This is a genomic window from Chryseobacterium sp. PMSZPI, from assembly GCF_002835665.1.
Classification (GTDB): Bacteria; Bacteroidota; Bacteroidia; order Flavobacteriales; family Weeksellaceae; genus Chryseobacterium.
The window spans coordinates 1-57,671 of the sequence record NZ_PIZV01000038.1; the positions used below are offsets into that span (position 1 = coordinate 1).

The following is a 57,671-nucleotide window of genomic DNA, read 5'->3' on the forward strand; positions in this document are numbered from 1 at the left end:
ATTCTTTTTAATAAGTCTGATGTTAACTTTCATAATAAATTGATCTTATTTTAGTCAACTTATTTCAGGGACGTACATTACTTCCAGCCTCCTTCTTCCAGCTTCCAACCTTTTGTAATTAATTTCTTAATCTGAACTCAGGCTATCTTAAAAACCCCTGACTTTTTATTTCTTTTACCAATACATCTATATTTTCAGGGATATTTTCACATTCAAGCCAGTTGAAATCAAGACCATTATTGATACAAAGTTTTTGGAGATAATGATTTTCTAAAATTTTTATTTGGGCATCCCTCAAATATTCATCAATTTCCATCCAGTAATCTTCGTCCAGTTTTTTCGTTAAGATTAAAGCCTTGAATATTTTATTGATGATATAAATATACAATTTGTAAACATTGTCAAATCTTTGTCTACTAAGATCACTATTGTATTCCAGAATCTTATTAATCATAAGAAGGTTAAGCGAAATATCTCCAAACTTATCGGTGGTAATTTTCACATGTTCTGTAATCTCGGCACTGATTTTACGAATAACGCTGAGGAAATATTTAGCATTTCCGATATATTTGGACGCCAACAGGATCTTTTCCGTTACAATCTCTTCCATTGCATTTCTTTTGTCATCTGTTGTTTCCGGATCGATGAGTTCGAAATACAATTTTTTTGACAAAAGTTTATCCTTTTTTAGAAGCCTGAATATAAGCTTATCTTTTTCTGTGTTGGAAAAAGCACTCAATGCGGCTTTAAATTCTTTTGAATATTCCATTAATTAAAAATTTTAGAGTATTTCAAAAATCCGTTCATTGCCCAATTGGCTGTATAATACAAGGATTTCAGAGTAGAAAACCCCATGAAGTCTTTATAGACAAGATATTGATCTATAATGATGTTTTTTTTATTTCTGGAAACGCTGTTTTCACGCATTCTGTATTTGGCTAAGGTCTTATTTATGGGCATACCTTTAGGGATAACCTTTAAAAGATTGAGCCACATTACATGATCTTCACGCTTGCTCTTTATCGGGAACAAAAATTTTCCCACTCTTTTGGTGTCATACATCGTAGAAACCGGTGCCAATCGGCAGGTTTTTAAAAGATTTGAGAATGTAACAATCGTATCGGCCTGGAAATCTTTTAAAATGGGTTCAAGCTGCTCATTACATCTTGAATAATTGCAGTAAACAAGCTCTGCATCATGCTTCTGCATATAATCAGTCATGGTCTCAAGATATTCCGGATACCAATAATCATCAGAATCAAGAAAAGCAATATATCTTCCCTGAGCTCTCTCAAGGCTGTTGTTTCTTGCATTTCCTGCACCACCGTTTTTCTCCAGAACGTGCAGCTTTATTCTGGGATCATTGTGCTTTCTGATAATTTCAACAGTATTATCTTTGGAAAGATCATCTGTAATGAGCCATTCCCAGTTTTCATAGGTTTGATTTAGAACAGATTGTATCGTTTCTTCAATAAATTCTGCAGAATTATAGCAGGGAGTGATGATGGAGACAAGGTCTTTCATTTATGTTTTAAATATAGGTAAAATTATAAAAATCTTTTTTCATAAAGGTGCCAGGAGGAAATACCAACACCTATAACCACCAACATACAGATAATACTCATGATGTAAGGATTATAATCTTCAAAAAGCCCTAATGTCTGGAATACCCGAATGATGGGAAAATGAAATATGTAAATTCCATAGGTGAAATCTCCGTATTTCCCGAAGTTATTCAAAAACTTAAGGGAATAAGCAATATATAAAACTATAATACTAATCATAATAGGAGAGAATAGTTTTATTTTAAAAATAAGATCTATCCACACCGTGATGATGGCAATGATAAAAAGGCTATTCTTATGTTTGATAAACTTGTTGAAATTAAAATAGATCAGCATTCCGCCAATGAAATAGCATAATGAGCCGGGAAGCTGTTTAGACATTCCTATATTTCCTGCTTGTTCAAAATAGTTCAGAAATATCAGAGAAAGAAAATATAGTACAATAAGGCTTGTATTTCTATACTTGTTATTCTTTCCAAATAATAAAAACATAAAAGGGACAGCAATATAAAAACACATCTCTATTTTAAGAGTCCATAATGCTCCATTTACAGCCTGATTGCCAAATACACCGGGAAGCCAGGGTGCCTTGAAATTCAAAAAAAGCGAATTCCAGAATAGATATTTATAGACTTGTGTATTACTGAAATACTCGGTGAGGGATAGTTTACTGACAAGACTGAGCAGTATTCCACAAAGAAATACAACCAATAGATAAGCAGGAACAATCCGGTTGAATCTTTTTTTTGCATAGCTTTTTAAGCTTGATGACCTTTCGTAGCTTCTTGCAATTAAAAAACCACTGACAATAAAAAACGAAAAAACGGCGATTTCTACGGGACTATTTGTTAAAAAATAAAGTTGCTGAGATTGGCTTAATGCTCCCAGGTGTCCAACGAAGACAATGAAAGCGAGGAGAACACGTATGAAATCAAAATTGTTTTTCGTTATATCCTGCATTTGCTTTTTTTTACAAAAATAACTTTTTTAATAAAATAGCGGGTCTTTCCTGTGTTCAATATTTGTTAAATAGGGATAATATGCTTTGTAGGTATTTTAAAATATGTATAAATAATGCCTAATGAAATAATTTTTCATAAAAAAACGTTATTTAAATCAAAAAAATTATAATTTTAGCGCTTGAAAAAATTGATCTATGAAGAAATTAGCATTACTATTTGCAGGTTTATCATTATTTGTGGCTACAGGATGCTCCAGTAGTAATGATGACGTTATGGAAGCTCCACTGGTAGGGGTTTGGCAACCCACTAAAGAAGTGGTTACTACTGTGAAGACAGGAGCTGACCCGGTTTCTGATGCGATTACCTATACCGACTGTCAGAAGCAATCCAGATGGAAATTTAATTCTGATGGTTCAGGAAAAAGATCGGACGTAGGAGACAGTGCAACACCTGGGCAATGTAGCCCTCAACCGGATAAAAATTTCACGTATACTTATGATAAAAGCGGAAAGTCTGTACAAATGAAATTTCAAGGTATTGTAGAACCGGTTAATGCAAAGGTAGCTACCTTAAATGCTACAACCCTCAATCTTGCTGTAAGAGAAGAGACCCAAGATCCGACTGTATATAAAACAAGAACGTATACCTTTACGAGAATTCCTCAATAAATAGTACATTTCAAGATATAAAAACAAGTCTCATCTTCGGATGAGATTTTTTTGTTGAATGACAAATTGCAATTCATCATAAATTAAATTTCTATTTCTTTTAAAATCATTATTTTTGTGAATCTTGTTTACAAGAAAAACAACCCGAATATTTAAAGTCTAACATATAACATCTATATAAAGTGTTTTACGATCATCAGCAGATAGAAAAAAAGTGGCAGAAATACTGGGAGGAAAATCAAACTTATAAAACCTCCAATAACACTGATAAACCTAAATTTTATGTACTCGATATGTTTCCGTACCCATCCGGAGCAGGACTTCACGTAGGTCACCCGCTGGGATATATTGCATCGGATATCTATGCGAGATACAAAAGACACCAAGGGTTTAACGTTCTCCACCCTGTAGGATATGATAGCTTCGGGCTTCCTGCTGAGCAGTATGCAATCCAAACAGGACAGCATCCGGCAATTACAACGGAGCAAAATATCAACAGATACGAAGAGCAATTAAGAAAAATCGGATTCTCATTCGATTGGAGCAGAGAAGTAAGAACTTCTGATGCCTCTTATTATAAATGGACACAATGGATTTTCATCCAATTGTATCACTCTTGGTATAATAAAAATACAGATAAGGCAGAAGCTATTGATACCCTAATCAAACATTTTGAAGAAAAGGGAACAGAAGGATTATATGCCAATCAAAACGACGAATTAAATTTCACGGCAGAAGAATGGAAAGCCGCTTCCGAACTTGATAAAGAAGACATCTTATTAAACTATCGTCTTGCTTACAGAGCTGAGACCACTGTAAACTGGTGCCCGGCTTTAGGAACCGTATTGGCTAATGATGAGGTGAAAGATGGTAAATCTGAAAGAGGAGGGTTCCCTGTATTTCAGAAAAAAATGATGCAGTGGAGTATGAGAATCTCTGCCTATTCTGAAAGGTTATTGCAAGGACTTACCACATTAGACTGGCCACAACCTTTGAAAGATTCCCAGGAGTACTGGATCGGAAAGTCTCAGGGAGCACAAGTTCAGTTTCAGGTAGAAGGACACGAGGAGATTGTTGAAGTTTTCACGACAAGACCTGATACCATCTTCGGTGCTACATTTATGGTATTGGCTCCGGAAAATCCTTTAGTAGAAACCATTACTACAGCTGCTCAAAAAGTAGAAGTAGATACTTATATAGAAGAAACTTCCAAAAAAACAGAAAGAGACAGAATGTCTGACGTGAAAAATGTGAGTGGAGCTTTCACGGGAAGTTATGCAATCAATCCTTTCAGCAATGAAAAGATGCCAATCTATATTTCAGATTATGTATTGATGGGATATGGAACAGGAGCTGTAATGGCTGTTCCTGCTCATGATGAACGTGATCATAGATTTGCTAAGAAATTCAATTTAGAAATTAAAAAAGTAGTTGAAACAGAAGAAGACGTTCAAGAACAATCTTTTGATTCTAAAGATTCAGTATGTGTAAACTCAGATTTCTTAAACGGCTTACATTATAATGATGCCAAATCAAAAATAATAACGGAAATTGAAATGAAAGGAATCGGTCACGGAACTACAAACTACAGACAACGTGACGCAATTTTCTCAAGACAGCGTTATTGGGGAGAACCGGTTCCTATATATTATAAGGATGGAATGCCTTACACGTTACCAACTTCTGCCTTGCCGTTAGAACTTCCTGAAGTTGAAAAATACTTGCCAACAGAAGATGGAGATCCACCACTAGGAAATGCAAAAGTATTTGCTTGGGATGAGGTAAACCAGAAAGTAGTTTCCATAGATTTAATTGATGATAACACAATATTCCCGTTAGAATTGTCTACAATGCCTGGTTGGGCTGGAAGTTCATGGTATTTCTTGAGATATATGGATCCTCAGAACAACGGAGAATTCTGTGCAAAGAATACTTCAGATTATTGGGGACAGGTAGATTTATATATTGGAGGTAGCGAACATGCAACCGGACACTTATTATATTCCCGTTTCTGGAATATGTTCTTAAAAGACAGAGGTTGGATCAACCATGATGAGCCTTTCCAGAAATTGATCAACCAAGGGATGATTTTAGGAATGAGTGCATTTGTGTACAGAATCGACGGTACTAATACCTATGTATCTAAGAATTTGGCTAAAGAATATCAAACTCAACAAATCCATGTGGATGTATCCTTATTGAAAGGAACCTCTGATGAATTAGATACAGAAGCCTTTAAAGCTTGGAGACCCGATTATGCTGATGCAGAGTTTATTCTGGAAGATGGAAAATACATCACGGATCGTGAAGTAGAAAAAATGTCCAAGTCCAAATATAACGTAGTAAACCCGGATGATATCTGTGAAGAATACGGAGCAGATGGTTTAAGATTATATGAAATGTTCTTAGGACCCTTGGAGCAATCTAAGCCTTGGAATACACAAGGACTAAGTGGGGTATACGGTTTCCTTAAGAAATTCTGGAACCTTTATTTTAATGGTGATAACTTTGAAGTTTCTGATGAAGAACCTACAAAAGCAGAATATAAAGTTTTACATACCTTAATTAAAAAGGTGGTTTACGATATTGAAAACTTCTCATTCAATACATCGGTATCCTCCTTTATGATTGCAGTGAATGAGCTTCAAAAATTGAAATGCAATAAACGCAATATTTTAGAGCCTCTTGCCGTTATCATCTCTCCTTACGCTCCTCACATTTGTGAAGAACTTTGGAGCTTATTAGGACACAATACATCCATCGAATTTGAAAGATTTCCTGCGTTAAACGAAGAATATCTAATCGAAGATGAAATTGAATATCCGGTAAGCGTAAATGGTAAAATGAAGTTCAAAATTTCGCTTTCGGCGCAGTTTTCTGCTAAGGAGGTGGAAGATTTGGTGATTTCAAATGAGAAAATGCAACAGATTTTGGAAGGAAAAACCCCTAAAAAAATCATTGTAGTCCCTCACCGTATTGTGAATATCGTAATTTAAAAAAAAATTAACATTGGGAAATTAAAAAAAATGGGGGTCTTATTTTTTTGATTTTTTAACCCAAATGTTAAATTTGAAAAAAATAAATAAAATTTTTGCGAATAATTATAAGATCAAAATCGGATTAAATTTTCTTTATTAAAAAAAAGCAAAATGTTTAATTAAGACTCTTGCATTTTAATTAATTTTGCCTTTAATTTACACCCTGTAAAATTTTAAAACAATATAATTTAGTTAAATATGGAAATGAATGTTTCAAAAAATGATGAGCAAGTAGTTGCTAGAAAGGCAGGAGGTTTAAATCCAGCTGTTATTATTCCTATTCTATTTATTATAGGAGTATGTATTTATTTATTCGTTCTTGGTAGCCCAGGAAACTTCAAAGACGCAGACAAGCTAGGAAGCGGATCTGTAGCTTTTTCAAGTGTTGAAGGAAAAGACATTCACCCAGAATCGTTTTTAGGTATTATCTACAAAGGAGGAGTTATCGTACCAATCTTGATTACTTTCATGATTACTGTAATTGTTTTCTCTTTTGAAAGATATTTCGTTCTTGGTAAAGCTGCTGGAAAAGGAAACTTAGACAACTTCGTTGTACAAGTAAGAAGCTTACTAAACCAAAACAAAATTGACGAAGCTATCGAAGAGTGCGACAGACAACAAGGTTCTGTAGGTAACGTAGTAAAAGAAGGTCTTACTACTTACAAAGCTCTTGCTCACGATAACACTTTAAATAAAGAGCAGAAAATGGTAGCGCTTAACAAAGCTATCGAAGAAGCTACAACTCTTGAGATGCCAATGCTTGAGAAAAACATGATGATCCTTTCTACTTTAGGTACTGTTGCAACGTTAGTAGCACTACTTGGGACGGTAATCGGGATGATCAAGGCGTTCTTTGCATTAGGTTCAGGAGGTGGTACTCCGGATGCTGCTGCTCTATCTACAGGTATCTCTGAAGCCTTGATCAACACGGCATTAGGTATTGGTACTTCAGCTATCGCTATTATCCTTTATAACTTCTTTACATCTAAAATTGATGGATTAACTTACAAGATCGATGAGATCTCTATGAGTATCCAACAATCTTTCGCTGAATTCAACTAAGAATTAGCAAGAAATTTGCATTAGCAATCAAAAGAAGTTTAATTAAAAATATTTTATAATAATGGCGAGAGTCAAACCAAAAAGACATGGAGTAATTACGGACATGACTGCAATGTGTGACGTTGCGTTCCTACTCCTTACGTTCTTTATCTTGACCACTCAGTTTAAAAAACCTGACGTGGAGCAGATTAAACCGCCATCTTCAATTTCGGAAAAATTGCTTCCTGATGCTAGTTTAATGACTATCAATGCTACTCCGGACGGAAAATTCTATTTCCAACCAGTAGAAAATGCATCAGAAAGAATTGCACTTTTGGATAAAATGGGACAAAAGTATGGAATTACTTTTGACAACAATGAAAAAGCTGCATTCCAGAAAGTTCAGGCAATCGGTGTTCCTATGAACAAACTAAAAGGTTACCTGGATATGTCTGAAGATGAGCAGAAAAATTATAAGAGTCCTACAGGTGTTCCTATGGACAGTACAAATAAGCAATTAATTGATTGGGTAAAAGAAAGTTTGAGCGTTAACCCTGACTACAAGTTAGCTATTAAAGGTGACGTTACTACTCAGTACCCTAAAGTTAAAAGCCTGTTTGAAGGTTTAAGAGATATTGATTTTCTTAAATTTTGGTTGATTACATCACAAGAAGGTAAACCTAACGAATAATATCGATAGAAATGGCAGAAGTACAAGTACAAGAAAAAGGCGGCAAGGGCGGCAAGGTCCGTTCCAAGAAGCAAAGTACCAGAGTCGATATGACTCCGATGGTGGACTTGGGTTTTCTATTGATTACCTTCTTTATGTTCACAACTACATTCAGTAAACCGAATGTTATGGACTTAGGTCTTCCGGCTAAACCAAAGCCTGATGCTCCTAAACCTCCACCGACAGAAATTAAACTTTCTAACTCGATTTCTATATTATTAGGAAAAAATAATAGAGTATTTTGGCACCAGCAGGATGCTACTTCCTTGAATGACCAAACTCTTATGGAAACTACTCTTGATAGAGAAGGAATTAGAAAAGTAATTCAGCAGGCAAAATCTAGAGCTGCAGATCCAACCAAATTTACGGTGATCATTAAGCCAACTGACGATGCTGTATATAAGAACTTTGTTGATATTCTTGACGAAATGGCAATTACCAAAAGTGAGCAATACGGTGTTACCGATGTGAAGCCTTGGGAAAAAGCTGTATACGACAAGAAAATAGGTGGTGCTGCTGCACCGGCTGCTACAAAGTAATTTAACCATAAAATTGTTATATCTACTATGGCAGATGAAAATGTATACAATCAGAATCTTACCTTAGACGAGATTGTATTTGAAAATAGAAACAAGGAATATGGTGCCTATGATCTTAGACATCAGTATCCGAGACTTTTAACAAAGTCGTTTATTATCGGAACAGCTCTATTCCTTTTGGCAGCTTTGTCTCCGTTCATCTATCTTACGATTAAAAATCTTACAGCTCCGCCTAAGCAAGAAGTAAAGGCAGATCTTGTAGATATTATCGAAGATGAACCGATTATCGATCAGCCTAAAGAAGAAGAACCACCTCCACCACCTCCACCTCCAAAAGAGGAACCAAAAATTGAGGTGATCCAGAACGTGGTTCCAGAGCCTGTAAAAGCTCCGAAAATTGAAACTCCACCACCACCGATTTCTAAGCAGTTGGAAACTACAACTGGTTTGAATAATCAGGAGGGAGTTAAAGCTCCGGCTTATACACCACCGCCGCCACCACCATCTACTGGTACTAAGGCAACAACAGTGGAAGTGAAGCCAAGCAACAACCCTAATGAAATCTATAAAGATGTTGACCAGTCTGCAGAATATCCTGGAGGTATGGGAGCATTAAGAAAATTCTTAGGAGACAACTTCGATACCTCTCTAATGGAAGGTGGTGAAGGTACATTGAAAGCTAAGCTTAAGTTCGTTGTAGAAAAAGACGGATCTGTTTCTGCAGTTACTATTGAAGAGAAATCTCCAAATAATGACTTCAACAATGAAGCAATTCGTGTAGTTAAGAAACTTAAAAAGTGGACTCCTGCTAAGAGAAACGGAGAAAGCGTTAGATCTTACTATAGCGTACCATTTACGATGAACTTTGAATAAGACTTATTTATTCAAATTATAAATAAAAAGAGAAGCATATGCTTCTCTTTTTTATTTTTTTTGGTATTTTTGTTACATGATGTTCAATTGGTTATCCCTGGTTACGGGATTGTTTTATATCGTTTTAGGAATTGTAGTAATTGTCTTTAAATTCTTCTTTACCGTTCTGGAACCTGCTGTTGCCTACGCATTAGGAGCAGTATTGGTTATTTATGGAGTATTTAGAATTTATAGAGCGATTTCAAGAATCAAAAAATCGAGAAATGAAGAATAGTTTTAAGATTGCAGTCGCTTTTGCATTAAGCATAGTATTCATTGGCTGCAAAAAGGAGGAAAAATCTCCATCTTATAATAAAGGTGATCTTACAATTTTTACTGACGAATCCTTTCAAAGTGTTACAGAAGCTTTGGCGGACGGGTATATGATTAATTATCCGGAAACGCGTATTAAGGTAGCTACCCAAAAAGAAGATTTAGGTTTTTTGGATCTTCTTAACGGAAAAGCGAAGGTAATTGTAATGTCCAGGAACCTTAATCCGGAGGAAATAAAAACATACGAAAACAGGACTGATTTAAAATTTCTCCCCGCTAAATTTGCTGCGGATGCAGTAGTATTTGTCGTTCCTAAAGATTCTCCTAAAGAAAGCATTACGATGGAGGAAATTAATAGCGGACTTTTGTCTGATAAAAAAGACTTTATTTTCGACGGAACCAATTCAAGTAATCTGAATTTTGTTGCCGAAAAACTGAAAAAACAGCCAAAAGACCTTAAGTTTTCCATTATCCCGGGGAATCAAAAGATTATTGAAGAACTTGGAAAATATCCCGATAAAATTGGAGTAATTGGTCTTAATACCTTTAGCCGTCCTTATGATAAAACTTCTGAAAAACTAAGAGACATGGTTAAAATTCTTCCTGTGGTAGAAAAAGGGAAACAATATACAGCCGATTTTGAAGGACTTCGTACCATGGAGTATCCATTCACCAGAGTGCTTTATTTTTTAGTCAATGAAGGTAACTTTAATATTGCTAATGGATTTATAAGATTTTCATGTACTCATTTAGGCCAGAAAATTGTTCAGAAAGAAGGTTTGCAACCCTATAACCTGTACAAAAGAGAGGTGCAAATGCGTTAAAAAATAGTAAAGAAATAACTTCCCCCTCCAAAAAAGACCATTTTGGTCTAAAAATTGTGGAGAATATAACTCAATTATTTAGAAAATATAAAATGAAAGATATAATGATTATGAATGTAAAGAAGATCGCTTTTGGAGCAGCCGTGGTATTTTTTGCCGGTTTTGCCACTGCACAAACATTGCAGGATGGTATTAACAGTATAGACAGTGATAAATTTGCACAGGCAAAGACTAATTTCACGGATATGATCGCTAAGCAGCCGACTGCTGAAAATTACTTCTATTTAGGAAATACTTTCCTAAAACAAGGAGAACCTGATTATGCTCAAGCTGTTGATAACTTTAACAAAGGATTAGCTGCTGACAGCAAAAGCTATGTAAACAAAATTGGATTAGCTGCTGTAAAGCTAGGTAAAGGTGATAACAGTGCTATTGCTGAAATTCAAAAAGTAGTATCTGATTCTAAAGAAAAAGATCCTGAAGTTTTATTCAGAGCAGCTGAAGCTTTAACTTTATTTGAAAAAAACAGTTCTCCGGACCTTGCTATCCAGTTTTTGAACAAAGCTGTTGAAAAAGCAGAGAAAAAAGGAGTTCCTGCATATTATTACTATACATTAGGAGATGCTTACAGATTGAAGAGAATGCCGGGAGAGGCAATGTCTGCATATGATAAAGCATTACCATTAGCTAAAAATAAAGCGTCTGTTTATACAAGAATGGCGACTTTATGGATGGCTGCACAACAATGGCAACAAGCTAAACAAAATATTGATAAAGCTATAGGCGTTGATGCTACTTATGCTCCTGCATATAAAGCTATGGCATCTTACGATATCAGATATCAACAAAACGCTAAAGCGACACAAGATCTTATTAACTATACAAAATATGCTGACGAAGATCCGTATACTCAGTTAGAAATTGCAAAATTGTATTTTACTAACGAAGATTATGCAAACTCTAAATCAGTATTAGACAAAATTTTTGATAAAATTGAAGATCCTATCAAGTTCAAATTAAGAGCTTATCAGGCATTTGCAGATAAAAATTATACAGAAGCAAAGCAAAATATGGATACTTTCGTTTCTAAAGCTGAAAAAACAAGAGTACAGCCGGCTGACCAAGGTCTACAAGGGCTTATTGCAGCAGGATTAGCGAAAGACGAAAAAGATGCTGCTAAGAAATCTGCTTTAATGACAGAGTCTCAACAAAAAATTGCTATTGCTAAAGCTGCAAAAGATGAGACGATGAAATGGGATCTGGAATTAGCAAACATCGCAGGTGGTGGTGGAGCTTCTCAAGCTGAAGCAGACAAAGGACCTACAAATCCTACGATTGAAGCATTGAAAAAACAAGTTGCAGCTAACGCTCAAGACTCTGATGCTTTATTTAAATTAGCTACAGCTTACCAGGATGCTAAAAACTGGAATGGAGCTATCCTTACATGGCAAAAAATGTCTGCTCTTCTTCCGGATTGGGCACCGGCTTATTACAGCCAAGGGTATTCTTATCAGCAGGCTGGAAATAATGACGCAGCAAAAATTGCTTATGAAAAATTCATTAGTACTGTAAAACCAGCTGACCAGGAAGCTAACAAGCAAACACTTGCTTATGCATATTTTGCAGTTGCTTATATGAGCAAAGATTCTGATATTGCAAAAGCAAAAGAATACGTTGCAAAATCTTTACAATTAGATCCTACTTATCAGGATGCTGTAAAGCTTAATGCAGCAATCAATAAATAATTTAAAATTTAAATTATAGATATTAAAACTTCCCATTCGTAATGTTTGGGAAGTTTTTATTTTAAACCTATCTTTGAGTCTATGTAATTGCACTAAGGAATTTCTCAAAAAATAATAATGATGATAGCAATTGCATGATCTTATAAAAATATGATATCTATCTATGAAAACTGATATACTTGCTTTTGGAGCACACCCTGATGATGTAGAATTAGGATGTGGGGGAACTATTGCGAAAATGGTTTCAGAAGGGAAAAAATGTGTTGTAGTAGATCTTACCCGAGGAGAATTGGGAACAAGAGGTACAGACGAAACAAGGAAAGAAGAAGCCGCTGCTGCTGCCCAAATTTTAGGACTCTCTGCACGCGAGAATCTTGGAATGAAAGATGGATTCCTTGTCAATTCCGAAGAATATCAAATGAGGATCGTAAAAATGATTCGCAAATACCGCCCGGAAATCGTCTTGGCTAATGCAATTGATGATAGACATCCAGATCACGCAAAAGGAGCGAAATTAGTGTCTGATGCGTGTTTCTTATCCGGATTACGAAAAATTGAGACAGTAGAGGAGGGGGAAATCCAGGAAGTATGGAGGCCGAAACATGTTTTCCATTATATTCAGTGGAAAGATATCAAACCTGAATTCGTTATTGATATTTCGGAATTTCTCGATAAGAAGATTGCGTCATGTATGGCTTATAAAACTCAATTTTATGATCCCACTTCTAAGGAACCTGAGACTCCCATCACGACAAAAGACTTTTTTGAGAGCCTGACTTACCGTGCACAGGATTTAGGGCGACTATCGGGAGTTGCTTATGCTGAGGGGTTTACGTCTGAAAGATTAATTTCTTTGAAAAATTTTGACGGAATTGTTTGGTAGTTGAGGAAATTGTCCTATATTTGCACTCAGAAAACGGTGATTGTAGCTCAGTTGGTTAGAGCGTCGGATTGTGGTTCCGAAGGTCGTGGGTTCGAGACCCATCATTCACCCAAAGAAAGTACACTTTTTGAAAGTGTACTTTTTTATTTTACAACATTTCAAAAGAAAATAATCTTTTGTTTTCACATTCCAGCGAGAATTTTTTTCCTTTTATTTATCCAGATTCTTTATGACAGCACGTAAAAATGGTTTTTTTAAAATTAAAAAAGTGGGATCAGGCGCAAAAATTTGTGGACTAGGCAAAAAGTTAGGTTATCTGAAGAGAAAAATGTTCTGCCCTTTACGCCCCTAAGCTGTATTCTGTAGTTTTACAAAACGCAAAGACAAGAGCGATTCCCTATTGATGAGGAGGCTAAGAAAGCGACAAAGTTGCTGATGAAGCTGTATGGATATGCATGCGCTTAGAAAGAATCAATGAAGTTGATTCCAAACCTTTGCTTCCCTAAAATAATTCGCAAGAATACTGAAAACTTTGCGTTACATTTAAATGATATAGGTATAAATATTCCAACCTCCCCAACTTTTGAGACTGATCCAAAAAGTGTACTTTTTTCTTTTGGGTATTTTTCTGTGTGCCATTTTCAGACATAAAAAAAGCATCTTTTTCAGATGCTTGTGTTTTTAGATATTCTTTTTTTAAACTTCGTCGTCAGAATCGATTGTGAAAGATCTGCTTTTGAAGTCTTTGTCATGTTTTTCTGAAATTACATCCTCACCCTTTTCATTAATGATGAAATCTGTGGACTCATTAAACATCTCCTGGAAACTTTTAAAATCCTCTTTATAAAGATAAATTTTATGTTTCTCGAATGTGGCTTCCCCATTCTCTCCGAAATTCTTCTTACTTTCTGTAATGGTAAGATAATAATCTCCTGCTTTCGTCTCGCGCACATCAAAGAAATAAGTTCTTCTCCCTGCTTTTAACACCTTCGTGAAAATCTCATTTTCATGGCGTTCCTTGTATTCACTCATTGTTAGATATTTTTTAATCTTGTTAAGAACAAATATAAAAGTTTTCTTTTAATCACAAAATTTTTTTTATGATTTATTTAACAATTGAGAACGAAACGGCTATGCGGTTACAGAATTGGCAATTTCGGTAAGGTTGATAATTTTGTCTGCTTTTTGAGCGCTAGACTCTCTGTGTGTGATAATTATGGAGGTTGCATTACTGATTTTTTTGTCAATATTTTCAAGAATATTCTGCTCTGTTTCGGTGTCCAGAGCTGATAAAGAATCGTCAAAAATAATGATATTTGGGTCCTTAATCAGGGCTCTTGCAATACAAATTCTTTGTTTTTGTCCTCCCGAAAGCATCACTCCGCGTTCACCTACCAGTGTTTTATATTGTTCTTTAAATTCAACAATATTTTTATGAACATCTGCAATCCGGGCATATTCTATAACTTTTTCATGAGAAGGATGGTCAATAGCAAAACCAATATTATTTTCGATAGAATCGGAGAATAAATAGCTTTCCTGAGGAATGTATCCAATGAAATTACGATAATTGCTAAGATTGTGTTCTTTTAAATTTTTGCCGTCAATTAAAATTTCACCCTCACTAGGATCTATTAAACGGCATAAGAGTAGGGCAATAGTAGACTTTCCACTTCCTGTTTTTCCCATAATAGCCAGGGATTCTCCGGCTTTCACTGTAAAGCTTAAATTGTCTAACGCCCTGATGCCTGTATTTGGATAAACGTAAGAAACATTTCTGAATTCAATATCTCCTTTGATAGGGTAGGTTTCGAAGTTGGTATTAATGATTTCAGATTTTTTATCCATAAATTCATTAATTCTTTGCATAGATGCTTCTGCTCTTTGATTTACAGACGTTACCCAGCCAACCATGGAGAACGGGAAGATCAACGTGTTGATATACATGAAGAAATCAGCAATTTTACCTATACTTAATTGTCCGGCAATATACTTTTCACCGCCAATCAGAATGATGGCAACATTTAATAATCCGATTACAAACAAAATAATGGTAAAGAAATAAGCTTCCGTTTTGGCAAGGTCCAATGCCTTATTTTGATAATCGGTTACTTTAATCCCATAGTTTCTTTCAATATATTTTTCCCGTGCAAAAAATTTCACTACCCGGATTCCTGAAAAACTGTCCTGAACGAAAGTTGAAATGGCAGATTGGCTTTTCTGCATAATCTTCGACTTTTTGTTAATAATGGAACTTACTTTAAAAATGGCAAATGATAAAATAGGAAGTGGAAGCAGGGTCCATAAAGTCATGGAAGCATCTGTTTTTACCATATAAATTGCCGTAATCAGTACAAGAACTATAAGATTGGCCACATACATCACACCAGGACCAAGGTACATTCTTACGGCAACAACATCTTCGCTTAATCTGTTCATTAAGTCACCAATAGTAGTTTGTTTGTAGTCCGTTAACGATAAATCCTGATAATGTCTGTAAATTTTATTTTTTAGTTCATATTCAATTCTTCTGGAAGCAACGATGATAGTCTGTCGCATCATAAAAGTGAAAAATCCGGTTAGAAGGGAGCAGCCTACAATAATTCCGACATAGATCAAAACTTGTTGGTTGAAGCCAAGATTACCGCTTTTGGTAAGCTCATCTACAGATTTTCCTACAAACTGAACTTTATATATATTAAAAAAATTACTGGCAATGATGAATAATACCCCCCAAAACAAAAGTATTTTGTGTTTCCAAAAATAGGGGTTTAAGGTTTTTAGCGCTTTCATATAGTTTTACAAAATTACAAAAATGTCATCACACTACGAATCCCATCAATTTTAAATTTTGTATCTTTGCACGCATAAAAAAGCTCTTTGAATGTTAGGAAGACGACAAATCCGTGAAAAAGTAGTACAGTCAGTGTATTCTTATTATCAGAATCCTGTAAAGTTTGATGTTTTAGAGAAAAACATGTTCGCTGGAATAGAGAAAATCTATTATCTTTATATCTATCAGCTTAATTTCTTGGTAGGCTTAAAAGAATTGGCAGAACATCAGATTGAAATTGGAAAGAACAAATTTCTTAAAACTGATGCTGATATCAATCCTAACCAAAAATTCATCAACAACCAAGTATTAATAAAGCTGGAAGAAAATCCTGAGAGATTGTTTTTCACAGGTCAACACAAACAGCTTAAGTGGGACATGCATGATGATTTATTGGTGAAGACTTTCCAGAGAATTACAGCCGGAAAACGTTATCAGGATTTTATGAAAGAAGATCATTATTCTTTTGAGGAAGATCAGAAATTTATCGGAAAATTATTTTTAAGATATATTGCTGAAAATGAAGATTTCCATGATTATTTGGGAGACAAAGAACTTTCATGGTATGATGATATCCATATTTCAAACTCAATGGTACAAAAAACAATTGGTTTCTTGAGAGAAGATGAAGAAAGCAGAACTTTGATCAAAATGATTAAAGATGAAGATGATAAAACTTTTGCTGCTAAATTGTTGAAAGATACTTTGAACAATTGGGAAAATACAGAAAAGAAACTAGAAGAAAGATTAGAAAATTGGGATTTGGAAAGAATTTCTTTAATGGATAAAGTGATTTTATCAACAGCCATTTCAGAGCTTGACAATTTTGCTTTTACTCCTTCAAGAGTTATTATTAATGAATATATCGAGATTGCAAAAGTTTTTGCTACAGACCGTTCTAATATCTTCATTAATGGTATTTTAGATAAATATTGTAAAGATCAAAATAGAATATAAAATGAAATCTATGATTCGTAAACACATTTTAGAAAATATGAAAAACGTGAACAAAAAGACGTTATCAATTATCGCCTTGTCAATCATAGGCTTTGGTTTAGTTTCATGTAAAAAAGAAAACAAAGAAACTCAGAGCCCTGAAACTGTAGCTACGGATTCTACAGCTACTGCAGCTCCGGTAACAGCAGATTCTACTGTTTCAGCTCCTGTAGCAGGTGAAACTGCAGCTCCAGCTTCTAACCAGCCATCTACTTCTCTTGCTTTATCTGAAAGTAATTTCGATTTTGGAAAAATCAAGAAGGGAGATAAAGTAGAACATGTTTATGAAGTAACCAACACAGGAAAAAATCCATTAGTTATTTCTGAAGTAAAACCTGGATGTGGATGTACTGCTCCTGATTTTACAAAAGAACCGATTATGCCTGGTAAAAAAGGAAAAATTACATTGCATTTCGATTCTACAAGTTTCGATGGAAACGTTCAGAAATATGCTGACGTTTATGCAAACGTAGAGAAGTCTCCAATCAAATTAACGTTCACGGCGAACATTCAACCGTAATTTATAAAATATGCTAACATTATTTTTACAAGCACAGCCGCAAGGAAATTCATCAATGATGTTGATTATGATGGGTGTGATGTTTGTAGGGTTTTACTTCCTTATGATAAGACCTCAGATGAAAAAGCAAAAACAGGAGAAAAACTTTCAGGAAGAGCTGAAAGTGGGAACCAGAGTTGTGCTTACATCAGGACTTCACGGAAGAATTGCTCAAATTCAGGATGATGGTTTCGTCATTGAAACTCTATCAGGAAAATTGAAATTCGAAAAAGCGGCCGTTTCAAGAGAAATGACAGAGAGCCGTTTTGGAGATAAAGCAAAGACTGCTGATAAATCAGCTGATAAGAAAGAAACAGCAACTGAAGAAAAGAAATAATTCAGTCTGAAAATATTTAGCTGCGGCGGGTGAACGAAGTTCACCCGCCGCAGCTTTTTTATTAGCTTTTTCTTAACAATTAGGTGAAAATATAGACTTTAAGTACCTATAATTGTGTAGTGAAGAACCTCATAAGTCATCATAATCATCGGAATGTTTGTGTTTATTTGTGAGAACATTAGTGAAATTAATGTTTAATAAAAAATTACCTTTGCCGTATGAATCAAAGCACAAACAAAACTGTTCTCATTTTAGGCGCCAACTCAGACGTAGCAAAACAATGCATCATTCAATACCTTGAAAAAGGGTTCTCTGTAATAGCTGCTTCCAGAAATACAAAATCGCTGGAAGACTTTATTTCCTCCAATAACCTGGATCAGCAAAGAGTGAAAGTGTTGTATTTTGACGCCGCAGATTTTGATTCTCATCAACAATTTTATAACGATCTAACTGTAAAACCCCATATAGCTGTATATTCGGCTGGTTTCCTAGTGGATAATCAAAAGGCCCTGAGAGATTTTAAAGGTGCTAAACAAATGATGGAAGTCAATTATATGGGTGGAGTATCAATCCTGAACATTATTGCAATGGACTCTGGCAATAAAAACCTTGAACGCATTATCGGACTTTCTTCATTATCCGGAGTAAGAGGAAGGAAAAGTAATTTTGTTTATGGAAGTACAAAGGCAGCTTTTACACAATATTTAGCCGGATTAAGACAAGAACTCTTGTCCAGAAAAATAGTTGTGAATGCTCTGGTTATCGGCTATATCAGAACAAAAATCAATGAAGGATTGGAACTCAATGAATCTCTGATCATGGAACCTGACTATGTGGCCAAATTTATAGTCGACGCCGGAAGTACTTTTATTATTGTTCCTAATTTTAAATGGAAAATAATCTATCATATTCTAAGATTATTACCGGAAAGTTTAGCTGCGAAATTGCCGTAATATTTTCATTAAATCATAGAAATTGCTTAGTGTTATGCTTGTTTATTCACAATTTTATAGGAGTTATTTTTTGTAATAATTTGAGTTCGGTACTTTTTTTGTTAGTATAGGATGGACACAAAAAATTATTTCTTCTTAGTAAGATCCAATTTTAAAATGATCATTGAGTAAACAGAACAATCTGTTCTTTTATCCATCTATTACCCAAATTATAAAATACATTTACTTTAATCCTCAGGATTAGGGTTGATGCTGGATTATATTTACTCAATTTTATTTTTGGTTATTAATGTATAGAAATTAATCAATACCTGATATAAACACATAAAAATAAGTAGTAGAAAAATGGACGATTTAGAATTGAATAAGATTCAACAGCATTGGGATACTTTAATTTCTTCAGCTATTTCATGGGCACCTAGAATTATTACTGCAGTAGTTTCTGCATTATTAATCTATCTGATAGGATCATGGCTGATAAGAATGATAAAAAAGCTTGCTGAAAAAGGCTTTAAAAAGCGTAATATGGAAGCTTCATTACAACATTTCCTGTTAAATATTATCAACTGGGGACTTAATATACTACTTTTCATTGTGGTAGTAACCCAGTTAGGAGTACAAACCTCTGCATTTGTTGCGATGATTGGTGCTGCCGGTTTAGCTGTTGGTTTAGCATTACAGGGATCACTTACTAATTTTGCAGGAGGAATCCTTATTTTATTATTAAAACCTTTTAAAATAGGAGATTTTATTTCTACCAACTCCGGAGTGTCAGGAACAGTGCAAACTATTGATATTTTTCATACAAAGCTGATCACCCCACAAAATCAATTAATTGTTATCCCTAATGGAGTTGTTTCTAATAATAGTATTACCAATTTTACACAGTTGGGAACGAGAAGAACTTCTTTAGATATTGGAGTCGCTTATGATGCTGACCTTAGGCAGACAAAAGAGATTTTGATGAACGTTATTAAAAATAATCAATATGCTCTTGCAATACCTGCTCCACAAGTAATGGTGACTGAGCTTGGTGATAGTGCTGTAAATTTATCGGTAAGAGTGAGTACTTCTACGGATAATTTCTGGGCTATGAATGAAGAACTGATTATCGGGTGTAAAGAAGCTCTTGATAAAGCAGGTATAGGAATTCCTTTTCCGCAAAGAGATGTGCATGTTTATAATAAATAATCAACTTAAAAATTATATAGACTCCTGCTTTTATGCGGGAGTTTTTTTATTAATATTACTTTTAAAAAATATGCAATTATTCAATGTTTTGCAGCAATTCTAAGGTTTTTATCATGTCAATTCCCTTTCCGAGAACGGGTTTAAACAAATCTCCTTTTTTCTTTATTCTCTCCAAAGCATTTTCAATATTGAAATCAGTAGGTAATATTCCCGGTTTTAGTTCATCCCAATCTAAAGGTGTTGAAACCGAAGCTCCTTGCTTCGGTCTAAGGCTGTAGACACTAGCTAAAGTTTGTCCTGTCCTGTTCTGGAGATAATCAAGATAAATTTTGTTGTTCTCTCTTTTCTGTAAATTCCTTTCTAGCGTTGTAATCTTAGGGATTCTTTCATGAACCTGTTGCATGAGTAAATGAGCGAAATCCTTTACCTGGTCAAAATCATATTTTCCATCCATGGGAATATAAATATGGATTCCCGTGCTACCGGAAGTTTTACAATATCCCTTTATTTTGATGGAAAGCAAGACTTCATTAACCTGTAAAGCTGCTTCTATCACATCATCAAAGGTATTCTTTTTTGAGGGATCAAGGTCCAAAACAAGATAATCAGGGTGTTCCAGATCCGGTAATGAACTGTTCCACGGATTGAGGTCTATACATCCAAGATTATTTAAATAAGCCAATGTCGCTTTGTCGTTACAATATATATAATCAATGTATTTGTCATTAGATTCCGAATAAACTTGTGTCGTTTTTATCCAGTCCGGAATATGATCACCGGCGTCTTTTTGATAAAAACCTTGCTGCTCGATGCCGTTGGGAAAGCGGTTGAGAGAAAGCGGACGATTTTTTAAATGAGGTACAATAAATTCCGATATAGATTGATAATATGCAATAACGTCTCCTTTGGTAATACCATCTTTTGGAAAATAAATTTTGTCTTGATTGGTAATCTTCACAATATGTTTGTTTAAGGTGAGCTCTTTTTCTGGTACTTCCGTTTTTTTTGAAGATGCTTTGCTGTTCATAGCTTTTGATTTTTTGTTAATTGACTGATTCTCATTCGACGAATCTTGAACTTCTTCAGGCTCCTTATCTTCTCGCAAGGCAATAAAAACAGGATGACGATAGATTCCGTCCTTGGTAATTTCAGAATATTTGATTTCACAAACCAATTCAGGCTTTATCCATGTAACCGGCATATTGGTTTTAGGGGCACTTTCAAATGGGGAATTTTTGATCATTAGCTTCTGAAGTTTTTTGTAGACTTCTTTTAAAGAAACATTGTTGAAACCTGTTCCTGTATGTCCACAATAGATCAATTCATTATTACTATATTTTCCTAAGATCAATGCACCAAAACTTTCTCTTGATCCCCGGGGTTCTGTAAAGCCGCATATAATAGCTTCTTCTGTATTGGAGAATTTTATTTTCAGCCAGTCATTACTTCTATAGTTTTCAATATATGGGCTATCGGAGCGTTTGGCAATCATTCCTTCTAGCTTCATCTTTTTCATTTGATCAAAAAAAGCTTTTCCTTTTTCTGAAATATGATCACAATATTTAATTGTATCGGTTTCAATGAGAGCCTCTTTTAAAAGCTCTTTTCGTTGAATCAGTGGTAGTTCTTCCGTAGAATGACCATTGAGCCAAAGAAGGTCAAAAACCTGATAAACAAGAGCTAAATTAGGATGATCCCCGATTTGTTGTAAAAGTTGAAAACTAGGTCTGCCTTGATCATCATAAGCCACAATTTCTCCGTCAAGGATCATTTTATATTTCTGTTGCTCAAGATCCTGAGCCACTTTATCAAATTTTGATAAGAAAGAAATCCCGTTTCGAGAATAGAAGAGCGGTTCATCATGACTAAGATCGGCAATCGCTCTATAACCGTCCCATTTTATTTCGAAAATCCAATCCTTATCATCGAAAGCATTTTCCGAAAGCTTTGCCAGCAACGGTTTTGTAAAAGTTTTTAATTTTTTTTCGTGAGCTAAAGCATTAAAGCTTTTGAATCTTTTCTCTGAAGTTATGACTTCTTTTTTTCGCTTTTTTTCAGGCTTTTTTTTTCCTCTAAAAATTGAGTAACTAAGGATTTGGGTGAAGTGTTTTCTTCTGCATCATAGGAGCTTTCTGCAAAATCATCTTTATGTTTTATTAAAAGCCAGGCATTATCTTCGGTATTCTTCATTTTGACCAAAGCAAATTCACCTTTCAGTTTTTTGCCATGTAAGATGAATTTTAAAGAACCTGTATGTAATTCTTTGAGTAATTCCTTTTCATCCGAAAGTTTAGAATTTTCTTCTAAAGGTTCGTAAGTCCCACTATCCCATATTTCAACTTGCCCGGCACCATAATTTCCTTCAGGAATATTTCCTTCAAAATCTTTATAATCATAGGGGTGATCTTCCACCATCATGGCGAGCCGTTTATCCTGTGGATTCAGTGATGGTCCTTTTGGAACTGCCCAACTTTTCAGAACACCTTCCATTTCCAATCGGAAATCATAATGAAGCCTTGTTGCAGCATGCCTTTGGACTACAAAAATAAGTTGGTTTTTACTTTTTTTTGTTTTTCCCTTAGGTTCGCTGGTTTCATCGAATTTCCTTTTTTTATGATAATCTTTAAGAGCCATTAGGATGCAGATTTAGATTTAGAATGATTTAAACTGGCTTTTAGTTGGGCCATCAGGTCAATCACTTTACCTTCTTTTACAGGTTGAGCTTTTGGAATTTTAATATTTTTACCTTTTGCTTTCTGTTTGATGATCTTAAGAAGTTCATCTGAATAGGTATCTTTGTACATCGCGGGGTCAAAATCCTGAGACAGCTGCTCTATAAGGTTTACCGCCATTTTTAATTCTGCAGGTTTAGGAGCTTTATGAGCAGGAATTTTAAGATCTGAATAGTTTCTGATTTCCTGATCAAATCTCAGCCGATTCAGGACCAGTATGTCATCGTTGTATGGTCGTATCATTCCGATGGCTTCACTTTCTCTAAGGACAAAGGTTCCGATGCCTACCATCTTTGTTTCTTCAAGTGCTTTTAATAAAAGTCTGTAAGCGCTTTCACCATTTTTTTGAGGTTCCAGATAGTAGGGTGTTTCAAAATAAACACTGTCTACTTCTGCTTCTTTTACGAATTGATCGATAGAAAGAATCTTGGTTTTTTCCGGGCTTGCTGCTTCGTAATCTTCTTCATCAAGAACGATATACTTATCGTCCATGAGATAACCTTTAACGATATTTTCCCATTTTACTTCTTTTCCCGTATTTTCATTTACCCGCTTGAACCGGATGTTGGAAAAATCAGATTTATCGAGCATATCAAGATCCAATTTACTGGTTTCCGTAGCAGAATAAATTTTAACGGGAATGTTTACTAAACCGAAGCCAATGGCGCCATTCCATATTGCTTTCATTGTCTTACGTTTTTAAAAATCAAGCAATTAACATGCCGTTGGAGCCCGGTGTGGTACCTTTTGTAAGGCTTTTGTCAAATGACAATTGTTTTTATAGGTGACTTTTATATCTTTATCTTTCCACAATTTGTGGATAAAATAAATATGGAAGAACTTTTTAATTACATCAAAAAATTCGGAGTACTCAATACTCAGGACGAACTTTTAATTACCGAAGGAATTCAGGAAATTGCCGTACGGAAAGGTGAAGCTTTTGTAGAAGCTGGAAAAGTAAGTCAGCGAATTGCTTTTGTAAAAGAAGGAGTCTTCCGGTCTTTGTACTACAATAAGCAGGGAGATGATTTTACACGATATTTTATTTACGAAGGAAGATTTATAGGAGATTTTCAAGGTTTTACAGATCAGTTGCCGGCCCATGAAGACATTGAAGCTATTACAGATGCAGTATTGTTGGTTATTGATCTTAACCATTTTAAAAAACTTGAAGAAGAAATTGTTGTATGGCCTGTTTTGTTTGCCAGGATCCATGGTTTTGTCGCTGAAAACAAGCTTAAAGTTGCCAGTATCATGCTGAATCAGGATGCCAAATCGCGTTATATTCATTTTTTAAATCATTATCCGGGCCTTGCCAACAGAGTGCCACAATCCATGTTGGCTTCCTATCTTGGCGTCACCCCTTCATCGTTAAGCCGTATCAGGAGGAATATTAATGAATGATAAGTAATGAGTAATGATGTTCAGCCAAATAAATTAGCCAAACAAATTGTAAATATTCAATAGGGGCTTTAGCTCGTTCTGTCGTTTTAAAAATTTTCCATTAGCTTTAGCCAAAACTTCTAAAAATAATCATATTCAAAAGAATAACCGCGGGCTTATATTTATAAATATCCATATTATTCACCCTGTTTGTTTTTGTCAAATGACAATGGTCCATTTTTCAAACTACCATAGCTTTGTCCTGTAAAAATTTTTAAAATATGGATATTGTATTAGGATTGCAGTGGGGAGATGAAGGTAAAGGGAAGTTTATTGATCTTATCAGTGAAAATTATGACATTACAGCCCGTTTTAATGGTGGGGCTAATGCCGGTCATAGCATAGAAAGAAACGGAAAGAGGATTACGCTTAAAATGATTCCTTCGGGAATTTTTATGAAAGAGGTACAGAATGTAATCGGAACAGGAACGGTTCTGGATCCTGTAAGTTTTAAAAAAGAAATTCTAAACCTTCAGTTATTTGATCATACCATTCAACCTGAAAAAAATATCATTATTTCTAAAAAGGCACATCTGGTAATGCCTACGCACAAACTGTTGGATATTTTTATGGAAGAGAACCCTGAGTATACTACGATCGGAACTACAAAAAACGGTATTGCACAAGCCTATTCAAATAAAATATTGAGACAAAATCTGAGAGTAGGAGATATCTGGTCCCCGGATTTTCAAAGCAGAGCACAACATATCTTGTACAGAGATTATAAAATGCTGGAAGACGGAGGAATGATTGTTTTGCCTGCTTTAGAAGAAATCAGTAAAGAATTTTTTGATGCAGTAGATTTCCTGAAAAAATTTACTTGTACTGAAACTGAAATTTATCTTAATAATGCCTTATCAAAAGGAAAAAGGATATTAGCAGAAGGTTCTCAGGCTACCATGCTGGATATTGATCATGGAACTTATCCGTATGTGACTTCTTCATCAACTACTGCTGCGGGGGCTTGTAGCGGCTTAGGTATTTCTCCGAAAAAGATGGGAGAGATTTACGGAATAGCCAAAGCCTATTGTACAAGAGTAGGGAACGGTGCTTTTCCAACTGAACTGTTAGATGAATTTGGGGATGATCTCAGAATGAAAGGAAATGAGTTTGGTTCCAATACAGGCCGACCAAGAAGAATAGGCTGGCTGGATCTCCCCGCGTTAAAGTATGCTGTAATGATCAATGGAGTGACTCAATTGGTATTGACGAAAGCTGATGTTTTAAACGGAGTAAAGTCTGTTGCTGTTTGCACGCATTATGAATTGGAAGATGGAAGTCTTGAAACTGTTTCAGGAACACTTTCTGAAAACATCCGTCCGGTACTGAAGTGGATGAATGGTTGGAGTGCCGATTTTGTCAACATGAAATCTGGCTCAGAATTACCAGAAGAACTAAAAGAATTTTTATCGTTCTTAGAAGCAGCTTTGGAGATTCCTGTAACTTATCTTTCTACGGGTCCCGGAAGAGAGCAGATTTTAAAAATGAAATAGACAATAGTTATTAATTAAGATAAAAAAAGCGGGGCAAATACCCCGCTTTCAATTTATGCTTTTAAATCTAGTTTTAATTCTAATTCATCAAGTTGTGCATCAGCAATTGAAGCCGGAGCGTCAATCATGACGTCACGTCCTGAATTGTTCTTAGGGAAGGCAATATAATCTCTGATTACTTCATTCCCATCAAGGATTGCTACCAGACGGTCAAAACCGAATGCCAAACCTCCGTGTGGCGGTGCTCCGTATTTGAAGGCGTTCATTAAGAACCCAAACTGAGCTTCTGCTTCTTCTTTTGAGAATCCTAATAAGTCAAACATTTTCGACTGAAGATCTTTGTCAAAAATTCTGATCGATCCACCTCCGATTTCGTTTCCGTTAAGAACCATATCGTAAGCGTTAGCTCTTGCTTTACCCGGATCAGTTTCCAATAAGTGAATATCTTCAGGTTTTGGAGAAGTGAAAGGGTGGTGCATTGCATGGTATCTTTCAGTGTCTTCATCCCATTCCAATAGAGGGAAATCAACTACCCAAAGTGGAGCAAATTCATTTCCTTTTCTTAGTCCCAAACGGTTTCCAAGCTCCATTCTTAATGCAGAAAGTTGAGCTCTTACTTTGTTTTCATTTCCTGAAAGAATCAACATTAAGTCTCCTTCTTTAGCTCCGAATTTTTCAATGATTTTTGCTAAATCTTCTTCGTTGTAGAATTTGTTAACAGATGAAGTCTTCACTCCGTCATTCTGGAATTTTATCCAAACCATTCCTGAAGCTCCAATCTGTGGACGTTTTACCCAATCAACAAGCTCATCAATCTGTTTTCTTGTGTATTCTGCGCATCCTTCTACATTGATTCCGACAACCAATTCTGCATCATCAAAAATCTTAAAGTCTTTTCCTTTTACAAGCTCGTTAAGTTCTACGAACTCCATTCCGAAACGAATATCCGGTTTGTCGTTTCCGTATTTTCTCATCGCATCGGCGAAAGTCATTCTTGGGAAAGCCCCGAATTCCTGACCTGTAATATCTTTGATAAGAGTTTTGGTCATGCCTTCAAAAACGTTCATTACATCTTCCTGCTCTACAAACGCCATTTCACAGTCGATCTGAGTAAATTCCGGCTGCCTGTCAGCTCTTAGGTCTTCATCACGGAAACATTTTACAATCTGGAAATATTTATCCATTCCACCTACCATCAACAACTGTTTGAATGTTTGTGGAGATTGTGGTAATGCGTAGAACTGTCCGGGATTCATTCTGCTTGGAACAACAAAGTCTCTTGCACCTTCCGGAGTGGATTTAATCAATACAGGGGTTTCCACTTCGATAAAACCTTCATCAGATAAATAGTTTCTTACTTTCTGCGCCATTTTATGACGGAATATCAATTTATCTTTTACCGGATTTCTTCTGATATCCAGGTAACGGTATTTCATTCTTAATTCTTCTCCACCATCCGTTTCATCTTCAATGGTGAAAGGAGGAAGTTGAGAATCATTGAGAATAGTTAATTTTTCAACTAAAAGTTCAATTTCTCCTGTTGGAATATTAGGGTTTTTGCTTACTCTTTCAATAACCTTTCCTGTCGCTTGAATAACAAACTCACGACCTAATTTTTTTGCTTCTTCCATCAATGCTGCAGAAGAACGCTCCTGGTCAAATACCAATTGGGTAATTCCGTAACGATCTCGAAGATCTACCCAAATCATAAATCCTTTATCGCGGATAGTCTGTACCCATCCTGATAGTGTAACTTCTTCATTCAGATTCTTTAGAGATAGCTCTCCATTGGTGTGTGATCGAAACATAATTATTTGTTTAAAGTTCAATGTTTAAGGTTCTGCTTTGAACCTTGTTTTTTTCGTTGGCAAAGATAAGATTTTTGTAGGGTTTATAAACAAAAAAACTTCCTTTCGGAAGTCTTGTATGTTTTAGTATATTTTTAATTTCTTACTGCTCCGCGCTGTATCAGTAATTGTGCGGTTTCGTCTCCTTTTCTTAATTGTGATAATTGCAGAGGGGATTTATTGCTGCATTTTTTATTAATATCTGCTTTATTGTCCAATAGAAACTTGATGATATTGTGACTTCCGTATAAGGCACTAAATCCAAGAGGGCTATAGGATTCATTACCGATGGTGAAGCATTTGTTGTAATCTCCGGGAGTAAACTGCTTTTTAAATGTAGAGACATCATCAGAGTTGATTGCTTTCATCTTCTCTTGAGAAAGTTGTTGTGCAGAAAGCATATTGGTCAATAATAACATTCCAAATAGAAAAGTGATAGAGATTATTTTTTTCATAAGAACTATTTTTAAGAATATACAAATCTAATTAAATTTTATTACCAAATGCTAAGTTTTGCTAATAATTGGATTTGTATTTTTGAAATTATCTAAATTATTCATTAGGAAATGACAAAATATGTAGACTTTTTGAAAAAAGCATTTAGCGGAGAAGAGACCGATTTCACGAAAGTAAATATTCGGAGTGCTGTTCTTCTTTTAGCCATACCAATGATGTTGGAGATGGCTATGGAATCAGTATTTGCATTGGTGGATCTTTATTTTGTGGGACATTTGAAAGAAAGTGGTTTTGCGATTCAGACTGTGGGTCTTACAGAATCAGTACTTTCTATAATGTATTCTATTGCTATTGGAATGAGTATGGCTGCAACAGCTTTAGTAGCGAGAAGAATAGGAGAAAAAAATCCGGAACAGGCATCCAGAAGTGCAGCACAAGTTCTACTTGTATCATTTGCAGTGACTTTTGTTTTGAGTTTATTAGGGGTGATCTATGCTGAAGAAATTTTAATTTTAATGGGATCAAAGCCGGAAGCGGCTGCTTATGGAAAAGATTTTACAAGAATTATGATGGGAAGCAGCACAATTATTATGCTCTTGTTTTTAATTAACGGAATATTCAGAGGAGCAGGAAATGCCACAATAGCCATGAAAAGTTTATGGATAGCCAATATTGCCAACATTATTCTTTGTCCGGTTTTAATAAAAGGATTAGGTCCTATTCCTGAAATGGGTCTTACAGGTGCGGCATTAGCCACTACCATCGGAAGAAGTATAGGGGTGCTGTATCAATTGTATCACCTTTTAATAGCAGATACTCAGATTCGGATTAAACTTAATTATTTTAAACCGGATTCAGGATTAATTAAGTCTATTATAAAAATTGCAACTCCCGGAATTTTTCAGTTTGTCATTGCTTCATGTAGCTGGATTTTTCTTGCCGAATTGGTAGCAACAACAGGAGGTGAAAATGCTTCGGCAGGGTATCAGACAGCATTGCGGTTGATGATGTTCTTTATGCTTCCTGCATGGGGATTGAGTAATGCAGCTTCCACTTTAGTAGGACAAAATATGGGCGCAAATGAAATGTTGAGGGCAGAACAGTCTGTAATGAAAACAGTCAAATATAATGTGATATTCATGTTGACTGTCAGTTTACTATTTATCTTTCTGGGGAATTTCCTGGTGAGCTTTTTTACCAATGAAATTGAAATTAAAGATTTTGCTAAAACTGCACTTTATATTATGAGTACAGGGTTTATCTTTTATGGAATCGGAATGGTAATGATTAATGCCTTCAATGGGGCAGGAGATACCTGGACACCAACATGGGTGAATCTTTGCGGGTTCTGGCTGTTTCAGATTCCTCTGGCATACTTTCTTTCAAAGCATTTGGAAATGGGACCGAAAGGTGTTTTTATTTCAATTCCTGCCGCAGAAACATTGATTACTATTGTTGCCTTTATCTTATTTAAAAAAGGAAAATGGAAGACGATAAAAGTTTAAAAGGTTAGATGTTGGAAGCTGGAAGAGGGAAGTACTAGCAGTTTGAAAATATTTAAATTAGCCCTTGTTAACAAAATGAAAAAAAAGAAAGGTGATCTGCTGGTTGAGGATTAAAAATAGTAGCCTGATAGTAACTTCCAGCCTCCCTCTTCCTGCTTCCATTCCTAATTTATAAAACTTTAACAGCTTCATTTATTGGTTTTTAAATGCATTTTTTTTATATTCGTTATAACAACAAATTTTATTACTATGGGAAAAGGAGACAAAAAATCAAGAAGAGGTAAAATTAACAACGGAAGCTATGGAAAAAGGAGACCTAAAAAGGCATCAAAATCCTTTGTGGTTTCTGAAGAAAAATCTAAAAAGTAACAGAAATAAAAAGGCCGAAGAAATTTTCTTCGGCCTTTTTTATAACAAATTAAACTAATTATTTTCCAAAAAGATTTCCAAGGATGCTTCCAAGGCCGCCTCCCTGTTGTTGGTTGTTTCCTCCACCAAGTACACTCCCTAAAATATCATTCAGTGGGTTTCCGGATGACTGAGTCTGACCTCCGTTACCTAAAACACTTCCTAAAATGTTATTAAGAGGATTGGATTGTTGATCTTGAGCCTGGTTAGAAGCATTTCCAAGGATTCCTCCTAAAAGATCTCCTAAACCTCCTGCTCCTACATTATTTTGTTGTTTTTGCTGTCCAATGTAACCCATTACGACAGGAGCAAGCATGGCTAATACGGGGCCGATCTTATCGATTGAAATTCCTGTGTTTTGTGATAACTGATTTTCTACAGTACTTTTTTCACTTCCAAAAACGTGATCAAGGATAGATCCTCCTTCAGATTGTCTTGCTTCAATTTGTGATGCATCATTTAAAATGCTTCCATTGTGGTCTTTATCTAAAGCGTTATTTAAAGCTTCAGCTTCTTTTGCATCTTTTGATTTATTTCTCAGATAAGAAATAATAAGAGGTGTGGCAACAGCCAAAAGGGCGATGACCTGATTTCTGCTGATTCCAAATTTGTTTTCAGCCTGTTCAGCAACCTGGTTGCTTGTATTCCCTGTAAGTAGGTCGATTAAGCTCATTTTTTGTGTTTGTTAAGTATTAAGTGAATCAAAGTTATCAAAAAATATGCCTCATAAAACAAGCAAGGTTCATAATTATTGTTAAAGTTTTTTAATCTCCTCTTCTGTGTAACCTTTGCTTTTCAACAATTCTATATAATCTTTAGCTCCGTCGATCATCCAATGCATTGGATCAGGAGATTTCCTTTTTTCGATAATAAATTCCAGAATACCTACATTATTATTCATCCATGGGAGCAAATAATAATCAAGTCCGCCTTTATATTTTTTTGCTTCGTGGAAATTTTTTCCAGTTTCTGTTAAAAACGCTGTTTTATAAGCAGCATAATATCCCAAAGGAATAAAAAGGCAAATCCACGATATTTTTTTTAAAGAATCATATTTTGGCAATGCAAGCCCATAGCCTATAGAGAATGCAAAGATGATATTAAAGGGGATGAAAAATACATAATTATCTGAAACAGCATAGAAAGTCGAAAATCCATACACACATACAGCCGCGGTAAAGAATACAAAAAACATTTTCTTATCTGCACGGTATAAATGGATCATTCCAATGATTCCGAAAAAGATAAATATATTGAAGTTGTAAATTAAATAGCCAATGGATTGTATAAAATCCATCAAATATTGTTTAGGGGTCTTCTTGAAAGTATCCTGTATCCACTGTGCTCCTTCAGAGGTATATGGAGAATTGAAAGGCAATCCCTGTGTAACATTTACAACAGTTAATAATCCAAAAAGCACCAGGAAAATAATTAATGATGTGTAGACGTATTTTTTTTGTGATCTGAAATAATATAAAAAAATCAACAGGGCAGGAATGAGTAATATATTTTGAATATGAAGCCAAAGGCTTATTCCTAAAAATAATCCACTTAAAATAATATACTTTTTCTTATGTTCTGTAAAGCTTTTAACCATAGAAAAGAAAAACAGGCTTATCCAAAATGAGTTATAAGTATACACCTCTACTATTTCTGCGTTTCTCCAGAAAGAAAAACTAAAACCAAAAACAAAGGCTGCTGTTATGGAGACCCATTCTTTTTTTGTAATGCTTTTTATGGTCAAATAAATGACAGAAATAGTGGCTGCAGCAGACGTAATAATTAAGAGTCTGCTCGCTTCAATACCATTAAGTCCTGTGATATCTTTAATAAGAATTGCTGTATTGACATATAGAAAATGTGTTATGGCCGTGGCTACCGTTGCATATTTATCCAGCTCAACCGTATGTACAAAACCTACACAATCTGCGAAAGGGATTCTTGTAAAGCTCCCGGTATAATAAATAGCAATAAAAATAAGAAATAAGAATACAGCAGGTAAATAGTTTTTCATCCTTACTTAATTCTTTACAATAGGTACATTAGAGCACGCCTCTCCAAACATCAGAGATTTAACAATGGGTTTCAATTGTTCTACCAATTCGATATATGCATTTTCCGGAATTTCCTTATCTGAGCATCCTTTTACCAAAACTCTCTTGCCTGTCATATCACTGAAATCATAAGTTTGTATGGCATTGTGCATCAAAATAACTTCAAGGTCCTCACGGTTTCCGAAAACAATTTTTTTAGCAACATCGGTAAGCTTTGCCGTAAGGACAAAATAAGCCCAAAGTGGAATAATGGTATCTACAGAGTTGTAAATGTATATATAGCTATCTTTATAATCTTCAACGTTGATGGCTTCCACCTTTTCACGGAAATCTTTTTCCTTTAGAATCATTTCCATAAAAAGAAAATCTTTAAGGTCAATACCTTTTCTTTCTCCTTTAGGAAGTAAAGTGGTAAGGTCAAAATTTACAAGGCCGCTTTCAGCAACTTTATTTCGGATTTCAAATTCTTCTGACATTTTTATCATTATCTTTGAACAAATTTACAAATTAAGATCAACATATATTTTAATTTGTTCTCTATCCTTACCATAGAAATGAGCCATGATTCAAAAATTGTTGATGAAATGAAAGAATTACGGTTTGTGATGGTTGTAAAAACAATTCAAAAAGATTTCGGAAGAAATGAAATATTACATTATTGCAGGAGAAGCTTCAGGGGATTTGCATGGGAGCAATTTGATGAAAGCCTTACAACAAAAAGATCCGAATGCAGAATTTAGATTTTGGGGTGGTGATCTGATGAAAGCTCAGGGCGGAACGTTGGTAAAACATTACCGTGATTTGGCTTTTATGGGATTTCTGGAAGTAGTGATGAATTTAAGAACCATTTTAAATAACATCAAATTCTGCAAAGAAGATATTCAGAAAAATAAACCGGATGTTTTAGTTTTGGTAGATTATCCGGGGTTCAATCTGAGAATTGCCAAATTTGCCAAAGAACTTGGAATTAAAGTCGTTTATTATATTTCCCCACAGCTTTGGGCATGGAAAGAAGGCAGGGTAGAGATCATCAAAAAATATGTAGATGAAATGATGGTAATTCTTCCCTTTGAAGAAGATTTTTACCGGAAACATGGAGTGCATTCCCACTTTGTAGGTCATCCGTTATTGGATGCTATTTCCGATCTGCAAGAGATCAGTATTGAAAAGTTTAAGACGGAAAACGGTTTGAATGAAAAAGAAATCATAGCACTTTTACCTGGTTCCAGAAAACAGGAAGTAGAAAAAATGCTTGAAATCATGCTTTCAGTGCGACCACATTTCAAGAACTACCAATTTGTAATAGCAGGGGCTCCAAGTTTGCCTAAAGAATTTTATCAAAAATATGTAGATGACAATGTGCATTTTGTTTCCAATAGAACCTATGATTTATTAAGATGTTCAAAAGCAGCGTTGGTGACTTCCGGAACAGCAACTTTAGAAACAGCTTTACTCAACATCCCTGAAGTGGTTTGTTATCGTGGCAGTAAAATCTCTTATGCCATTGCTAAAAGATTGGTGAAAAACATCAATTATATATCTTTAGTCAATCTTATTATGGATAAGGAAGTTGTAAAAGAACTGATCCAGGATGATTTGAATACCAAGAACCTTGTAGATGAGCTGAACAAAATTATAGATGGAGAAAAGAGACAACAAGTCCTGAATGATTATAGTCTTTTAAGAGAAAAACTTGGAGGGAAAGGGGCAAGTGATCATGCAGCTGAGGTAATTTTGAAAGTTTAGAGATCTTCCTTTTGATAATTTAAATTCCTTTGTTAAAAATGAATCCTTTGAAAAATCTTCTGTTATTAATTGTTTGTACATTTTTCTATTCAAAAAGTTTTGCCCAGCAGAACAATTCCAGAGAACAGGTTCAAATCTTTTATTATGGTTGGTACGGAAACAAAATAACTGATGGAAATTTACAGCATTGGAATCATGAAATTATTCCCCATTGGAGCAATCCTAAATGGAATAATCTGGGGCATTATAAAGGAGGAGACGATATTGGAGCAAATTTCTATCCTCAATTAGGAAACTATAGTTCCAGCGATACAAAGATCATTGAAAAGCATATGAAAATGATCAAAGAATCGGGAGTAGGAGTTGTTATTTTAAGTTGGTTGGGAAAAGATTCTTTTACCGATAAAAGTAGTCTGAAATATCTGGATATGGCTGACCATTTCAAGCTGAAAGTTGCTTTCCATATAGAACCTTTCTATAAAAATGTTACTGAATTTAAAGATCAGATTTCTTATCTTATTAATACATATTCCAAGCATCCTGCTTTTTATAAAAAAGAAGGAAAACCTTTGTTTTATGTGTATGACAGTTATAAAATTTCTCCTGAAGAATGGGCGAAAATCCTGTCTGAAAACGGAGAGAAAACAATACGGAATACAGAGCTGGATGCTCTCTATATAGGCTTATGGGTAGAGAAAAATGATTCTGTTTTTTTCGATAAAGCCGGCTTCGATGGTTTTTATACTTATTTTGCCAGTGAAGGTTTTGTTTTTGGCAGTACCGTTTCTAATTGGGATTACCTTTCGCATTATGCAAACGACCACCATCTTATTTTTATTCCTTGCGTTGGCCCGGGATATTCTGACACCAGAATCAGACCTTGGAATGAAGCTAACTTTAAGAGCCGCGATAATGGTAAATATTATGAAAAAATGTTCGATGCTGCTATAAAAGTAAATCCTGAGTTTATTGGAATTACCTCTTTCAATGAATGGCATGAAGGAACACAAATAGAACCTGCTATTCCTAAAAAGACCGGAAATTTCACCTATGAAAATTATGGAAAAGATCCATGGTTTTATATCAAAGAAACTAAACGATTATCGGATAGGTTTTTGAAAGAGAAGTAAAACTGAGTTTCTTAATTTCAGTATAATTTTATTTTCAAATTAATATTCTTCATAATGTGGAAATATATAATTTGTTTAAACAAAAAGTAAACCGCTGAAAAGCGGTTTATGTGATTATTGCTTAGTGAAAATTAAATTTTTAGTTTCTGGTAAGTAAATATTAATATCAGTATCATCCGGACATGTCTTGCTATCTATAATGGAATCATTTGGACGATATTCCCAAGATAATTGGTGATCATTTAGTTTCTTTAAATAAATATCTCCCCATCCAATACCACAATTTGTTCCACCATAGTAAAATATTATAGTATTTTGTGAAGGTTTAGTTTTTACACTATATACTGTAAAACGTAATTGATTAGGTTGAAAACTCATAGTTTGAGTGTTTTGGAGGATAGTTCCAGAGGAATTTTTAACAATGTATTTTATCGATAAAACATCCTGATAATATTTTTTCACTTTTAAATCAAAAAACTTATAGTTTTGTTTAGTGATGTATAAAGTAATTTCATTACCCTCAAAGGTGGCTTTATATGTTCCGACATAAGGAGAAAGTTCATTGTTAAAATCCTTTAGATATGAATTGTCGGGTAATTTCATGTAGGACGAGTTTAAAGGATATTCTTGAGCTTCGTAGAAGGGTAGGCCTATTGTGAAGAATATGAATAATATTTGTATTTTTATATTTATTGTTTTCATATTTTTTTATATTTTGAGTTTAAGAACATGATGTTGTAACTAGTTGGTTGTTAGTGGTTACTTCGATATTTTGTATAGTATTGTTAACGTCTATTCTTTGTAAAATAATTTTTCCATTTAATCCCATATTTTTTAATGTTTGGAAAAATAATATTTCAACACCCAAATTATTTATTTTGCCATCGGGATTAATATAAGTATTTCCATTAATTTCAAAATCCGTTAATTCTCTTTCAGTATCTCTATAAAGTTTTGTGAAATTATCTATATTTTCTTGCGAAAAATCTTTTAGTGCATCTTCATAGGCTCCGTTAAAATTCATTACATAATGCATGCCATTAGGTGCTACCATTCCTAAATAAGCATTACCTGTATTATTTGATGATGTTGGTTGTGCCCTGGCGAAGCTTAATAATTGATTAATATCTCCAGGGGAAAACATCGGAATTCCAGCAGGTGTATGGTTATGGTAACCTCCTGCATATCCTGTAGTATTTCCAAAATTAACACTATGAGCCTTTCCGGTTATTGTGGGTGAAGGAGTGCCATCCAATTTGAATTTAACTCCTTTTTCGCCACCGAGAACTGATTGTGCTTTTAGTTCATCAATTTTTGGCTGTACTCCGGGTAGCAGCAGTCGATTTTTTGTTTTTTCACAAGGCGTTTGGTCTTGAGTGTCAGGATATGGGTATCCATTTCCACTACCTCCACCACCGCCGCCTCCGCTATCTCCACCGTTTCCACTGCCACACGAAGAGTTAACACTTAAATCGGTACAATCTAAATAAGGTCCGACTGGAGAACAACGTGTTTCTGTAAAATGATCTATTTGCAGAACTTCACCGGTAATCGTGTCTGTCCAGGTTACTGTTTTGGTAATCGTAATACAGGCTGACTTAGCCTGGGCATCCTTAGGATTTTCTTTAAGAGTTCCGGAAAGTTCTTTCCTGTTCTTAAACATCAGGATTTCAAAAAAACTTTTCGATTTTTCATTGGGGTCTGTCTTGAAATAAATCCTATCTCCTTCTCTTTTGACGACAAGTGTAAAATGTATTTTCCCGTTTTTTATAACCGGAACTTCAAGGAAGCTTTCTTCACCTGTCGTTAATGCATAATTCCAAGCCACTTCTCCATGTTTGTTTTTGAAATACACAGGGTCTGCATAAGTTTCGAATACTTTTTTAACATTTTTAATATATTTTTCGTCTTCTTTCCAAAGGCTTTTAGATGTGTATTCCTTCGTCAGGAAAGATGTTTCCGAAGCAGAAGTTGTTTCATCATGGATGCAGGATGAGAATGAAAACATAATAAATATGAGCAGCAGTTGCCACATGGTTGTTTTTTTCATCATAAACATTCGTTTTTTAGGTTTTAAATATACTTTATTTTTATCACTTGTTGGTGATTATGTGCAAAAATATATTTTATCTCGTATGGACATCATAAGAATTTTTATATTTTTGATAAAAATTCTTTTTAAGATGAGCATAGGTACAAGAGTAAAACAATACAGGGAAGCTAAGAACTGGTCTCAGGAAGACTTGGCAATACGACTGGATACTACACAGACAACAATCTCCAATATAGAATCTGATAAAAATATTCCGAATTCTTTACTTTTAAATAAAATTGCAAAAGAGCTGGAGGTGGATATCAATGACTTGCTTAATGATGCCCCTACTGTAATTTACGATAATGAATTTAATGATCAATCAGTCGCAAATGTTAATCAATATAATCCCATTTTCAATATACAATCTCCGGAATTATTAGAAAGCATCATAAAGAATCAGGAACAAATTGCAAAACTGATGGAAATACAAAGTAAACTAATAGAGAGTTTGCTAAAAAAATAACGGAATAAAACATCTTAAAAAGAATTTGAATTATAAAATTTTGATCTTTTTTCGCTATATTTTTATATTTCAGTAATAAAATTAAGCGCTCTATTGCTCGTTCTTAAGCAGGATGGTATCATTATTTGGTAATTTCAAAACTTCTAATCAATCAGTTAATTTCATAATTTGGTGAAATAATTGATTGAATTTGAATAAACAACCCCTTTTCATTTTGGCCATATGTTTTATCCTTGGAATTCTTTTTCAGGATAAATTTTTATTGGATCAAACGGCTGTTTATTCTATTGCGGTTGTTAGTGTTGGAATTTTAATTTCAATATTTTTTCATTCTTATTTTTTGTTCAAAATCAAGGCAGTTTTATTAGGATTGTTGTTTTTTGGAATGGGGATCATTCTTCATTTTTATAATACTTTTCCAACAGAAGGTACAGAGCATATTCAAGGGAAACAAATGATCGTTTTTAAAATTTCCAGAAAACTGAATTCAACAGGAAAATATAAAAAATATGAAGGAGTTGTAGAAGTGAAAAAACAGTACTTCAATTCAATTTTTTATATCCCAAAAACTTATAAAGAACTTGATTTTAAGCATTATTATAAAGTTGAAGCTTATATTGCTCAACCTAAGCCTCCACAATATGATTTTCAATTTGATTATGCTAAATATTTAAAACGAAAAGATATTGAGAACCAATGTTATATTTCGAAAGAGATATCATCTGTGGAAAGAAATGATTTGCATTTTACAGATAAAGTGCGGCAATCCAGACTTGAGGTGTTGAATAAGATTGATAAAGCTAAAATGTCGGGGAAATCAAAAGAGTTTTTAAAAGGAATTATTTTAGCAGACAGAACCGAAATTGACCAAGGAACAGCACGTGACTTCAACAGGTCCGGATTGGTTCATTTGTTAGCTATTTCCGGAACCCATATTGTGGTGATTTTCGGTATGTTTTATTTTCTATTGGTTCGTATTATTCCTTTACGACTTCGAAAATATTCCATTATAGTAAGCTTGATTTTTATTTGGTTGTTTGCAGGTTTTATTGGTTTTGGAAACTCCGTTTTACGGGCTTGTATCATGCTGAGCGTATATTTTGTTTTTATTTTATTGCAAAGAAAACCGGATATGCTTCACTCTTTGGCTTTATCAGCATTTATTATTTTGTTGTTGGATACCCGACAGCTTTTTGATATTGGTTTTCAATTGAGTTTTTTAGCTGTTTTAGGAATTTTTTGGTTGAACCAGCCGCTCCTTAAGTATTTTCCGGTACAGGATAATTATTTTAAAAAATTACTATTTAATACCATCACCATATCATTATCCGCACAATTAGCAACATTGCCTTTTGTTTTGTATTATTTCCATCAGTTCTCTTTAATTTCAATAATTGCCAATTTCGTAATTGTTCCTGCTTCTGAAATGATTATTGTGTTTTCATTTCTAATAACGACTCTTATTGCTTTTAAAATTGATTTTGATTTCATCAATAGAATATATGACATAATGATTCAATGGTTATTGAAGGTGATCCATTGGTTTGCGGAAATTGATGGTTTATTCTTTGAAAATATATCAATGCATTGGGGGGAAGTCTTGTTGGTATTGATCGTTGTATATCTATTGAGAGCAGTTATTTTTAAGTTCAATTTTAAAAATTCTGTGAGATTAGGTATTGCGATTTTGACATTTTTAATCATAAGAACAAGCATAACCATTATCGAAAACAACAGAGATGAAATCTTGATTTATACATTTAATAAAAAGAATATTTTTTCTGTAAAGAAGGGAGATAGAGCTTGTTTTTGGGTTTCTGATATGAAAGATCAGGATAAGCTTATACGGTATGTTGTTGGCCCATACTGTACATCGAGAAGAATCCAAAGTTTTGAAATAAAACCTTTTCCGTCGGGAGCTGAAAAAGTCGTTTTTCAAGATGAAATTTACGAGATAAAATAGATAATTTTAATTTTCAATTTTCCTGTATTTATAATGGGTGAAATTCTTATTTAGAAAGATTACAAACTGCCTAATTGTGAGATTTCTCACTTTTCGATATTGTTAACATTTCTTAATTTTGTGGGAAATTCAAATTTAAACTTATATGGCAGGTTTAACGAGTTCTACGATAGGTAGAAAATACGCTATGGCATTATCAGCTATGTTTTTGCTGATTTTTCTTATACTGCATTTGACAACCAATTTGTTATCAGTCCTGAACAAGGATGCTTTCAATACAGCATCTGACTTTATGGGCTATAATCCTTTTGTGCAGTTCTTAATGCAGCCTATTCTTGGTTTTGCAGTAATTTTCCATTTCATAATGGGATTTGTATTGGAGATCAAGAATAACAAAGCGCGTCCGGTAAAGTATGAATCCAACAACGCTTCTGTGAATTCTTCATGGATGTCTAGAAATATGATTATTTCCGGAGCTGTTGTTTTGGCTTTCTTGGCGCTTCACTTATACGATTTCTGGTTACATGAAATCAGCTACAAGTATGTACAGGGGATTGCTCCTAATGCTGAACGTTTCTGGCCGGAGCTTCATGAGAAGTTTGCAGATCTTTGGAGAGTGGCTTTATATGTAATCGCTTTTGTATTATTGGGATTACACTTAGCTCACGGATTCCAGTCTTCATTCCAGTCTATTGGAGCAAGACATCCAAAATATACGCCGGTGATTAAGGCTATCGGGAAATGGTATTCTATCCTTATTCCTGCTGGATTTATTTTCATCGCAATTTTCCATTTTATAACTCAATAATATCAATATACTAATATGAGTAAGTTAGATTCAAGAATTCCAGCGGGTCCTCTAAAGGACAAGTGGAAAAATCATAAAGACCATATGAACCTTGTTGCACCAAACAACAGAGATAAGATTGATATTATTGTTGTAGGTACAGGTTTAGCAGGAGGTTCTGCTGCAGCTACTTTGGCTGAGCAAGGATATAACGTAAAAGCGTTTTGCTACCAGGATTCACCAAGAAGAGCTCACTCTATTGCAGCTCAAGGAGGGATTAACGCAGCTAAGAATTACCAGGGAGATGGTGACTCTACATACAGATTATTCTATGATACCATCAAAGGTGGTGACTATAGAGCAAGAGAAGCTAATGTTTACAGATTAGCTGAAGTTTCTGCAAATATTATCGACCAATGTGTGGCACAAGGTGTTCCTTTCGGAAGAGAGTACGGAGGTCAGCTAGATAACCGTTCATTTGGTGGGGTTCAGGTAAAAAGAACATTCTACGCAAAAGGACAAACAGGACAACAGTTATTATTAGGTGCTTATTCTTCAATGAGCCGTCAGATCGGTAAAGGAAGAATCAAGATGTACAACCGTCACGAGATGCTTGACCTTGTAATTGTTGACGGAAAAGCAAGAGGAATTATCGCAAGAAACCTTGTAACAGGTGAAATCGAAAGACATTCTGCTCACGCTGTTGTAATTGCTTCAGGAGGTTACGGAAACGTATATTTCCTTTCTACCAATGCTATGGGATCTAACGTTTCAGCAGCTTGGAAAATTCACAAAAAAGGAGCATATTTCGCAAACCCTTGCTACGTACAGATTCACCCGACTTGTATTCCTGTTCACGGAACTCAGCAGTCTAAACTGACTTTGATGTCTGAGTCATTAAGAAACTCAGGAAGAATCTGGGTTCCTAAAAAGATTGAAGATTCAGTAGCTATCAGAGAAGGAAAATTAAGACCTGAAAATATTAAAGAAGAAGATAGAGATTATTATTTAGAAAGAAGATATCCTGCATTTGGTAACCTTGTACCAAGAGACGTTGCTTCAAGAGCTGCTAAAGAAAGATGCGACGCAGGATACGGAATTGAAAATAATGATACTAAAGAAGGGGTTTACCTTGATTTCTCTACAGAGATCATGAAAAAAGGTAAAGAAGCCGCTATCGAAAAACATATTCATAACCCGACAGATCAACAGATTTATGATCTTGGTAAAAGTTGGGTTGAGGAGAAATATGGGAACTTATTCGTAATGTACGAGAAAATTACGGCTGATGATCCATACAAAACTCCAATGAAAATTTATCCTGCAGTTCACTATACAATGGGTGGTGTATGGGTAGATTACAACCTTCAGTCTACAATTCCTGGATGTTTCGTAATTGGTGAAGCTAACTTCTCTGATCACGGAGCTAACAGACTTGGAGCATCTGCATTGATGCAAGGTCTTGCAGACGGATATTTCGTACTTCCTTACACCATTGCAGATTACCTTTCTGCAGATATCAGAACAGGAGCAATTCCTACCAACTCAGCAGCGTTTGACGAAGCTGAAAAAGGCATTAAAGATAAAGTTGATTTCTTCATTAATAATAAAGGAACGCATTCAGTAGACTATTTCCACAAAAAACTTGGACACATTATGTGGAATAAAGTTGGAATGGGAAGAACTCCTGAAGGATTAAAAGAAGCAATCAAAGAAATCGAAGAAGTAAGAAACGATTTCTGGAAAAACGTAAAAGTTCCTGGTGAAGGAGAAGGAATGAACACTGAGCTTGAAAAAGCATTCAGAGTAGCAGATTTCCTTGAATTAGGACAATTAATGGCTATCGATGCACTCAACAGAGAAGAGTCTTGTGGTGGACACTTCCGTTGGGACCACGCAACTCCGGATGGAGAAGCGGAAAGAGACGACGTAAACTTCAAATACGTTGGAGCTTGGGAATATCAGGGATCGGATATCAACGCAGAAGTGTTGCATAAAGAAGAACTGATCTACGAGAACATCGAGGTTAAAACTAGAAGTTATAAATAATCTCCAACCTATAAATATAACATTATGAGTGCAAAAAAAGGCTTACATCTTACGCTGAAAATTTGGAGACAAAAAAATAGTAAAACAAAAGGTCAGTTTGAGACCTATAAAATATCAGATGTTTCTACAGATTCTTCATTCCTGGAGATGTTGGACATCTTGAACGAAAACTTAATTAACGAAGGAAAAGAACCGATTGCTTTCGACCACGACTGTCGTGAAGGAATCTGCGGGATGTGTTCCCTTTACATCAATGGTAGAGCACACGGTCCGGACACAGGTATTACAACTTGTCAGCTTCACATGAGAATGTTCAAAGACGGTGAAACTATCGTTATCGAACCATGGAGAAGTGCTGCTTTCCCTGTTATTAAAGACTTAATGGTAGACAGAAGCGCATTTGACAGAGTTATGGCTGCAGGTGGTTTCGTTTCTGTAAACACTTCAGGAAATACATTGGATGCCAATGCTATTCCGGTTCCTAAAGAAGATGCAGACAAAGCAATGGATGCTGCTGCTTGTATCGGATGTGGAGCTTGTGTAGCTACTTGTAAAAACGGATCTGCAATGTTGTTCGTTGGAGCCAAAGTTTCTCAGTTTGCTTTACTTCCTCAAGGTAGAGTGGAAGCTAAGAGAAGAGTTCTGAACATGGTGAAAGCTATGGACGAAGAAGGATTCGGAAACTGTTCAAATACCGGAGCATGTGAAATTGAATGTCCTAAAGGTATTTCTCTTGAGAATATCGCAAGGATGAACAGAGAATACATGTCTGCTCTTGTAGATAAAGGATAAACAGATTCAAAATATATAAAAAATCGCCTCCATTTCGGGGGCGATTTTTTTATAAATGTACTTTTCCTGTTAAAGTTTGTTAACTTATTGATCAGTCTTAGGTGTTCTTTACTTAATAAGTATATATTTGGAGAGTTGATAAATTGTAATGACAAAATGCTTTTCAGGTGTTTTTTGAGAATGAAAAATTGATAGAACAACAAAGTGAAAATCTCCCTTTTAATGGGCTATCAGAAAATTTTCAAAAAAAATTATTCGGGTGAATTAACAAACCTTAAAAAGCGTATTTTTGTGTAATATTAAAAATTGAAATGAAAAAATATCTTTTATTGTTTATCATCGCGGTTTTCGTGATGTCTTGTTCAAAAAAAGTAGAAGTAAAAGGGAAAATTACCGGAAGTTCACCGTTAGAAAGAATTGAATTCGTAGAAGCTTCAGGAGTAGGAACCCTGCCTCTGATTAATATTGGGTTAGATAAAGAAGGTAACTTTTCCGGGAACTTTGAGGCTCCTAAAGATGGGATGTATGTGATCAATTATGCAAACAGACAAAACCTTATCTATCTTGAAAGAGGTCAAAAAGTTAATATCTCAGGAAATGGAGCTACTTTCCCAAGTGAATATATCGTTACTGGTGATGCTAAAAAGAATAATGATTTCCTTCAGGCTACTCAAAAATTTTTGGGAACATATGGTGCTAAGGTTAATCTAAACCAATTAATGAGTGGCGATGAAAATTCGTTCTTAAAAGGAATGCATAAGGTGGAAGCTGATATCAACAAGAATATGGATGAGCTTGCACAAAAAAATAATCCTAGTAAAGCATTATTGGAATGGAAAAAGAATGATATAAAAGTAACCATTCTTAACCTAATGGCAAATTATGAGATGTCACACGGTCCGATGTCAGGAAATCCATCATATAAAGCATCTAAAGCCTTTAAAGATTACGAAACAAAGTTAGAAGATGATAAAGAGTCGATGGTAAAAACAATTCCTCTTTACAGACAATATCTATTGGTTAAAATGACACCTGATTTCCAAAAATATGCAGAAGCTAATAGTAAAGGAAAAACTGATATCACGACTTCAGAATTGTTTGCACAGTATTTGAAAACTAAAAAAGACCTTTCTCAGACTGCTAAAGATTATTTATTAGCATTTGTCATGGCTCAGGCGGATATTCATCCAACAACTCCGGCGAATAAGATTGACAAGATCAAAAAAATTATTGATACGGATATTAAGGACGCTACAATTAAAAGTGACCTGCTTAAAATGCAAATGGCAATTACAGGACTTAAAATCGGAGAAGTAGCACCTGAGGCTTCTTTAGTAAAACAAGATGGTAAAGCTTACAAGCTTTCTGAAAATAAAGGAAAACCATACATGTTGTTTTTCTATGCATCTTGGAATCCTTATATCAGTGAAGCAACAGTGCCTGTTTTAAAAGAGGTTGTTAATTTTTATAAATCAAAAATGAACTTTGTATTTGTAAATGTTGACGATACAAAAGATCAGTTTATCAAAACCAGCAATTCTTTATTAAAAGGAATCCAGGGGGTAAACGTATATGGAGAAGGAGGAATGGAGTCTGATATTGCTAAAAAATATGGCGTTTATGGATTCAAATTACCTTGCTTTGTTATCATAGATAAAGACGGAAAAATTGCCAGCAGATCTTTTGTAAATTTAGGAGAGCAGGAATTAGTGACTATTTTGGATAAGCTGACAGGTCTTTCAGCTCCAAAAGTAGCTCCAAATGCTCAGATGCAGCCTGGATTACAAATTGATCCTTCCGCACAACAACCGGCTCCACAGCCTGCTAGTCCTCAACCGGCTCCAACGAAATAATAAACTTTAATATAGATGGAAACCTTATCTTCGGATAAGGTTTTTTTTATTGTATTTTTGTAAGGTGAAACTTTTAAAGTTTCGATTAGGAAAATAGAAAATTTTAGAATGAGCAGAAAGAATAAGAAAAATTTAGTTCTTGAAAATATAAAGTTGTTAACTGCCGGTGCAAAAGGAGTGGCAATCGGGAAAACGGAAGATGGTAAAACCGTTTTGGTTTCAGGAGCTATTCCGGGAGATATTGTGAATGTAAGGGTGAAAAAAGCCAAATCCAAATATTATGAAGGGGAAGCGGTAGAAGTATTGGAGAAATCTCCTTTTAGAGCAGAACCTAAATGTGTGCATTTTGGAACTTGTGGAGGTTGCAAATGGCAGAATATGAGCTATGAAAAACAGCTTGATTTTAAACAAGAAGAGGTATATAATAATATCAAAAGAATTGGAGGAATCGAGGATTTTGAAACCGTATCGATATTAGGTTCCGAAGAGCAGTATTTTTATAGAAATAAAATGGAGTTCTCTTTCTCCAATGCAAGATGGCTTACCCAATACGAAATCAGTTCAGAAGAAAACTTTGGGAGTAAAGATGCTTTAGGGTTTCATATTCCTGGGATGTGGAGCAAGATTTTAGACCTTAAAGAATGTTTTCTTCAGGAAGATCCATCCAATGCTATAAGACTAGCCGTAAAGGAGTATAGTGTTGAAAACGGATTGGACTTCTTTGATGTTAGAAATCATGAAGGATTCCTGAGAACTCTAATGATGAGACAAAACTCTAAAGGAGAATGGATGGTATTATTCCAGCTTTTTAGAGAAGAAAAAGAAAATAGGGAAAAACTTTTTGCATTTATATTAGAAAAGTTCCCGCAAATCAAAACATTAGTTTACGCGATTAATTCGAAAGCTAACGATTCTATCTATGATTTAGATATTAATGTGTATTTTGGAGAAGGGTTTTTAATGGAAGAAATGGATGGGCTGAAGTTTAAAATCGGACCAAAATCATTTTTCCAGACCAATTATAAGCAAGCCTTGGAGCTGTATAGAAAAACACTTGAATTTGCAGACCTGAAAGGAGATGAAGTTGTATATGACTTGTATACCGGAACAGGAACAATTGCTCAATATGTAGCTAGAAATGCAAAACAGGTAATCGGAATAGAATCTGTTCAAGAAGCCATTGACGCAGCGATTGAGCATGCTGAGTTAAATGGGCTTACCAATACAACGTTCTACTGTGGAGATATGAAAAATGTCTTTAACGATGAATTCATGGAAAATCATCCAAAAGCAGATGTATTGATTACCGATCCGCCAAGAGATGGAATGCACCAAAAAGTAGTTGAGCAAATATTGAAATTAGCTCCGGAGAAAGTAGTGTATGTAAGTTGTAACTCTGCAACACAGGCTAGAGATCTTGCATTGATGAAAGAACATTATACATTAGTAAAAATATTACCGGTAGATATGTTCCCGCAAACGCATCACGTGGAAAACATTGCATTGTTGATTAAAAAATAAATTTATTTAAATTTGAATTTCAAATCTTAATATGAAGTATTTTAAATTTCTCATAGCAGTCTGTTTTGTAGGAATGCTCTTTTCTTGTGGAGGTGATGATGATATCTGTGAAAGCGGAGAAGGAACACCCAGAATGAAGGTTGCTTTTAAGTCACAACAAACAGGAAAACTTAGAATATTAGACACACTCTATGTTGCTGTTGACTATGGTGCAGGAAAAGTGCAGCTAGGAAAACTTGCAGCAATTGATTCCCGATTGATTCCCTTACGAGTGGATGACTCTCCTTATACGGATGTTTATTTTAGATTGAGACTAAACGGTCCTGAATCTAAAGTAAGAGTCAATTATACAACGAAGTCAACCTATGTATCTCCTGGATGTGGTGTCAAAAAATATTATGAGAATTTAAGCTCAGCATTAGTAACTCCCAATCCGGTTTTAAATCTGGAAGCCGGACAAAATCAAATAGAGAATGAAGACAAAACTAATCTTTACCTTGTTTTTTAGTCTATTAGGAATAATAGGCCGGGCTCAAGAAAAGAAAGATAAAAAAGAAGAAAAAAAAGCTCATTGGAAGTATGAACCGAATTTTATGGTCGGTCTTGATGTGCTTAATACGGGAGTTTCTTTCTTTTCGGACAGAAAACTATATCAGGGTTTTATTTCCTCGAAGATAAAAGAGAATGTTCATGCTATAGCTGAGGCGGGTTTTGAGAAAAACGTATATCAAAAGAACGGTTATGATGCAAAAGCGAGTGGTCCGTTTATTAAATTGGGAGGATTCTATATGCTGGCAAAAGATGCCGAAAATGAATTTAATGGATTTTATGTTGGTGGAAAGGTAGCCGGGGCTTTTTATAACCAGGAATATATGGCTATCCCGGTTCGTGGGTTTGGGGGAAGTAATTCTTCTGTAGCATTTCCATCATCATCTCAATCCTCATTTTGGTTGGAAGGTACATTGGGGGGCAGAGTACAATTATTTGATTCAAACTTTTATATTGATGTGAATCTTCAGCCCCGTTATTTAGTTTATACTTCCAAGCAGGAAAATATATCCCCGATGATCGTCCCCGGATTTGGAAGGAGTTCTTCCAAATTCAATATGGGGTTTGCTTGGAACATAGCATATAAATTTTAAGGAGCATTTCTTTTTGGAGTTTTCTTAATGATATTTTTTGTCGAGTTATTTTGAATTTCATCATATAAATTTTCTAACTCTTTAGGTGGAATCCCGGCATCAAAACTTGATGACGTAAATACATTGTTTTCATAAGTGATAGAAATAGTCGCTGCTAAGGCCCTGTCAGAGAATCTGCCTGTTGTTGGAGATTGTAGGGTGGATATTTTTGACAGGTCTATTAGATTTACCTGTGCTGTGATTTTTTTCCATTCTTCTACAGAAATAGGAGAAGTGACACTGTTTCCGTTTAATGAAGAAACTTTAGACGTCGGAGTATAAATTATAACTCTATTTGTTCCTCTTGTTTGTTCCGTTAACTCTATTTTTTCAATTTTTGATTGTTGTAGATTAATCAGTGGTTTATTTTTGATTTCATTATTCTTTTTTTGAGAAGTGCAATTTAAGTAAATTATATTAATAAGTATGGTTATTAATGGTATTGCTACTTTTGTTATTGGTTTTTTTTGTAAAAATTTCATTTTATTTAATTTATTAACTTAAATTATATTATAAATAATATATTTGTAAAGTTAATAAAAATATAAAATGCGTAATTCTACTACTTCAAAAACTTTTTTTTTATTACCTCTGTTATGTATGGGTTTATTTAGTGCTCAGGTAAAAGATGGAAATAAAATAATCAAGAAAGAGTCTAAATTTGCCAAAAAATCTCCACAGGAACTATTAAAAACTAATGGTTTTGACAGATGTTCTACTGTAGAGTATGAAAACTATCTGCAAGCAAAATATCCAGGAAGATTAACTGAAGAGCAATTTGAGGCTTGGTTAGCTCCTTTAATAGAAAGAGAAAAGGTAAATACAAGCACTAATAAATCTCAAAACGGAAATATTATTACAATCCCTGTCGTTGTACACGTTATTCATAGTGGGCAAAATGTTGGAATGGCTCCTAATATTGTTGATGAGCAAGTAATGTCTCAGATTACGGTAATGAATAATGATTACAGAAAAATTTTAAGTACACCAGGTTATAATACAAATCCAGTAGGAGCAGATACACAAATTCAATTTGTTTTAGCTAAAGTAGATCCTAATGGGAATCCTACCAATGGTATTGACAGGGTGAATCTGTGCCAGGATAGCTGGTCACAAATTGATATTGATACTGTTGTTAAACCTCAGACAATTTGGGATCCTACAAAATACATGAATATGTGGAGTGTTAATTTTGCTGATGCCTCTTTATTAGGGTATGCTCAATTTCCTTCCAATTCTACATTACCAGGTTTAAATGTAAATGGAGGAGCTGCAAATAGTGATGGGGTAGTTGCTAATTTTGCCACTTTTGGTAGTAGTGATTACAACACAAATAATACTTTTATGCTTTCTGCACCTTATGATAAAGGTCGAACAATGACGCATGAAGTAGGACACTTTCTAGGATTAAGACATATTTGGGGAGATGCAGCATGCGGAACAGATTATTGTGCGGATACTCCTACACATAGAACATCTAACGGTGGATGTCCTACGCATCCGAAATCAAATACTTGTGGTACAGCTGACGAAATGTTCGAAAACTACATGGATTATACCAATGATACATGTATGAATATTTTTACTAACGATCAAAAAACGCGTATCACAACAGTAATGAACAATTCTCCAAGAAGGGTTGAATTGAAAACATCTATCGCTGATCAGCCTATTCCATTATTTGCTAATGATGCAGAAGTCAAAATAGATGGTGGATGTGCATTGGGCAACTGTGGTGGTGGGATGTTGCGTTTCGCTTTATATAATAGAGGAACAAGTAATCTTACATCTGCAGCTATTTCTTATTCATTTAATGGAGGGGTAACTCAAACTTATAATTGGACAGGTAATTTAGCTCAAGATAAATCCAGTATTATATCGATTCCGGTAAATAGTTCAATCCCATCTTCGTCAGTAACGGCAACAATTACTTCTGCAAATGGAGGAGTAGATCAAAGAAGTTCGAATAATACGGCAATTGGAAGCTATGTTAAGCCAACAGCTCCAGATTATATACCAACAGCTACAACAGTAGTATTCAAATTGCAAAGAGATTATTTTGGTTCTGAAACAATGTGGACTTTGAAAAATAGTGCAGGTCAAATTGTAAAATATGGAGGCCCATACGCTGATGTAAGTAACCCTACGACAAGTACTCCACTGCCAGCGCTTATCACTCAAACGTGGACATTGCCTTTAGATTGCTATGTGTTTACAATTTCTGATTCGGAAGGTGATGGATTGGGTTATGGAGGCTATGTTGATTTGTCAACAAATAATGGGCAGGTTATTATTTATCATGGTGCTGATGATATTAATTCTTACGCTACAAAAGCTTTTACTAATCAGCAAGTATTGAGTACAACCGAAGTGACTAAAAAAGATACTTTTGGTATTTATCCAAATCCGGTAAATGATGTCTTGAATATTACTAAAGTTTCAAATAAGGCTACTTTTGAGATCTATAATACAGTAGGTCAGGTTGTGAAAAAAGGCGTAATTGATAATAATAGAGTAAATGTAGTTGAATTGCTGAGAGGAGATTATATTATTACTATAAAGGATAAGAATATTTCGGAAAATTTTAAATTCATCAAAAAATAAAAAGAATTTTAACTAACTAATAGTAGATCCTCAGAGTTTTCTGGGGATTTTTTATTTATTTGTTTGTGGTTGTATTTGTTAATTTTTTATTATTTTTATTTTTCTTGTTTATTTATTTTGATTTTTGTTTATTTTATGTGAATTATTTGTTATTTAATTATGTTTTTTATTAAAGTTTTGATATTTTTGTTGAATATGAATTTTAAAAAATAATTATGAAAAGACTGCTTACTACTTTGATGTGTGCATTTGTAGGAGGGGCAATGTTCGGACAATGGACGCCTGCTACTGCAAATGTAAACAGCGGGAAAAGAGATGTGGCTATCAAGGCTACTCGGATGGAAACGTACTTCAAATTGGACTTAGATCAATTAAGATCCCAATTGAGAGGTGCGCAGGAAATGGGAGCAAACTCTAAACCGGTAATGGTTTCAATTCCTATGTTAGATGGTAAAATTCAAAGATTTAATGTTTATAGCTTTCCTGTTGTTGTAAAAGAACTTGCAGATCAATATCAGTTAGGTTCTTATATCGGAACAGCAGTTGATGATCCGACACAACAAATTAGATTTTCTGTAGCACCTAATGATTTCCAGTCTATGTTATTTAAAGATGGGAATTATGAATTTATTGAGCCTGTAGACAAATCTACCGGACTATATTCTGTACATCCTAAAACGCAAAAAACAGGAAATAAAGCTTTTGAATGTAGTACTACTGAAAAGCCTAGTGCTGTACAAAGCTTACAAAATTTGTATAATAATGCTAATTCATTTGCTCACCAGCCGGGATCATTCAGTAGAAGCTCCGATAAGAAGTTTCGTACGATGAGATTAGCATTGTCTGTTACAGGAGAATATACAACATACTTTAATGGTGTTCCAGGTGCAATTGCTGCTATTAATGCAACAATGACAAGGGTGAATGGTGTATTTGAAAAAGATTTTGCACTACATTTATATGTTCAGAACTTCCAAAATATTATTTTCCCGAATCCTGTCACAGACCCTTATTCAGATGCGGTATTAACTCCTCCTGCTGTGGGAGGTGCAGCTGGAGCTTGGAATGGAGAGCTTATGAATGCTTTACATACTTATGTTGGTGAAGCTAATTTTGATATAGGGCATTTATTTGGAGCTACCGGAGGTGGAGGTAATGCAGGATGTATCGGTTGTGTTTGTAGTGATGATATGACTTTAGATCAGTATGGTGATCCTGTAGCTTATAAAGGATCTGGATTTACTTCTCCTGCTGATGGCAAGCCTTACGGAGATAACTTTGATATTGATTATGTAGCACACGAATTGGGGCACCAGCTTGGAGCTAACCATACTTATTCCAATAGAATTGAAGGAACAGGTGTAAACATGGAACCAGGTTCAGGATCTACTATTATGGGATATGCGGGAATCACAGGAGCCGCTACAGATGTTCAGGCGCACTCTGACCCATATTTCCATAAAGCAAGTATCGGGCAGGTTCAAACAAACTTAATGAATACAACATGTGATGTTGAAACGAATGTAAGCAATAACCCTCCTGTAATTGCGGCATTGTCAAATTATACGATTCCTAAGAAAACTGCATTTGTTTTAACGGCTAATGTTACAGATCCAGAAAATGATCCAATGACCTATACATGGGAACAGGTGGATAGTGGAATGACTGTTTCGCAAACTATTAATAAAACTAATATAGGAACAACTACTTATGGTGCTTCGTTTAGATCTGTTTTACCATCAACAAGCCCTACAAGATATTTTCCTAAATTTTCATCAGTGATAGCAGGTGCCTTAGATAATTCTTTAAATACCTGGGAGTCTACATCGCAGGTAGCTAGAACTTCTAATTTTGCGATTACAGCAAGAGATAATAATGCTAATGTACAACAACAGCAGACTAGTACGGCACAACAGACAATCACGGTTGGAAATGACGGACCCTTCCAGGTTACGCAGGCATATATGTATACGAACGCTGCATCTAATTTAACATGGGATGTTGCTAATACATCTAATGCTCCTTATAGTGTGGCTAATGTGAAGATTGATTATTCAACAGATAATGGAACGACTTGGACTGTTTTAACTCCGTCTACTCCTAATGATGGGACAGAACCTTTTACAATGCCTGGAACATTGAATGGTCAGACTATTTTAATGAGGGTTTCTTCTATAGGAAATGTTTTTTATGCAGTTAAAAAAGTATATGTAAATACTCAATCTACATGTGGAACTGCACCTGTTGGTGTGACGGTTCAAAATATAACGATTAATGGAGCGGGAGTTACATGGGCGCCTGTTTCAGGAGCCGATTCTTATGTGGTACAGTATAAATTAGCTTCTGCTTCAACATGGTCTCAGGTGACTGCTTCTACCAATTCTGCGACATTATCAGGATTGATGGATTGTTTATCTTATCAGGTTCAGGTAGCTTCTGTTTGTTCAGGGGTAACAGGATCATATTCTACTCCGGTTACTTTCTCAACACCTTGTGTAACTTATTGTACGACTGGAGCTACCGCGAGCGGTGTAGATAATTATATCTCTAATGTGTCATTAGGAGCGGTAAATAATGCAACGGGAGGGACATTATATTCTGATTTTACTGCTAATGCGGGGCTACAAATTGTTTTGCAACCTGGAAGTATTAATACTATAAACGTTGCTCTTACAACTACTACTGGAGCAACAGCTAATGCTATGGCTGCATGGATTGACTACAATAAAAATGGAGTTTTTGAATCTAATGAAAAAGTTATTAACATGCCTGTCACTAATTTAGTAGTAGGTATTACGAATAAGACTGCTACATTTACAGTGCCTGCATCAGCAGTAACAAATTCTCCACTAAGAATGAGAGTAATGACTGTTTTAGCGAGTCCTGTAGGAGCTAGTCTTCCGGATTCTTTTGCATGTGCAAGTTACTCTTATGGAGAGACTGAAGATTATAATGTAATTATTACAAATAACCTTGGAACTTCAGAAACAGGTCTTAAAAATAGTGATATCCAAATATATCCAAATCCGGTAACAGATGTTTTAAATGTAACGAAGGTTTCAGATAAAGCAACTTATAAAATTTACAGTGCTGCAGGTCAGCTGGTAAATGAAGGATCTGTCAATAGCGGAAGAATCAATGTTTCTGCTTTAGTAAAAGGTGGATATGTTATTACAATAGATGATAAAGGTATGGAGCAATTCAGATCTAAATTTATCAAAAAATAAAAGTAATCTCATTTTGAATTATTCGTAATCCCCGAGTTCTCTCGGGGATTACTTTATTTAAGGTATAATGTGAATTATTATTTAATTTTTTCAAAAAAAAACTAATTGTGCTTATAAATTAATAATAAAAAATGATTAGATTTGTGCTTATACAAAATAAACTTCTTCGTGAAAAATTTTATAGCTTTTTCGAATTTTATAATAATTTTCATAGATGTGTTTGTTTATTGTGTAAAATAGATTTCAAAAAATTAATTTTTTAGCTAAAATGTATAATGTATAAAATTCTATAAGTATGAGGAAAATTTTACTATTTTTTGCCTTTATGCTTGCTTTTATTCCGAAATTGTCGGGACAAACGGGGCAAATTGGTACAGGGACAGCTACTACAAATTATCTTCCCGTCTATTCTTGTTATGGCTACAATTATTCGCAGCAATTGTACACAGCGGCGGAAATGACAGCTGCTATTGGGACAACTAATACAGTGATTACCAAAATTAGATTTTATGTTAGTAGTACGGCATCTACTCAGGCTAATTATAACCAATGGACAGTTTACTTAGGAAATACTACAAAGACCAGCTTTGCCTCTACAACAGACTGGGTTCCGGTATCTCAAATGTCTATGGTGTATTCTGGAACATTACCTAATATGACATCCGGAACATGGGTAGAACTTGCATTAGCTACTCCTTTTGTTTGGAATGGAACTGGTAATCTTGTTGTGGCAGTAAATGAAACTGCTCCAAGTTATTCTTGTACTGCTTCGTGGGGTTCTTATACTTCAACCAGTAATACGGGAATGTATTATTACAGTGACACCGTAACTCCGGACCCGGCTTCACCACCTACTGCATCCAGTAGAGTTTCCAGTATTCCGAGGTTACAGTTTGACAGTTCTCCACCATCTTCTTGTATGTTCCCAACTGCCGTTACAACGAGTGCAATCACATCCAATAGTGCGCAAGTGAGCTGGACAGCACCAACTCCTGCTCCTGCTAATGGATATGACGTATATTATAATACGACCGGAGTTGCTCCAAATGCAAGTACTGTTTTGAATGCTAGTAACTCTGTGCAAACGACGGCTAGTCCGGTAACTATTCCGGGGTTAGCTTCCAGTACAAAATATTATGTATGGGTGAGATCAAAATGTGCCTCTCAGCAGAGTATTTGGGTTTCTACGGCTCCATTTACTACGCTTTGTTCTGCCGTTACTACGCTTCCTTGGACAGAAAATTTTGACTCTATGAGCTCTATAGGAACTGGTATTGTCCCAATTTGTTGGAAACAAATAGCAGGTACTTATCCTTGGAATTCTGTAAATACAGGATCTACAACATTCAATGCACCTCGATCTGCACCGAATTATATGAGTATTCAATATGGTAATTCAAATGCCAGTCAACTTTGGACACCTAGTTTTGCATTGACTGCAGGTAAGACCTATGAATTTTCATTCTATTATAATACAGGGGGAACCGGTAGTTCTTATGTAGGGTATACAGGTAATGTTTTGGTGAATACTGCACAATCTGCGACGGGAGCCACTGCATTAGGAACATTTATTACTGCAACGCAAGGGACTACAGACTATACTTTATATAAGGTATATTATACACCTACTGCATCAGGAAATTATAATTTCGGATTAAATGTTTCGGCAACAAGTTCACCTTGGTACCTTGGGGTAGATGACTTCAAATTGAGAGTTGCTCCTACATGTTTAGATCCGCAAGGTCTAAATGTTTTAAATGTAACCACTTCAAGTGCTACAATACAATGGACGGTACCAACTCCGGCACCGGCTGGAGGATATGATGTTTATTATACAACATCAGCTGCAACTCCTGCACCGACTGTAACTCCTCAATATTCTGGAGTTAGCGGACCTACTCAAGTGATAAGTGGATTAGCAGCAAGTACTACCTATTATATTTGGGTAAGAGCAAGATGTAGTGCTTCTGATATCGGAGATTGGACGGGACCTCTTAAGGTTTATACCAATTATTGTGCTCCTACAGGAGGAACATCTTCAACAACATATTATTTGAAGGAGATTAAAACTACCGGAGGATTTACCAATCTTGCTTATACCGGTTCATCATATAGTGCATATGTAAACAATTCGGCGACAACGTTCTCTGTATTGCCGGGTGCTTCTTTGAATTTTAGTATGACCGGAGTAGGAAATTCTTCTTATTATTATTTATGGATAGACTGGAATAATGATATGGTATTCGATGCTGCAACAGAAACAGTTTATTTTTCGAATGGCTATGTTGCATCTGGATCGGGAACAATTAATTCTACAGGTCATGCATCAGGTTCTTATAGAGCAAGGTTTGCTACATCTTGGTCCGGTGCTATCACTCCTTGTGGTCCGGCTTCATATGGAAACTATGTAGATTTTACTTTTGTTATTAAGCCATGTTCTACAACAGCTCCTACAAATGTTTACGTAGATGCGATTGCCCATAATGCTGCAACAGTACATTGGACAGCTTCTCAAGATAACCTTAATTATAAAGTATATTGGAGACCAGTAGGAACTACAGGATGGCCAAATTCATCTACAGTAATAGCAGCCCCTGCAAACAATTATATTATGACAGGTTTACTGCCTGTTACTAACTACGAAGTAAAAGTAGTTGCGCTTTGTAATACGACGGAAGGAAATGCGAATCCGGTATCATTTGTTACAAGATGTGATCCTACCCCTCCAAACGTAACGATCAGTAATATTACCCCTACAAGTGGATTAATTACATGGGCACCACTGGCTGCTAGCTCTACATATATTATGAGATGGAGAGAAGTGGGACCTACTGGACCTGGGGTATGGCATAATGTTAATTTACCTTCGCCTCCAACCAATACTTATACCCTTGGTGGGTTAAGTCCATATACTACGTATGAAGTACAAGTGGCTAACCAATGTATTGGTGACCTGAATCCGAATCCGTATTCGAATCCAAAAGCGTTTACGACAGAAAGAGTATGCGAACTTCCGCCTCCGGGATTAACAATTACACAATTATTCCCAACATCAGCTGAAGTTAAATGGGATCCTTTCCCGGGAGCAACTTATGTTCTTAGATATAGAAAAGTAGGTATTCCAAGCTGGACAGAAATTCCTAGCGTGACAAGTGCATTAGTGTTAAATGGATTAACAGAATTAACAAAATACGAAATGCAGGTTGTGAATATCTGTAATGGTACACCTGGTGCTTATACTCCTCCATATTATTTTACAACACCTACTGTAGTATACTGTAATATGGGTTCAACAAGTTCAGCGGCAGAATATATTTCCAGAGTTACTGTAAAGCCAAATGGAAAACCTGTAATGGATAATACATCAGGAGCATCTACGTATACAGACTACACAGGAGTTCCTAAAACATTTATTGAATTGATCCAAGGTTCTACTGACAATGAAATTACGATCGAGAAAAAATGGACGGGAGCTAGTTATAATGATGGGGTTGCTGTTTGGATTGATTTTAATAGAAACGGAGAATTTGATATTAGTGAAAGAGTATTTACTTCACCTCCAAATACTACAAGTCCGGTTTCAGGGAAATTTAATGTACCGGTAGACGCATTTGTAAGTATGACAGACTACAAATATGTTGTAATGAGAGTGGCAATGCAAAGAGATGGCATCCCTGTTAATTGTACTAATTTTATGAATGGAGAAGTTGAAGATTACACGGTGAGAATTTCTAAAAAGGCAGTTTCAAATCCTACGGACCAAACAGAGATTCTTATTTACCCTAATCCGGTAAGCTCCGTATTGTACGTTAAAAATATCAGCAAAAAAGCTAAATATAAAATTTACAATGTAACAGGACAAGTAGTCTCAAATGGTATCCTATTGAACAACCAAATCAACGTAAGCCGATTAATCAACGGTGTTTATGTAATAGACATTGATGATAATGGTAATACGATTCAAAAGAAATTTATTAAAGAATAAATTAAAACTTAAAACTTAAATATAGAATAAGCTTCCGGAAATGGAAGCTTATTTTTTTTATAGAAGTAAGTATTAGAATAAAAAGCTCAAAATAAACATAAACATTTGATCTTTTTTTGTTTTAAAATAGATTTTCTGTGATTTTATCATTCAATAAATGTTGAAATTTTAATACAAATTCAATATAATAATTTATATTTTTAATTTATATTGAGTTTTATTATTGAGTTTTCATTGTTTTGGTATTTTGTATTTTTAATTGATAAAATAAAAGCTAAATTTGTGATA

General features: G+C 35.0%; 49 protein-coding genes and 1 tRNA gene. 34 read left to right on the forward strand and 16 right to left on the reverse strand.

The genetic code is table 11. From position 1 onward, the window contains the following. Positions 1-142: 142 nt before the first annotated feature. From CW752_RS08085 to CW752_RS08095, 3 genes are read right to left on the reverse strand one after another with little or no spacing between them, the layout of a single operon-like run. Positions 143-769 carry a deoxyuridine 5'-triphosphate nucleotidohydrolase gene (locus CW752_RS08085; protein ID WP_101239237.1) on the reverse strand — a complete coding sequence of 209 codons (627 nt, stop codon included), beginning with the start codon at positions 767-769 and terminating at the stop codon, positions 143-145. Next, positions 769-1,524, reverse strand: coding sequence for a glycosyltransferase family 2 protein (locus CW752_RS08090; RefSeq protein WP_101239238.1), 756 nt, complete (start codon positions 1,522-1,524; stop codon positions 769-771). Before CW752_RS08090 ends, CW752_RS08085 begins: the two co-directional genes overlap by 1 nt. A gap of 23 nt (positions 1,525-1,547) precedes the next feature. After that, positions 1,548-2,525, reverse strand: a complete 978-nt coding sequence (locus tag CW752_RS08095; RefSeq protein WP_101239239.1) for an acyltransferase family protein — start codon at positions 2,523-2,525, stop codon at positions 1,548-1,550. Positions 2,526-2,721: 196 nt separating this feature from the next. Here CW752_RS08095 and CW752_RS08100 point away from each other — a divergent pair, with 196 nt between their 5' ends. The 11 genes from CW752_RS08100 (at position 2,722) to CW752_RS08150 (ending at position 13,291) form a co-directional block, all read left to right on the forward strand. Then, a complete protein-coding gene (locus CW752_RS08100; protein ID WP_101239240.1) occupies positions 2,722-3,195 on the forward strand; it encodes a lipocalin family protein in 474 nt (157 codons plus the stop codon). A gap of 182 nt (positions 3,196-3,377) precedes the next feature. Beyond that, positions 3,378-6,191, forward strand: coding sequence for a leucine--tRNA ligase (leuS, locus tag CW752_RS08105; protein ID WP_101239241.1), 2,814 nt, complete (start codon positions 3,378-3,380; stop codon positions 6,189-6,191). Positions 6,192-6,431: 240 nt separating this feature from the next. Further along, positions 6,432-7,295: a MotA/TolQ/ExbB proton channel family protein gene (locus CW752_RS08110; protein ID WP_101239242.1), complete on the forward strand. Its 864-nt coding sequence runs from the start codon at positions 6,432-6,434 to the stop codon at positions 7,293-7,295. 61 nt (positions 7,296-7,356) lie between these two features. Continuing rightward, on the forward strand, positions 7,357-7,965 hold the full coding sequence (locus CW752_RS08115; protein ID WP_101239243.1) for an ExbD/TolR family protein: 609 nt from the start codon (positions 7,357-7,359) through the stop codon (positions 7,963-7,965). Between the two features lie 11 nt (positions 7,966-7,976). Further along, positions 7,977-8,543, forward strand: coding sequence for an ExbD/TolR family protein (locus tag CW752_RS08120; RefSeq protein WP_101239244.1), 567 nt, complete (start codon positions 7,977-7,979; stop codon positions 8,541-8,543). 27 nt (positions 8,544-8,570) lie between these two features. Then, positions 8,571-9,416: an energy transducer TonB gene (locus tag CW752_RS08125; protein ID WP_101239245.1), complete on the forward strand. Its 846-nt coding sequence runs from the start codon at positions 8,571-8,573 to the stop codon at positions 9,414-9,416. A 76-nt stretch (positions 9,417-9,492) separates the two neighbouring features. Next, entirely contained in the window at positions 9,493-9,690 is a 198-nt protein-coding gene (locus CW752_RS08130) for a DUF308 domain-containing protein (protein WP_185117595.1), read from the forward strand. Further along, positions 9,680-10,552 carry a PstS family phosphate ABC transporter substrate-binding protein gene (locus tag CW752_RS08135; protein ID WP_101239246.1) on the forward strand — a complete coding sequence of 291 codons (873 nt, stop codon included), beginning with the start codon at positions 9,680-9,682 and terminating at the stop codon, positions 10,550-10,552. Before CW752_RS08130 ends, CW752_RS08135 begins: the two co-directional genes overlap by 11 nt. A gap of 92 nt (positions 10,553-10,644) precedes the next feature. Beyond that, positions 10,645-12,297: a tetratricopeptide repeat protein gene (locus tag CW752_RS08140; RefSeq protein ID WP_101239247.1), complete on the forward strand. Its 1,653-nt coding sequence runs from the start codon at positions 10,645-10,647 to the stop codon at positions 12,295-12,297. A 163-nt stretch (positions 12,298-12,460) separates the two neighbouring features. Continuing rightward, the gene (bshB1, locus tag CW752_RS08145) at positions 12,461-13,180 is read left to right on the forward strand and encodes a bacillithiol biosynthesis deacetylase BshB1 (protein WP_101239248.1); all 720 of its coding nucleotides are present in this window, start codon (positions 12,461-12,463) and stop codon (positions 13,178-13,180) included. Between the two features lie 35 nt (positions 13,181-13,215). After that, a tRNA-His gene (locus CW752_RS08150) sits at positions 13,216-13,291 on the forward strand. A 585-nt stretch (positions 13,292-13,876) separates the two neighbouring features. Here CW752_RS08150 and CW752_RS08155 read toward each other — a convergent pair. Beyond that, positions 13,877-14,212: a DUF3276 family protein gene (locus tag CW752_RS08155; protein ID WP_027375472.1), complete on the reverse strand. Its 336-nt coding sequence runs from the start codon at positions 14,210-14,212 to the stop codon at positions 13,877-13,879. A gap of 99 nt (positions 14,213-14,311) precedes the next feature. Continuing rightward, positions 14,312-15,973: an ABC transporter ATP-binding protein gene (locus CW752_RS08160; protein WP_101239249.1), complete on the reverse strand. Its 1,662-nt coding sequence runs from the start codon at positions 15,971-15,973 to the stop codon at positions 14,312-14,314. A gap of 91 nt (positions 15,974-16,064) precedes the next feature. On the opposite strand from CW752_RS08160, the gene CW752_RS08165 reads away from it, so the two are divergent. The 5 genes from CW752_RS08165 to CW752_RS08185 all read left to right on the forward strand — a co-directional run bounded on the left by CW752_RS08165 (position 16,065) and on the right by CW752_RS08185 (position 20,049). Beyond that, the gene (locus CW752_RS08165; RefSeq protein WP_101239250.1) at positions 16,065-16,970 is read left to right on the forward strand and encodes a transcription antitermination protein NusB; all 906 of its coding nucleotides are present in this window, start codon (positions 16,065-16,067) and stop codon (positions 16,968-16,970) included. A 10-nt stretch (positions 16,971-16,980) separates the two neighbouring features. Next, positions 16,981-17,529: a DUF1573 domain-containing protein gene (locus CW752_RS08170; RefSeq protein WP_228401678.1), complete on the forward strand. Its 549-nt coding sequence runs from the start codon at positions 16,981-16,983 to the stop codon at positions 17,527-17,529. A gap of 10 nt (positions 17,530-17,539) precedes the next feature. Next, positions 17,540-17,905, forward strand: coding sequence for a preprotein translocase subunit YajC (gene yajC, locus CW752_RS08175; protein WP_101239251.1), 366 nt, complete (start codon positions 17,540-17,542; stop codon positions 17,903-17,905). A 218-nt stretch (positions 17,906-18,123) separates the two neighbouring features. Next, on the forward strand, positions 18,124-18,858 hold the full coding sequence (locus CW752_RS08180) for an SDR family NAD(P)-dependent oxidoreductase (protein WP_101239252.1): 735 nt from the start codon (positions 18,124-18,126) through the stop codon (positions 18,856-18,858). Positions 18,859-19,203: 345 nt separating this feature from the next. Further along, positions 19,204-20,049: a mechanosensitive ion channel family protein gene (locus tag CW752_RS08185; RefSeq protein ID WP_101239253.1), complete on the forward strand. Its 846-nt coding sequence runs from the start codon at positions 19,204-19,206 to the stop codon at positions 20,047-20,049. A gap of 76 nt (positions 20,050-20,125) precedes the next feature. Here CW752_RS08185 and ligD read toward each other — a convergent pair whose 3' ends face one another. From ligD to CW752_RS08200, 3 genes are all read right to left on the reverse strand, one after another. Continuing rightward, a complete protein-coding gene (gene ligD, locus CW752_RS08190; RefSeq protein ID WP_101239254.1) occupies positions 20,126-22,006 on the reverse strand; it encodes a DNA ligase D in 1,881 nt (626 codons plus the stop codon). 71 nt (positions 22,007-22,077) lie between these two features. Next, complete coding sequence (locus CW752_RS08195; protein ID WP_101239255.1) at positions 22,078-22,683, reverse strand: DNA polymerase ligase N-terminal domain-containing protein; 606 nt, start codon at positions 22,681-22,683, stop codon at positions 22,078-22,080. Next, on the reverse strand, positions 22,683-23,468 hold the full coding sequence (locus tag CW752_RS08200; protein WP_101239256.1) for a Ku protein: 786 nt from the start codon (positions 23,466-23,468) through the stop codon (positions 22,683-22,685). Before CW752_RS08200 ends, CW752_RS08195 begins: the two co-directional genes overlap by 1 nt. A 144-nt stretch (positions 23,469-23,612) precedes the next feature. Here CW752_RS08200 and CW752_RS08205 point away from each other — a divergent pair, with 144 nt between their 5' ends. After that, positions 23,613-24,185, forward strand: coding sequence for a Crp/Fnr family transcriptional regulator (locus CW752_RS08205; protein WP_101239292.1), 573 nt, complete (start codon positions 23,613-23,615; stop codon positions 24,183-24,185). Positions 24,186-24,445: 260 nt separating this feature from the next. Further along, the gene (locus CW752_RS08210) at positions 24,446-25,717 is read left to right on the forward strand and encodes an adenylosuccinate synthase (RefSeq protein ID WP_101239257.1); all 1,272 of its coding nucleotides are present in this window, start codon (positions 24,446-24,448) and stop codon (positions 25,715-25,717) included. A 53-nt stretch (positions 25,718-25,770) separates the two neighbouring features. Here CW752_RS08210 and aspS read toward each other — a convergent pair whose 3' ends face one another. Beyond that, complete coding sequence (gene aspS, locus CW752_RS08215; RefSeq protein ID WP_101239258.1) at positions 25,771-27,525, reverse strand: aspartate--tRNA ligase; 1,755 nt, start codon at positions 27,523-27,525, stop codon at positions 25,771-25,773. 134 nt (positions 27,526-27,659) lie between these two features. Beyond that, positions 27,660-28,019, reverse strand: a complete 360-nt coding sequence (locus CW752_RS08220) for an ankyrin repeat domain-containing protein (RefSeq protein ID WP_101239259.1) — start codon at positions 28,017-28,019, stop codon at positions 27,660-27,662. A gap of 111 nt (positions 28,020-28,130) precedes the next feature. Between CW752_RS08220 and CW752_RS08225 the strand changes: the two genes are divergently transcribed. Next, positions 28,131-29,525: an MATE family efflux transporter gene (locus tag CW752_RS08225; RefSeq protein WP_101239260.1), complete on the forward strand. Its 1,395-nt coding sequence runs from the start codon at positions 28,131-28,133 to the stop codon at positions 29,523-29,525. Between the two features lie 249 nt (positions 29,526-29,774). Next, positions 29,775-29,894 carry a 30S ribosomal protein THX gene (locus CW752_RS08230; RefSeq protein WP_101239261.1) on the forward strand — a complete coding sequence of 40 codons (120 nt, stop codon included), beginning with the start codon at positions 29,775-29,777 and terminating at the stop codon, positions 29,892-29,894. Positions 29,895-29,952: 58 nt separating this feature from the next. Here the strand turns inward: CW752_RS08230 and CW752_RS08235 are convergent, their stop codons facing one another. The 3 genes from CW752_RS08235 to CW752_RS08245 all read right to left on the reverse strand — a co-directional run bounded on the left by CW752_RS08235 (position 29,953) and on the right by CW752_RS08245 (position 32,463). Further along, positions 29,953-30,606 (reverse strand): DUF937 domain-containing protein, encoded by a 654-nt coding sequence (locus CW752_RS08235; protein WP_101239262.1) that lies wholly within the window; start codon positions 30,604-30,606, stop codon positions 29,953-29,955. Between the two features lie 81 nt (positions 30,607-30,687). Then, a complete protein-coding gene (locus CW752_RS08240) occupies positions 30,688-31,947 on the reverse strand; it encodes a protein O-mannosyl-transferase family (RefSeq protein ID WP_101239263.1) in 1,260 nt (419 codons plus the stop codon). 6 nt (positions 31,948-31,953) lie between these two features. Further along, a complete protein-coding gene (locus CW752_RS08245) occupies positions 31,954-32,463 on the reverse strand; it encodes a DUF2480 family protein (protein ID WP_101239264.1) in 510 nt (169 codons plus the stop codon). Between the two features lie 166 nt (positions 32,464-32,629). Here CW752_RS08245 and lpxB point away from each other — a divergent pair, with 166 nt between their 5' ends. Both lpxB and CW752_RS08255 read left to right on the forward strand, forming a co-directional pair. Next, positions 32,630-33,733 (forward strand): lipid-A-disaccharide synthase, encoded by a 1,104-nt coding sequence (gene lpxB / locus CW752_RS08250; protein WP_101239265.1) that lies wholly within the window; start codon positions 32,630-32,632, stop codon positions 33,731-33,733. A 47-nt stretch (positions 33,734-33,780) separates the two neighbouring features. Beyond that, positions 33,781-34,863 (forward strand): glycoside hydrolase family 99 protein, encoded by a 1,083-nt coding sequence (locus CW752_RS08255; protein WP_228401680.1) that lies wholly within the window; start codon positions 33,781-33,783, stop codon positions 34,861-34,863. A gap of 114 nt (positions 34,864-34,977) precedes the next feature. On the opposite strand, the gene CW752_RS08260 is transcribed toward CW752_RS08255, so the two are convergent. Continuing rightward, complete coding sequence (locus CW752_RS08260) at positions 34,978-35,466, reverse strand: hypothetical protein (protein WP_101239267.1); 489 nt, start codon at positions 35,464-35,466, stop codon at positions 34,978-34,980. A 118-nt stretch (positions 35,467-35,584) separates the two neighbouring features. Further along, the gene (locus CW752_RS08265; RefSeq protein WP_185117596.1) at positions 35,585-36,916 is read right to left on the reverse strand and encodes a hypothetical protein; all 1,332 of its coding nucleotides are present in this window, start codon (positions 36,914-36,916) and stop codon (positions 35,585-35,587) included. Between the two features lie 130 nt (positions 36,917-37,046). On the opposite strand from CW752_RS08265, the gene CW752_RS08270 reads away from it, so the two are divergent. The 9 genes from CW752_RS08270 to CW752_RS08310 all read left to right on the forward strand — a co-directional run bounded on the left by CW752_RS08270 (position 37,047) and on the right by CW752_RS08310 (position 47,528). Continuing rightward, positions 37,047-37,421, forward strand: a complete 375-nt coding sequence (locus CW752_RS08270) for a helix-turn-helix domain-containing protein (protein ID WP_185117597.1) — start codon at positions 37,047-37,049, stop codon at positions 37,419-37,421. Between the two features lie 214 nt (positions 37,422-37,635). After that, entirely contained in the window at positions 37,636-39,384 is a 1,749-nt protein-coding gene (locus CW752_RS08275; RefSeq protein ID WP_410493639.1) for a ComEC/Rec2 family competence protein, read from the forward strand. 145 nt (positions 39,385-39,529) lie between these two features. Then, positions 39,530-40,192: a succinate dehydrogenase cytochrome b subunit gene (locus tag CW752_RS08280; protein ID WP_101239271.1), complete on the forward strand. Its 663-nt coding sequence runs from the start codon at positions 39,530-39,532 to the stop codon at positions 40,190-40,192. A 15-nt stretch (positions 40,193-40,207) separates the two neighbouring features. Further along, complete coding sequence (locus tag CW752_RS08285; protein WP_101239272.1) at positions 40,208-42,220, forward strand: fumarate reductase/succinate dehydrogenase flavoprotein subunit; 2,013 nt, start codon at positions 40,208-40,210, stop codon at positions 42,218-42,220. Between the two features lie 24 nt (positions 42,221-42,244). Further along, positions 42,245-43,012: a succinate dehydrogenase/fumarate reductase iron-sulfur subunit gene (locus CW752_RS08290; protein WP_101239273.1), complete on the forward strand. Its 768-nt coding sequence runs from the start codon at positions 42,245-42,247 to the stop codon at positions 43,010-43,012. Between the two features lie 311 nt (positions 43,013-43,323). After that, entirely contained in the window at positions 43,324-44,865 is a 1,542-nt protein-coding gene (locus tag CW752_RS08295) for a TlpA family protein disulfide reductase (RefSeq protein ID WP_101239274.1), read from the forward strand. A 108-nt stretch (positions 44,866-44,973) separates the two neighbouring features. After that, on the forward strand, positions 44,974-46,386 hold the full coding sequence (gene rlmD / locus CW752_RS08300; RefSeq protein WP_101239275.1) for a 23S rRNA (uracil(1939)-C(5))-methyltransferase RlmD: 1,413 nt from the start codon (positions 44,974-44,976) through the stop codon (positions 46,384-46,386). A 31-nt stretch (positions 46,387-46,417) separates the two neighbouring features. Next, the gene (locus CW752_RS08305) at positions 46,418-46,894 is read left to right on the forward strand and encodes a DUF6452 family protein (RefSeq protein ID WP_101239276.1); all 477 of its coding nucleotides are present in this window, start codon (positions 46,418-46,420) and stop codon (positions 46,892-46,894) included. Beyond that, positions 46,860-47,528: a DUF6048 family protein gene (locus CW752_RS08310; protein WP_101239277.1), complete on the forward strand. Its 669-nt coding sequence runs from the start codon at positions 46,860-46,862 to the stop codon at positions 47,526-47,528. Before CW752_RS08305 ends, CW752_RS08310 begins: the two co-directional genes overlap by 35 nt. Here CW752_RS08310 and CW752_RS08315 read toward each other — a convergent pair. Further along, positions 47,525-48,049 (reverse strand): hypothetical protein, encoded by a 525-nt coding sequence (locus tag CW752_RS08315; protein WP_101239278.1) that lies wholly within the window; start codon positions 48,047-48,049, stop codon positions 47,525-47,527. The genes CW752_RS08310 and CW752_RS08315 overlap by 4 nt on opposite strands. A 118-nt stretch (positions 48,050-48,167) precedes the next feature. Between CW752_RS08315 and CW752_RS08320 the strand changes: the two genes are divergently transcribed. From CW752_RS08320 to CW752_RS08330, 3 genes are all read left to right on the forward strand, one after another. Further along, positions 48,168-50,171: a M43 family zinc metalloprotease gene (locus CW752_RS08320; RefSeq protein WP_185117598.1), complete on the forward strand. Its 2,004-nt coding sequence runs from the start codon at positions 48,168-48,170 to the stop codon at positions 50,169-50,171. A 215-nt stretch (positions 50,172-50,386) separates the two neighbouring features. Next, positions 50,387-53,398 (forward strand): reprolysin-like metallopeptidase, encoded by a 3,012-nt coding sequence (locus CW752_RS08325; RefSeq protein ID WP_101239280.1) that lies wholly within the window; start codon positions 50,387-50,389, stop codon positions 53,396-53,398. A gap of 295 nt (positions 53,399-53,693) precedes the next feature. After that, the gene (locus CW752_RS08330; protein WP_101239281.1) at positions 53,694-57,383 is read left to right on the forward strand and encodes a fibronectin type III domain-containing protein; all 3,690 of its coding nucleotides are present in this window, start codon (positions 53,694-53,696) and stop codon (positions 57,381-57,383) included. Positions 57,384-57,671: the final 288 nt, after the last annotated feature.

Coding starts and splice junctions, on each gene's coding strand:
- CW752_RS08085 (WP_101239237.1), bottom strand. CDS start 769: ATGGAATATTCAAAAGAATTTAAAGCCGCATTGAGTGCTTTTTCCAAC.
- CW752_RS08090 (WP_101239238.1), bottom strand. CDS start 1,524: ATGAAAGACCTTGTCTCCATCATCACTCCCTGCTATAATTCTGCAGAA.
- CW752_RS08095 (WP_101239239.1), bottom strand. CDS start 2,525: ATGCAGGATATAACGAAAAACAATTTTGATTTCATACGTGTTCTCCTC.
- CW752_RS08100 (WP_101239240.1), top strand. CDS start 2,722: ATGAAGAAATTAGCATTACTATTTGCAGGTTTATCATTATTTGTGGCT.
- CW752_RS08110 (WP_101239242.1), top strand. CDS start 6,432: ATGGAAATGAATGTTTCAAAAAATGATGAGCAAGTAGTTGCTAGAAAG.
- CW752_RS08115 (WP_101239243.1), top strand. CDS start 7,357: ATGGCGAGAGTCAAACCAAAAAGACATGGAGTAATTACGGACATGACT.
- CW752_RS08120 (WP_101239244.1), top strand. CDS start 7,977: ATGGCAGAAGTACAAGTACAAGAAAAAGGCGGCAAGGGCGGCAAGGTC.
- CW752_RS08125 (WP_101239245.1), top strand. CDS start 8,571: ATGGCAGATGAAAATGTATACAATCAGAATCTTACCTTAGACGAGATT.
- CW752_RS08130 (WP_185117595.1), top strand. CDS start 9,493: ATGATGTTCAATTGGTTATCCCTGGTTACGGGATTGTTTTATATCGTT.
- CW752_RS08135 (WP_101239246.1), top strand. CDS start 9,680: ATGAAGAATAGTTTTAAGATTGCAGTCGCTTTTGCATTAAGCATAGTA.
- CW752_RS08140 (WP_101239247.1), top strand. CDS start 10,645: ATGAAAGATATAATGATTATGAATGTAAAGAAGATCGCTTTTGGAGCA.
- bshB1 (WP_101239248.1), top strand. CDS start 12,461: ATGAAAACTGATATACTTGCTTTTGGAGCACACCCTGATGATGTAGAA.
- CW752_RS08155 (WP_027375472.1), bottom strand. CDS start 14,212: ATGAGTGAATACAAGGAACGCCATGAAAATGAGATTTTCACGAAGGTG.
- CW752_RS08160 (WP_101239249.1), bottom strand. CDS start 15,973: ATGAAAGCGCTAAAAACCTTAAACCCCTATTTTTGGAAACACAAAATA.
- CW752_RS08165 (WP_101239250.1), top strand. CDS start 16,065: ATGTTAGGAAGACGACAAATCCGTGAAAAAGTAGTACAGTCAGTGTAT.
- CW752_RS08170 (WP_228401678.1), top strand. CDS start 16,981: ATGATTCGTAAACACATTTTAGAAAATATGAAAAACGTGAACAAAAAG.
- yajC (WP_101239251.1), top strand. CDS start 17,540: ATGCTAACATTATTTTTACAAGCACAGCCGCAAGGAAATTCATCAATG.
- CW752_RS08180 (WP_101239252.1), top strand. CDS start 18,124: ATGAATCAAAGCACAAACAAAACTGTTCTCATTTTAGGCGCCAACTCA.
- CW752_RS08185 (WP_101239253.1), top strand. CDS start 19,204: ATGGACGATTTAGAATTGAATAAGATTCAACAGCATTGGGATACTTTA.
- CW752_RS08195 (WP_101239255.1), bottom strand. CDS start 22,683: ATGGCTCTTAAAGATTATCATAAAAAAAGGAAATTCGATGAAACCAGC.
- CW752_RS08200 (WP_101239256.1), bottom strand. CDS start 23,468: ATGAAAGCAATATGGAATGGCGCCATTGGCTTCGGTTTAGTAAACATT.
- CW752_RS08205 (WP_101239292.1), top strand. CDS start 23,613: ATGGAAGAACTTTTTAATTACATCAAAAAATTCGGAGTACTCAATACT.
- CW752_RS08210 (WP_101239257.1), top strand. CDS start 24,446: ATGGATATTGTATTAGGATTGCAGTGGGGAGATGAAGGTAAAGGGAAG.
- aspS (WP_101239258.1), bottom strand. CDS start 27,525: ATGTTTCGATCACACACCAATGGAGAGCTATCTCTAAAGAATCTGAAT.
- CW752_RS08220 (WP_101239259.1), bottom strand. CDS start 28,019: ATGAAAAAAATAATCTCTATCACTTTTCTATTTGGAATGTTATTATTG.
- CW752_RS08225 (WP_101239260.1), top strand. CDS start 28,131: ATGACAAAATATGTAGACTTTTTGAAAAAAGCATTTAGCGGAGAAGAG.
- CW752_RS08230 (WP_101239261.1), top strand. CDS start 29,775: ATGGGAAAAGGAGACAAAAAATCAAGAAGAGGTAAAATTAACAACGGA.
- CW752_RS08235 (WP_101239262.1), bottom strand. CDS start 30,606: ATGAGCTTAATCGACCTACTTACAGGGAATACAAGCAACCAGGTTGCT.
- CW752_RS08240 (WP_101239263.1), bottom strand. CDS start 31,947: ATGAAAAACTATTTACCTGCTGTATTCTTATTTCTTATTTTTATTGCT.
- CW752_RS08245 (WP_101239264.1), bottom strand. CDS start 32,463: ATGTCAGAAGAATTTGAAATCCGAAATAAAGTTGCTGAAAGCGGCCTT.
- lpxB (WP_101239265.1), top strand. CDS start 32,630: ATGAAATATTACATTATTGCAGGAGAAGCTTCAGGGGATTTGCATGGG.
- CW752_RS08260 (WP_101239267.1), bottom strand. CDS start 35,466: ATGAAATTACCCGACAATTCATATCTAAAGGATTTTAACAATGAACTT.
- CW752_RS08265 (WP_185117596.1), bottom strand. CDS start 36,916: ATGATGAAAAAAACAACCATGTGGCAACTGCTGCTCATATTTATTATG.
- CW752_RS08270 (WP_185117597.1), top strand. CDS start 37,047: ATGAGCATAGGTACAAGAGTAAAACAATACAGGGAAGCTAAGAACTGG.
- CW752_RS08280 (WP_101239271.1), top strand. CDS start 39,530: ATGGCAGGTTTAACGAGTTCTACGATAGGTAGAAAATACGCTATGGCA.
- CW752_RS08285 (WP_101239272.1), top strand. CDS start 40,208: ATGAGTAAGTTAGATTCAAGAATTCCAGCGGGTCCTCTAAAGGACAAG.
- CW752_RS08290 (WP_101239273.1), top strand. CDS start 42,245: ATGAGTGCAAAAAAAGGCTTACATCTTACGCTGAAAATTTGGAGACAA.
- CW752_RS08295 (WP_101239274.1), top strand. CDS start 43,324: ATGAAAAAATATCTTTTATTGTTTATCATCGCGGTTTTCGTGATGTCT.
- rlmD (WP_101239275.1), top strand. CDS start 44,974: ATGAGCAGAAAGAATAAGAAAAATTTAGTTCTTGAAAATATAAAGTTG.
- CW752_RS08305 (WP_101239276.1), top strand. CDS start 46,418: ATGAAGTATTTTAAATTTCTCATAGCAGTCTGTTTTGTAGGAATGCTC.
- CW752_RS08310 (WP_101239277.1), top strand. CDS start 46,860: ATGAAGACAAAACTAATCTTTACCTTGTTTTTTAGTCTATTAGGAATA.
- CW752_RS08315 (WP_101239278.1), bottom strand. CDS start 48,049: ATGAAATTTTTACAAAAAAAACCAATAACAAAAGTAGCAATACCATTA.
- CW752_RS08320 (WP_185117598.1), top strand. CDS start 48,168: ATGGGTTTATTTAGTGCTCAGGTAAAAGATGGAAATAAAATAATCAAG.
- CW752_RS08325 (WP_101239280.1), top strand. CDS start 50,387: ATGAAAAGACTGCTTACTACTTTGATGTGTGCATTTGTAGGAGGGGCA.
- CW752_RS08330 (WP_101239281.1), top strand. CDS start 53,694: ATGAGGAAAATTTTACTATTTTTTGCCTTTATGCTTGCTTTTATTCCG.